At 64.9% G+C, this 56029-nt stretch carries 54 protein-coding genes (2 of these 54 cut by a window edge); 32 read left to right on the top strand and 22 right to left on the bottom strand.

Translation table 11 applies throughout. The features are described 5' to 3' along the window. Window positions 1-850: the 3' portion of an ABC transporter permease gene (locus ACVIHF_RS27915; RefSeq protein WP_057016904.1), read on the top strand. It extends 23 nt beyond the left edge of the window; only the last 850 of its 873 coding nucleotides appear in the window; the start codon falls outside the window, past its left edge; its stop codon occupies window positions 848-850. A 48-nt stretch (window positions 851-898) separates the two neighbouring features. On the opposite strand, the gene ACVIHF_RS27910 is transcribed toward ACVIHF_RS27915, so the two are convergent. Next, complete coding sequence (locus tag ACVIHF_RS27910) at window positions 899-1075, bottom strand: hypothetical protein (protein WP_168857282.1); 177 nt, start codon at window positions 1073-1075, stop codon at window positions 899-901. Window positions 1076-1293: 218 nt separating this feature from the next. Here ACVIHF_RS27910 and ACVIHF_RS27905 point away from each other — a divergent pair, with 218 nt between their 5' ends. Then, entirely contained in the window at window positions 1294-1551 is a 258-nt protein-coding gene (locus ACVIHF_RS27905) for a hypothetical protein (RefSeq protein ID WP_057016905.1), read from the top strand. Between the two features lie 92 nt (window positions 1552-1643). Further along, window positions 1644-3149 (top strand): CYTH and CHAD domain-containing protein, encoded by a 1506-nt coding sequence (locus ACVIHF_RS27900; protein WP_253607062.1) that lies wholly within the window; start codon window positions 1644-1646, stop codon window positions 3147-3149. A gap of 28 nt (window positions 3150-3177) precedes the next feature. On the opposite strand, the gene ACVIHF_RS27895 is transcribed toward ACVIHF_RS27900, so the two are convergent. From ACVIHF_RS27895 to ACVIHF_RS27865, 7 genes are all read right to left on the bottom strand, one after another. Further along, window positions 3178-3345, bottom strand: coding sequence for a hypothetical protein (locus ACVIHF_RS27895; RefSeq protein WP_168857280.1), 168 nt, complete (start codon window positions 3343-3345; stop codon window positions 3178-3180). 93 nt (window positions 3346-3438) lie between these two features. After that, window positions 3439-4980, bottom strand: coding sequence for a galactarate dehydratase (garD, locus tag ACVIHF_RS27890; RefSeq protein ID WP_253607063.1), 1542 nt, complete (start codon window positions 4978-4980; stop codon window positions 3439-3441). Between the two features lie 188 nt (window positions 4981-5168). Further along, window positions 5169-6617 carry an aldehyde dehydrogenase family protein gene (locus tag ACVIHF_RS27885; RefSeq protein WP_456792890.1) on the bottom strand — a complete coding sequence of 483 codons (1449 nt, stop codon included), beginning with the start codon at window positions 6615-6617 and terminating at the stop codon, window positions 5169-5171. Window positions 6618-6634: 17 nt separating this feature from the next. Continuing rightward, window positions 6635-7990 (bottom strand): glucarate dehydratase, encoded by a 1356-nt coding sequence (gudD, locus tag ACVIHF_RS27880; protein ID WP_253607065.1) that lies wholly within the window; start codon window positions 7988-7990, stop codon window positions 6635-6637. A gap of 44 nt (window positions 7991-8034) precedes the next feature. Then, window positions 8035-8976, bottom strand: a complete 942-nt coding sequence (gene kdgD, locus ACVIHF_RS27875) for a 5-dehydro-4-deoxyglucarate dehydratase (protein WP_253607066.1) — start codon at window positions 8974-8976, stop codon at window positions 8035-8037. A gap of 126 nt (window positions 8977-9102) precedes the next feature. Then, on the bottom strand, window positions 9103-10008 hold the full coding sequence (locus ACVIHF_RS27870; protein WP_092089636.1) for a LysR substrate-binding domain-containing protein: 906 nt from the start codon (window positions 10006-10008) through the stop codon (window positions 9103-9105). A 331-nt stretch (window positions 10009-10339) separates the two neighbouring features. Beyond that, window positions 10340-11677, bottom strand: a complete 1338-nt coding sequence (locus tag ACVIHF_RS27865; protein ID WP_253607067.1) for an MFS transporter — start codon at window positions 11675-11677, stop codon at window positions 10340-10342. Between the two features lie 214 nt (window positions 11678-11891). On the opposite strand from ACVIHF_RS27865, the gene ACVIHF_RS27860 reads away from it, so the two are divergent. Both ACVIHF_RS27860 and ACVIHF_RS27855 read left to right on the top strand, forming a co-directional pair. After that, window positions 11892-12923 carry an alpha/beta fold hydrolase gene (locus ACVIHF_RS27860; protein ID WP_253609892.1) on the top strand — a complete coding sequence of 344 codons (1032 nt, stop codon included), beginning with the start codon at window positions 11892-11894 and terminating at the stop codon, window positions 12921-12923. Window positions 12924-12936: 13 nt separating this feature from the next. Then, window positions 12937-13887 carry a fatty acid desaturase gene (locus ACVIHF_RS27855; protein ID WP_456792889.1) on the top strand — a complete coding sequence of 317 codons (951 nt, stop codon included), beginning with the start codon at window positions 12937-12939 and terminating at the stop codon, window positions 13885-13887. A gap of 3 nt (window positions 13888-13890) precedes the next feature. Here the strand turns inward: ACVIHF_RS27855 and ACVIHF_RS27850 are convergent, their stop codons facing one another. Next, a complete protein-coding gene (locus ACVIHF_RS27850; protein WP_253607069.1) occupies window positions 13891-14502 on the bottom strand; it encodes a TetR/AcrR family transcriptional regulator in 612 nt (203 codons plus the stop codon). Window positions 14503-14680: 178 nt separating this feature from the next. Between ACVIHF_RS27850 and ACVIHF_RS27845 the strand changes: the two genes are divergently transcribed. The 8 genes from ACVIHF_RS27845 (at window position 14681) to ACVIHF_RS27810 (ending at window position 22323) form a co-directional block, all read left to right on the top strand. Then, window positions 14681-15706, top strand: coding sequence for a histone deacetylase family protein (locus ACVIHF_RS27845; protein ID WP_253607070.1), 1026 nt, complete (start codon window positions 14681-14683; stop codon window positions 15704-15706). Window positions 15707-15943: 237 nt separating this feature from the next. Next, complete coding sequence (locus ACVIHF_RS27840) at window positions 15944-16873, top strand: Gfo/Idh/MocA family protein (protein ID WP_253607071.1); 930 nt, start codon at window positions 15944-15946, stop codon at window positions 16871-16873. A 2-nt stretch (window positions 16874-16875) separates the two neighbouring features. After that, a complete protein-coding gene (locus ACVIHF_RS27835; protein ID WP_253607072.1) occupies window positions 16876-17946 on the top strand; it encodes an aldose epimerase family protein in 1071 nt (356 codons plus the stop codon). Window positions 17947-17981: 35 nt separating this feature from the next. Next, the gene (locus ACVIHF_RS27830) at window positions 17982-18860 is read left to right on the top strand and encodes an SMP-30/gluconolactonase/LRE family protein (protein ID WP_456794132.1); all 879 of its coding nucleotides are present in this window, start codon (window positions 17982-17984) and stop codon (window positions 18858-18860) included. 51 nt (window positions 18861-18911) lie between these two features. Next, on the top strand, window positions 18912-19643 hold the full coding sequence (locus tag ACVIHF_RS27825; protein ID WP_253607073.1) for a TetR/AcrR family transcriptional regulator: 732 nt from the start codon (window positions 18912-18914) through the stop codon (window positions 19641-19643). A 19-nt stretch (window positions 19644-19662) separates the two neighbouring features. Then, window positions 19663-20532, top strand: a complete 870-nt coding sequence (locus tag ACVIHF_RS27820; RefSeq protein ID WP_253607074.1) for a substrate-binding domain-containing protein — start codon at window positions 19663-19665, stop codon at window positions 20530-20532. Then, window positions 20532-21455: a DUF1932 domain-containing protein gene (locus ACVIHF_RS27815; RefSeq protein WP_256558645.1), complete on the top strand. Its 924-nt coding sequence runs from the start codon at window positions 20532-20534 to the stop codon at window positions 21453-21455. Before ACVIHF_RS27820 ends, ACVIHF_RS27815 begins: the two co-directional genes overlap by 1 nt. 85 nt (window positions 21456-21540) lie before the next feature. Further along, window positions 21541-22323: an SDR family NAD(P)-dependent oxidoreductase gene (locus ACVIHF_RS27810; protein ID WP_253607075.1), complete on the top strand. Its 783-nt coding sequence runs from the start codon at window positions 21541-21543 to the stop codon at window positions 22321-22323. Between the two features lie 284 nt (window positions 22324-22607). Here ACVIHF_RS27810 and ACVIHF_RS27805 read toward each other — a convergent pair whose 3' ends face one another. Beyond that, the gene (locus ACVIHF_RS27805) at window positions 22608-23411 is read right to left on the bottom strand and encodes an enoyl-CoA hydratase (protein ID WP_253607076.1); all 804 of its coding nucleotides are present in this window, start codon (window positions 23409-23411) and stop codon (window positions 22608-22610) included. Window positions 23412-23794: 383 nt separating this feature from the next. Here ACVIHF_RS27805 and ACVIHF_RS27800 point away from each other — a divergent pair, with 383 nt between their 5' ends. Beyond that, a complete protein-coding gene (locus tag ACVIHF_RS27800) occupies window positions 23795-24448 on the top strand; it encodes a PilZ domain-containing protein (protein ID WP_253607077.1) in 654 nt (217 codons plus the stop codon). Between the two features lie 139 nt (window positions 24449-24587). Here the strand turns inward: ACVIHF_RS27800 and ACVIHF_RS27795 are convergent, their stop codons facing one another. The 3 genes from ACVIHF_RS27795 to ACVIHF_RS27785 all read right to left on the bottom strand — a co-directional run bounded on the left by ACVIHF_RS27795 (window position 24588) and on the right by ACVIHF_RS27785 (window position 28494). Continuing rightward, window positions 24588-25943: an adenylate/guanylate cyclase domain-containing protein gene (locus ACVIHF_RS27795; RefSeq protein WP_456792888.1), complete on the bottom strand. Its 1356-nt coding sequence runs from the start codon at window positions 25941-25943 to the stop codon at window positions 24588-24590. A 228-nt stretch (window positions 25944-26171) separates the two neighbouring features. Next, window positions 26172-27611 carry an IS1182 family transposase gene (locus ACVIHF_RS27790; RefSeq protein ID WP_253607763.1) on the bottom strand — a complete coding sequence of 480 codons (1440 nt, stop codon included), beginning with the start codon at window positions 27609-27611 and terminating at the stop codon, window positions 26172-26174. A 178-nt stretch (window positions 27612-27789) separates the two neighbouring features. Beyond that, the gene (locus ACVIHF_RS27785; protein WP_253607079.1) at window positions 27790-28494 is read right to left on the bottom strand and encodes a hypothetical protein; all 705 of its coding nucleotides are present in this window, start codon (window positions 28492-28494) and stop codon (window positions 27790-27792) included. A 183-nt stretch (window positions 28495-28677) separates the two neighbouring features. On the opposite strand from ACVIHF_RS27785, the gene ACVIHF_RS27780 reads away from it, so the two are divergent. The 7 genes from ACVIHF_RS27780 to ACVIHF_RS27750 all read left to right on the top strand — a co-directional run bounded on the left by ACVIHF_RS27780 (window position 28678) and on the right by ACVIHF_RS27750 (window position 36602). Next, on the top strand, window positions 28678-29298 hold the full coding sequence (locus ACVIHF_RS27780; protein ID WP_253607080.1) for a class I SAM-dependent methyltransferase: 621 nt from the start codon (window positions 28678-28680) through the stop codon (window positions 29296-29298). 21 nt (window positions 29299-29319) lie between these two features. Further along, entirely contained in the window at window positions 29320-29730 is a 411-nt protein-coding gene (locus tag ACVIHF_RS27775) for a DOPA 4,5-dioxygenase family protein (RefSeq protein ID WP_253607081.1), read from the top strand. A 146-nt stretch (window positions 29731-29876) separates the two neighbouring features. Beyond that, the gene (locus ACVIHF_RS27770; RefSeq protein WP_256558646.1) at window positions 29877-32243 is read left to right on the top strand and encodes an EAL domain-containing protein; all 2367 of its coding nucleotides are present in this window, start codon (window positions 29877-29879) and stop codon (window positions 32241-32243) included. A gap of 261 nt (window positions 32244-32504) precedes the next feature. After that, window positions 32505-33494: a DUF2778 domain-containing protein gene (locus ACVIHF_RS27765; RefSeq protein ID WP_253607083.1), complete on the top strand. Its 990-nt coding sequence runs from the start codon at window positions 32505-32507 to the stop codon at window positions 33492-33494. Window positions 33495-33780: 286 nt separating this feature from the next. Then, the gene (locus ACVIHF_RS27760) at window positions 33781-34830 is read left to right on the top strand and encodes an aromatic ring-hydroxylating dioxygenase subunit alpha (protein WP_253607084.1); all 1050 of its coding nucleotides are present in this window, start codon (window positions 33781-33783) and stop codon (window positions 34828-34830) included. 14 nt (window positions 34831-34844) lie between these two features. Continuing rightward, a complete protein-coding gene (locus ACVIHF_RS27755; protein WP_038382468.1) occupies window positions 34845-35597 on the top strand; it encodes a GntR family transcriptional regulator in 753 nt (250 codons plus the stop codon). 12 nt (window positions 35598-35609) lie between these two features. Continuing rightward, complete coding sequence (locus tag ACVIHF_RS27750; RefSeq protein WP_253607085.1) at window positions 35610-36602, top strand: PDR/VanB family oxidoreductase; 993 nt, start codon at window positions 35610-35612, stop codon at window positions 36600-36602. 14 nt (window positions 36603-36616) lie between these two features. Here the strand turns inward: ACVIHF_RS27750 and ACVIHF_RS27745 are convergent, their stop codons facing one another. Beyond that, window positions 36617-38578, bottom strand: coding sequence for a putative bifunctional diguanylate cyclase/phosphodiesterase (locus ACVIHF_RS27745; RefSeq protein ID WP_253607086.1), 1962 nt, complete (start codon window positions 38576-38578; stop codon window positions 36617-36619). A gap of 277 nt (window positions 38579-38855) precedes the next feature. On the opposite strand from ACVIHF_RS27745, the gene ACVIHF_RS27740 reads away from it, so the two are divergent. From ACVIHF_RS27740 to ACVIHF_RS27725, 4 genes are read left to right on the top strand one after another with little or no spacing between them, the layout of a single operon-like run. Next, window positions 38856-39839 carry a VOC family protein gene (locus ACVIHF_RS27740; RefSeq protein ID WP_456792887.1) on the top strand — a complete coding sequence of 328 codons (984 nt, stop codon included), beginning with the start codon at window positions 38856-38858 and terminating at the stop codon, window positions 39837-39839. 1 nt (window position 39840) lies between these two features. Further along, the gene (locus ACVIHF_RS27735) at window positions 39841-40323 is read left to right on the top strand and encodes an FAD-dependent monooxygenase (protein ID WP_456792886.1); all 483 of its coding nucleotides are present in this window, start codon (window positions 39841-39843) and stop codon (window positions 40321-40323) included. Beyond that, window positions 40320-41432 (top strand): FAD-dependent monooxygenase, encoded by a 1113-nt coding sequence (locus ACVIHF_RS27730; RefSeq protein ID WP_456792885.1) that lies wholly within the window; start codon window positions 40320-40322, stop codon window positions 41430-41432. The genes ACVIHF_RS27735 and ACVIHF_RS27730 overlap by 4 nt, the downstream gene beginning before the upstream one ends. Window positions 41433-41491: 59 nt before the next feature. Then, the gene (locus ACVIHF_RS27725; RefSeq protein WP_456792884.1) at window positions 41492-43105 is read left to right on the top strand and encodes a GMC family oxidoreductase; all 1614 of its coding nucleotides are present in this window, start codon (window positions 41492-41494) and stop codon (window positions 43103-43105) included. A 292-nt stretch (window positions 43106-43397) separates the two neighbouring features. Here ACVIHF_RS27725 and hemE read toward each other — a convergent pair whose 3' ends face one another. After that, window positions 43398-44444: a uroporphyrinogen decarboxylase gene (gene hemE / locus ACVIHF_RS27720; protein ID WP_253607090.1), complete on the bottom strand. Its 1047-nt coding sequence runs from the start codon at window positions 44442-44444 to the stop codon at window positions 43398-43400. Between the two features lie 121 nt (window positions 44445-44565). Here hemE and ACVIHF_RS27715 point away from each other — a divergent pair, with 121 nt between their 5' ends. Next, window positions 44566-44751 carry a hypothetical protein gene (locus ACVIHF_RS27715; RefSeq protein ID WP_028333252.1) on the top strand — a complete coding sequence of 62 codons (186 nt, stop codon included), beginning with the start codon at window positions 44566-44568 and terminating at the stop codon, window positions 44749-44751. Window positions 44752-44874: 123 nt separating this feature from the next. Here the strand turns inward: ACVIHF_RS27715 and ACVIHF_RS27710 are convergent, their stop codons facing one another. From ACVIHF_RS27710 to ACVIHF_RS27700, 3 genes are all read right to left on the bottom strand, one after another. After that, the gene (locus ACVIHF_RS27710) at window positions 44875-45162 is read right to left on the bottom strand and encodes a PilZ domain-containing protein (protein WP_229189556.1); all 288 of its coding nucleotides are present in this window, start codon (window positions 45160-45162) and stop codon (window positions 44875-44877) included. 151 nt (window positions 45163-45313) lie between these two features. Beyond that, a complete protein-coding gene (locus tag ACVIHF_RS27705) occupies window positions 45314-46984 on the bottom strand; it encodes a pilus assembly protein TadG-related protein (protein WP_310882478.1) in 1671 nt (556 codons plus the stop codon). Between the two features lies 1 nt (window position 46985). After that, window positions 46986-47399, bottom strand: coding sequence for a TadE/TadG family type IV pilus assembly protein (locus tag ACVIHF_RS27700; protein ID WP_092085917.1), 414 nt, complete (start codon window positions 47397-47399; stop codon window positions 46986-46988). 380 nt (window positions 47400-47779) lie between these two features. On the opposite strand from ACVIHF_RS27700, the gene ACVIHF_RS27695 reads away from it, so the two are divergent. Further along, a complete protein-coding gene (locus ACVIHF_RS27695) occupies window positions 47780-48667 on the top strand; it encodes a LysR family transcriptional regulator (RefSeq protein WP_225647711.1) in 888 nt (295 codons plus the stop codon). Between the two features lie 29 nt (window positions 48668-48696). Here the strand turns inward: ACVIHF_RS27695 and ACVIHF_RS27690 are convergent, their stop codons facing one another. Then, a complete protein-coding gene (locus tag ACVIHF_RS27690; protein ID WP_028333247.1) occupies window positions 48697-48912 on the bottom strand; it encodes a SlyX family protein in 216 nt (71 codons plus the stop codon). Further along, a complete protein-coding gene (trhO, locus tag ACVIHF_RS27685) occupies window positions 48905-49696 on the bottom strand; it encodes an oxygen-dependent tRNA uridine(34) hydroxylase TrhO (RefSeq protein ID WP_253607094.1) in 792 nt (263 codons plus the stop codon). The genes ACVIHF_RS27690 and trhO overlap by 8 nt, the downstream gene beginning before the upstream one ends. 181 nt (window positions 49697-49877) lie before the next feature. Between trhO and ggt the strand changes: the two genes are divergently transcribed. From ggt to ACVIHF_RS27670, 3 genes are all read left to right on the top strand, one after another. Continuing rightward, window positions 49878-51464 (top strand): gamma-glutamyltransferase, encoded by a 1587-nt coding sequence (gene ggt / locus ACVIHF_RS27680; RefSeq protein ID WP_076826098.1) that lies wholly within the window; start codon window positions 49878-49880, stop codon window positions 51462-51464. A 263-nt stretch (window positions 51465-51727) separates the two neighbouring features. Beyond that, window positions 51728-52186, top strand: coding sequence for an FKBP-type peptidyl-prolyl cis-trans isomerase (locus ACVIHF_RS27675; RefSeq protein ID WP_028333243.1), 459 nt, complete (start codon window positions 51728-51730; stop codon window positions 52184-52186). A gap of 46 nt (window positions 52187-52232) precedes the next feature. Continuing rightward, window positions 52233-53222, top strand: a complete 990-nt coding sequence (locus ACVIHF_RS27670; protein ID WP_253607095.1) for a D-2-hydroxyacid dehydrogenase family protein — start codon at window positions 52233-52235, stop codon at window positions 53220-53222. Between the two features lie 57 nt (window positions 53223-53279). On the opposite strand, the gene ACVIHF_RS27665 is transcribed toward ACVIHF_RS27670, so the two are convergent. Next, window positions 53280-53483 (bottom strand): CsbD family protein, encoded by a 204-nt coding sequence (locus ACVIHF_RS27665; protein ID WP_225158610.1) that lies wholly within the window; start codon window positions 53481-53483, stop codon window positions 53280-53282. 145 nt (window positions 53484-53628) lie between these two features. On the opposite strand from ACVIHF_RS27665, the gene ACVIHF_RS27660 reads away from it, so the two are divergent. Beyond that, window positions 53629-54147, top strand: a complete 519-nt coding sequence (locus ACVIHF_RS27660) for a cupin domain-containing protein (RefSeq protein ID WP_028338582.1) — start codon at window positions 53629-53631, stop codon at window positions 54145-54147. A gap of 75 nt (window positions 54148-54222) precedes the next feature. Next, the gene (locus tag ACVIHF_RS27655) at window positions 54223-54960 is read left to right on the top strand and encodes an enoyl-CoA hydratase/isomerase family protein (protein ID WP_229189549.1); all 738 of its coding nucleotides are present in this window, start codon (window positions 54223-54225) and stop codon (window positions 54958-54960) included. A 129-nt stretch (window positions 54961-55089) separates the two neighbouring features. Here ACVIHF_RS27655 and ACVIHF_RS27650 read toward each other — a convergent pair whose 3' ends face one another. Then, window positions 55090-56029, bottom strand: the 3' portion of a protein-coding gene (locus ACVIHF_RS27650) for an amidohydrolase family protein (RefSeq protein WP_253607096.1). Its footprint extends 587 nt past the window's final position; the window shows 940 of its 1527 coding nt (coding positions 588-1527); its start codon lies off the right edge, out of view; it ends in the stop codon at window positions 55090-55092.

The following is a 56029-nucleotide window of genomic DNA, read 5'->3' as shown; positions in this document are numbered from 1 at the left end:
CACGGTCGGCTGGCAGGTCTTGATCTGCGTTGTCGTGCTGTCAGTCTGGCAATGGGGCTACGACCTCCGCACCAAACTGCCCTGGCTGGTGCCCGACCTGCTCGATCCCTACTTCATCTCGAAGCCGTCGATGATCTTCGATAACTTCCTGATCCAGAGCTGCCTGACCTCGAAGCTCGGCGCCTTCAACAGCTGGTTCAACGGCGACTTCGGAAAGTGCCTGGCGCGCAACGAGAACAACCTCTGGGCCGCGACCGCCATTACCCTGAAGAATACCTTCTTCGGCTTCGTCACCGGCGTGGTCAGCGGCTTCGTCGCCGGACTGATCCTGGGACGATCCGATCGGCTGAGCGCGATCTTTCAGCCCTTCATCACCGCGGTGAATTCGATCCCGCGGATCGCGCTGGCGCCGATCATCGTGCTGGCATTCGGGATCGGCGACATGTCCAAGATCGTGACGTCGTGGATCGTCGTCGTGTTCCTGGTGTTCTTCAACACATTCGAGGGCGCCCGCTCGATCGACGAGGGTTTCACCAACGCGGCGCGGCTGCTCGGTGCCAGCGAGTGGCAGATCACCAGGACGGTGGTGATCCCCTCGACCATGGCCTGGGTGTTCGCCTCGCTGACGCCCGCGATCTCCTTCGCGCTGATCGGCGTGATCGTCGGCGAGTTCATCGGCGCCGAGCGCGGCATCGGTCGCCTCATCATCGAATCGGAGGCGCGCGGCGAGGCCTCGGGCATGATGGTTGCGGTCGTGGTGCTGATGCTGGTCGGCGTGGTGCTGTCGGCGATCATCTGGCGGCTGCAGGCCTATCTGTTGCGCTGGCAGCGGCAGCGCAGCGCCGAGTAGGCCGCGGGCCGTGGCGACGTCGCATTTGCCGCCACGGCCGGGCTGGATCTAGGCTGCATTTTCCGATGGCGAGGTCTCGCCGTCGAGCCAGTCCTGTTCCTTTGCCAGCGCGCGCCAAGCCGCTTCCATTCGCTTGAAGCGATTGTAGGTCGGCCCGTCGTCGGCACGCTCGGCAAGTTGCGCGCAGTTCTCCGCATTGTCGCGGAAGTGCTGTGACTGTTTCATGGAACGTCCTCCTATTAGTTAAGGACGTGGGACATCAATTCAGGCTATTCAACGCGTGGAACATGGGTATTTCGCCACACAGATGAATGCCTGTTCAGCGAGTTCCCGGCGCGATATTTCGCGACTGAGCGTGAGCAATTGCAGCACGGTCGATACAGGAACGGTGCGTCGCACTCGACGTTCCTCCTTCACGTCGCAACTGGAGGAGGAGAGACGGCATGAGGACGTATCTGCTAACCGCGGCCATGGTGACCGCGATCGCATCGCCTGTGTTCGCCGATGATATCGGTGTCCGCGCAGGTCCCGTCGGCGCAGGCGTAACGGTTGGTCGGGCACCCGAATATCGCGATCGCGATCGTGATCGCACCACGGTGATCAGGGAGCGTGAGCCGCGCCATGACCGGACCACGGTCATCAAGAAGCGGGACGAATTCGGCAATCGCAGCAAGACCGTCATCCATAACGACGACGATTGACGCCAACTCAGGCGATCTTGTGTGAGCATGAACGTCCGTCGCTGACCTCGTCACGGCGGACGTTTGCTTGGTGCCCCAGGCATGGAGCGACGATGGCGGCCGAGACGGAGCTCAAATTCCACGTTCCCGCGCGCAAGCTCAAGGGACTGAAGAAACCGCTGGTCGCCGGCAGCAAGAGCGGTGCACCATCCGAGAGCGATCTCGTCTCGACTTATTTCGACACCGCGAAGCACAAGCTCAAGCGGCACGGACTGACGTTGCGCGTGCGGCGGGATGGCGGCAACTATGTTCAGACTATCAAGTCGGGAGCGGGTCCGCAGTTTGAACGGGGCGAATGGGAGACTGACCTAGCGAACGGAAACCTCAACCTCGACAAGGCTGAAGGCACGCCGCTCGAAGACCTCGCGTCTGGCAGGCTGGGTCGCAAGCTGAAGCCGGTGTTCGAGACGTCGGTGCGGCGTATCACCGTGCCGCTGCGGACCAAACGCAGCGAGATCGAACTCGCGATCGATCGCGGCTGCACCACGGCCGGGCACCGTTCGCGCCGAATCGACGAGGTCGAACTCGAGCTCAAGAGCGGCCGCCCGCTCGACCTGTTCCGGGTCGCCAGGGCGCTGGAGCGGAAGGCGGCGGCGGAGCTCGATCTGCGTTCGAAAGCCGAACACGGCTATGAACTTGCCGATGGCGAGGAGCATGTCGTCGTCTCCGCCGGGAGCATCGTGCTCGACGCCGGACTTACCGCCGGCGCGGCGTTTCGGGTAATCGCGCGCGCCGCGCTTCGTCATTTCTCGTCGAATGCCGATGCCGTCCGCGAGAGCGAGGCGGAAGGCATTCACCAAATGCGGGTCGGGTTGCGGCGGCTGCGCGCCGCGATCTCGCTGTTCTCGAAGATCCTCACCGTAGCCCCGACGGAAGACATCAAGACGCAGCTGAAATGGCTCACCAACGCGCTCGCGCCGGCGCGCGAGCTTGATGTGTTCGTCAAGGAAGATATCGAGCCAGCATCGCATGACGCGCTGCTGCGGCGCGGCGGCAAAGCGATCCGGCAGGAGTTTTCCGGCCGCCGCGATCGTGCATTTGCCGGCGCGAGGCACGCGGTCAATTCGCGGCGCTATCGCTCCATGCTGATCGACACGTTGCAATGGATCGAGGCAAAGCGGACCATTGCCGCGGAGGACGAAGGCGGTCCGATCGAGGACTTCGCCGCCGCGCTGCTGCATCGCCGCATCAGGAAGCTGCGCAAGGATGGCCGGCGTCTCGACGAGCTGTCGGCCCGGGAGCGGCACAAGGTGCGCATCAGGGCCAAGAAGCTCAGATACGCGATCGATTTCTTCGAAAGCCTGTTTCCGCGCAAGGGTGAACGCAAGCAACTCGCGCGGCTGTCCAGGCACCTGAAGCGGGTCCAGGATGCGCTTGGCTCGCTCAACGATTTTGTCGCGCACCGCAAGCTGGCGGTCGATGCGACGCTGAAGTCCCCGCATCGGAAAGAGCGCGCCAGCGCCTTTGCCTCGGGCGTTGTGCTTGGCCGAGAGGAACAGGCGGTCAAGCCGCTGATCAAGGTCGCCGCGAAGGAAGTGCGAGGACTCCAGAAATTTTGACGAGCGTGTGGTGGCGAACCTCGGACATCTATGCTGCTGGTGATGCCCCCGACTGCCTCTCCCGCTCGGCCGCTTCGATGCGACATTCCTCTGCGTAGGCACGCAGGCGCTCGGCCGTCAACGAGTCCATGCCGGTGCGTGCCAGCCGCTCGGCGCGGTCGGCCTGATCTCTGAGATCATTGATGGTCCGGGTCATGTGTGCCTCCATGCCCGGACAATTTGAATCGAATTGCGACGTTCCCCGGCCGGTCAGGACGTGGCTAACGGGTGGTTAAGGAGGCACGGTTGCTCAGGTCACCGGCGCCGGGTTGAACAGCGTCAGATCGTTGTGGATGCCCCAGCGGTCCGACCACGGCTTGGTGCGCCCGCTCGCGACGTCGAGGATCAGGCGGAACAGGTCCCAGCCGGTTTCCTCGATGGTCTTCTCGCCGGTGGCGATGCAGCCGGCGTCGAAATCGATCAGGTCCTTCCAGCGTCGTGCCAGCTCGCTGCGGGTCGCGACCTTGATGACCGGCGCGGCGGCGAGGCCATAGGGCGTGCCGCGGCCGGTAGTGAACACCTGCAAGGTCATGCCGGAGGCGAGCTGCAGCGTGCCGCAGATGAAGTCGCTCGCCGGCGTCGCCGCAAACAGCATGCCCTTCTGCCGCGCCTTCTCGCCCGGCGACAGCACGCCCGCGATCGGGCCGGAGCCCGACTTGACGATCGAGCCGAGCGACTTCTCGACGATGTTGGCGAGCCCGCCCTTCTTGTTGCCCGGCGTGGTGTTGGCGCTGCGGTCGGCGCCGCCGCGCGCGAGATAGCCGTCATACCATTCCATCTCGCGGATCAGGGCGCGGCCGACATCCTCGTTGACGGCGCGGCGGGTCAGCAGCTGGATCGCGTCGCGCACCTCGGTGACTTCCGAGAACATCACGGTCGCGCCGGCGCGCACCAAGAGGTCCGCGGCAAAGCCCACCGCGGGGTTCGCGGTGACGCCGGAGAACGCGTCGCTGCCGCCGCATTGCAGGCCGATCACAAGGTCAGCGGCCGGGCAGGTCTCGCGCTTGCGCGCGTTGAGCACCTTCAGCCGGGCCTCGGCCTGGGTCATGATGGCGTCGACGATGGCGCCGAAGCCGTCAAACGCCTCGTCCTGCATCCGCACGATGGCATCGCCGACGCCCTCCGGCACCAGCCGTTCGGGCGCGAGCTTCTCGCAGCCGAGTCCGACGACAAGGATCTCGCCGCCGAAATTCGGATTGAGCGCGAGATTCTGCAGGGTGCGGATCGGCACCACGGCGTCGGGCGCCGTGATCGCGACGCCGCAGCCATAGGCGTGCGTCAACGGCACGACGTCGTCGACATTGGGATATTTCGGCAAGAGCTCGGCGCGGATGCGCTTCACGGCATATTCCATCGTGCCCTTGACGCATTGCACGGAGGAGGAGATGCCGAGGATGTTCTTGGTGCCGACCGAGCCGTCGGGATTGCGATAGCCCTCGAAGGTGAAGCCTTCGAGCGGCGGCAGCGCGGGCGGCACCGCGGTCGCGATCTCGAGCTGATCGAGCGGTGGCGCCTCGGGCATGCGGATGCGTGCCTCGTCGACCCACTCACCGGCCAGGATCGGCGACAGCGCCGTGCCGATCACCTCGCCATAGCGGACGATCGGCGCGCCCTCGGCGATGTCTTCGAGCGCGGTCTTGTGGCCCTGCGGCACGAAAGCACGCAGCGTCAGGCCGCACGCGAAGCGGGAGCCGGCGGGCAGCCCGAAATCATTCACGACGATCGCGACATTGTCGCGCTCGTTGAGCTTGATGTAGCGGGGCTGCTCCTGCGCGCCGATCGACTGGTCCATGCCGTATTCCTCCTGGCTTCACTTCACCTCTCCCGCTTGCGGGGGGAGGTCGGATCGCATCGAAGATGCGATCCGGGTGGGGGCTCTCTCCACAGTATGATTCGTGGAGAGAGCCCCACCCCGACCCTCTCCCGCAAGCGGGAGAGGGGGCGCGGCGTCTTACGAGGCTGCACTCTGTTCCAACTGCTTCAGCCCGGGAACGTGTAAGCCGTCTTCACCGTGGTGTAGAACTCGCGGGCATAGGCACCCTGTTCGCGTGCGCCGTAGCTCGAGCCTTTGCGGCCGCCGAACGGGACGTGGTAGTCGACGCCGGCGGTCGGCAGGTTGACCATCACCATGCCGGCTTCGCTGTTGCGCTTGTAGTGCGAGGCGTATTTCAGGCTTGACGTGCAGATGCCCGAGGCGAGGCCGAACTCGGTGTCGTTCGAGATCGCCAGCGCCTCTTCATAATCCTTGGCGCGGATCACGCAGGCCACCGGGCCAAAGATCTCCTCGCGGGCGATGCGCATCTGGTTGGTCGCCTCGGTGAACAGCGCCGGCTGCAGATAGAAGCCGGGCGTCTCGCGGTTCAACAATTCGCCGCCCCAGTGCAGGCGGGCGCCTTCATCCTGGCCGATCTTGATGTAGCGGAGGTCCTGGTCGAGCTGGCTCTGGTCGACCACCGGGCCGACATGCACGCCGCTCTTCAGCGCGTCATCCACCGAAAGCCCCTTCATCCGCTCGGTCATCGCGGCAACGAAGCGGTCGTGAATTCCCGCCGTGACGATCAGGCGCGAGGACGCGGTGCAGCGCTGGCCCGTCGAGAAATAGGCCCCGTTGACGGCGACCTCGACCGCGACCTTCACGTCGGCGTCGTCGAGAACGACCAGCGGGTTCTTGCCGCCCATCTCGAGCTGGAACTTCTTCATGGGGTTGGAGAGCACGCAGGCCTGCGCGATCTTGCGGCCGGTCTGCACCGAGCCGGTGAAGGAGATCGCTGCGACATCGGGATGATCGAGCAGGGTCTGGCCGACCACCGAGCCCGAGCCGACCACGAGGTTGAAGACCCCCGCCGGAATGCCGGAACGCGCGATGATCTCGGACAGTGCATGGGCGGAGCCCGGCACCAGCTCGGCCGGCTTGAACACCACCGTGTTGCCGTAGCAAAGCGCCGGCGCGATCTTCCACGCCGGGATTGCGATCGGGAAATTCCATGGCGTGATCATGCCGACGACGCCGACGGGCTCGCGGGTGATCTCAACGTCGAGGCCGGGGCGCACCGATGCGCCTTTCTCGCCCAGCAGCCGCAGCGCTTCGCCGGCGAAGAATGCGAAGATCTGTCCGGCGCGCGCCACCTCGCCGATGCCTTCCGGCAGCGTCTTGCCCTCCTCGCGGGCGAGCAGGCGGCCGAGCTCTTCCTTGCGGGCGAGGATTTCGACCGAGATCCTGGTCAGCGCGTCGAAGCGTTCCTGCGGCGTCGAGCGCGCCCAGGCCGGGAATGCGGCCTTCGCGGCGGCGATCGCCTTTTCGGTCTGCGCCTTGTCGGCCTTGGCGTATTCGCCGACGACATCGGTCGTGTTGGAGGGGTTGATGTCCCGCGTGATGCCTGTTCCGTCGACCCATTCGCCGGCGATGAAGTTCTTCTGGTGAGCGGTCATGTTTCCAACCTTTCTTGTTAGCGCACGAGGCAGGGACGCTTGTCGTCGAAGGTCCACCCCTGGATCAGGAACTGCATGGCCAGCGCGTCGTCGCGGGCGCCGAGACCATGCTGTTTGTATAGCGCGTTCGCGGCCTCGATGGCACCGCGATCGAGCTCGATGCCGAGGCCCGGCCGATCCGGGATCGCGATCTTGCCGCCCTTGATCTGCAGCGGCTGGCGCGTCAACGCCTGGCCGTCCTGCCAGATCCAGTGGGTGTCGATCGCGGTCACCTTGCCGGGCGCGGCGGCGCCGACATGGGTGAACATCGCCAGCGAAATATCGAAATGGTTGTTCGAGTGCGAGCCCCAGGTCAGGCCGTTGTCGCGGCAGGTCTGCGCGACCCGCACCGAGCCCTGCATGGTCCAGAAATGCGGATCGGCGAGCGGAATGTCGACTGCGCCAAGCCGCAATGCGTGCGAGAGCTGGCGCCAGTCGGTCGCGATCATGTTGGTCGCGGTCGGCAGCCCGGTGGCGCGGCGGAACTCGGCCATGATCTCACGGCCGGAGAAGCCGGCCTCGGCGCCGCAGGGATCCTCGGCATAGGCGAGCACGCCATGCATGTTGCTGCACAGCCGGATCGCCTCGTCGAGCGACCAGGCGCCGTTCGGGTCGAGCGTGACGCGCGCCTTCGGGAAGCGTTTTGCAATTGCGGTGACGGCCTCGATCTCCTCTTCGCCCCTGAGCACGCCACCCTTGAGCTTGAAATCGGCAAAGCCGTAATGCGCCTGCGTCGCTTCGGCGAGGCGCACGATGGCATCCGGCGTCATTGCAACCTGATGGCGCAGATCGAACCAGTCGGGCTTGCCGGTCTCGCCCTCGACGTAAGGAAGGTTGGTCTTCCTGCGGTCGCCGACGAAGAAGAGATAGCCGAGCGTCTCGACGCTTGAGCGCTGCTGGCCTTCGCCAAGCAGCGCCGCGACCGGGAGATTGAGATGCTGGCCGAGCAGGTCGAGCAGCGCGGATTCCACCGCGGTGACCGCGTGAATGGTGATGCGGAGGTCGAAGGTCTGCTTGCCGCGGCCGCCTGCGTCGCGATCGGCGAAGGCCTGGCGCATCGAGGCCAGGATGTTGTTGCAGGCGCCGATGGTCTGGCCGACGACGAGGCCGCTTGCGTCCTCGAGCGTCTTCTTGATCTTCTCGCCGCCCGGCACCTCGCCGACGCCGGTGTGGCCGGAGTTGTCGGTGAGGATAACGAGGTTGCGGGTGAAGAACGGCGCATGCGCGCCGCTCAGATTGAGGAGCATGCCGTCGCGGCCGGCGACCGGGATCACCTCCATCGCCGTGACAACGGGTGCCCCGGCAAAGCCGGTGCGGATCGTGTCCTGGATCATCTGCTCCTCCCCTTCGTCCTTTGCTGTTTTCGCGGCCGTTCAGCTTATTCTGCCGCCTGCTGCGCGGCGGCCCGCGGCAGCTTTGCTACCAGCGCCGCGAGCTCGGCGATCTCCTGCTCGGTAAGATCGGTCAGCGGCGGCCGCACCGGGCCGGAGTAGCGGCCAATCACCTTCATGCCGGCCTTGATGATCGACACCGCATAACCCTTCTTGCGGTTGCGTATCGCGATCAGCGGCAGGATGAAATCCTTCAGGCCTGCATGGATGGTCTGATGATCGCGCCGGCGCACCGCGGCGTAGAAATTGGTGGCGAATTCGGGCACGAAATTGAACACCGCCGACGAATAGGTGGTCACGCCCATGTCGAGATAGGGCAGGGCGAAGGTCTCCGCGGTCGGCAGGCCGCCGATATAGGTCAGGCGATCGCCGAGCCGGGTGTAGACGCGGGTCATCAGCTCGATATCGCCGATGCCGTCCTTGTAGCCGACGAGGTTCGGGCAGCGCTCGCAGAGGCGCGCCAGCGTATCGGGCTGCAGGATCGCATTGTCGCGGTTGTAGACGATGACGCCGATCTTGACCGACGAACACACCGCCTCGACATGGGCGGCGAGGCCGTCCTGCTCGGCATGCGTGAGATAGGGCGGCAGCAGCAGCAGGCCGTCGGCACCGGCCTTCTCGGCGCCGACAGCGATCTCGCGCGCGATCGCGGTGCCGTAGCCGGTGCCGGCCAGCACGGGAACGCGACCCTTGGTCTCGTCGACCGCGATCTTCACGACGTGCGGAACTTCACTTGGCGTCAGCGAGAAGAACTCGCCGGTGCCGCCGGCGGCGAACAGGCCGGCGACGTCATAGCCGCACAGCCAGTCCATGTTGGCGCGATAGGTCGCCTCGTCGAACGAATAATCCGCGTTGAACGGGGTCACGGGGAAGGACAGGAGGCCGCCACCGATTCTAGCGGCCATCTCCTGAGGGGTCATCTTGCTCATGGCGCCACTCCTTGAATGTTTCTGGGAACGGGATGCGCGAGCAGCGCGCGTCCATGGCGGAATTTCTAGGGAATGCTTCGATGCGCGTCCAAGCCAAACGCGGTATCGAGCGATGCTAACTCTGCATCAATCGCCGCGCAGATGCGGCGCTGCGATTTCGGTTGCGATCTCGATCAGCGGCGGCAGCAACTGGTTCTCGTGATCGCGCCGCCAAACCATGAACAGCTCGACCGGCACGGGTGATCGCAGCTTCAGCGGCTTCAGCTTGACCTCCGCGATCTTCAGGCTGGCGGCCGCTTCCGGCACGATCGCAACGCCAAGCCCGGCGCGCACCATGGCGAGGATCGAGTGGATCTGGCTGAGATGCTGCACATAGCGCGGCAGCACGTCGGCGCGCGTGAACATCGACACCAGGAGATCATGGAAGTAGCGCGCCTCATAGGGCGAATACATCACGAAGGGCTGGTCGTCGAAATCCTTGATGCTGACGGTCTCGGCCGCGGCCAGCGGATGCTTCTTCGGGATCGCGGCGAGCAACGGCTCGGCCACGACGCGCCGGCTGGCGAATTCCGGCCGCGCGATCGGCGGGCGCAGCAGGCCGGCATCGATCTGCCCGGTGGTGAGCGCCTCGAACTGATCGCCGGAGACCATCTCCTTCAGCGAAAAATCGACCTCGGGCAGGCGCGAGCGGCAGGCCGCGATCAGGTCGGGCAGGAAGCCGTAGGCGGCCGCGGCGGTGAAGCCGATCTTGAGCGAGCCGGTCTTGCCGAGCGCGATGCGGCGGGCCACCTGCGAGGCCGATTCCGCCAGCTTCAGGATGCGCCGCGCCTCGGGCAGGAAACTGCGTCCGGCCGGCGTCAGCCGCACCGAGCGGCTGGTGCGTTCCAACAGCGGCGCGTCGATGATGTGCTCGAGTACCTGGATCTGCCGGCTCAGCGGCGGCTGCGTCATGTTGAGCCGCGCCGCGGCGCGGCCGAAGTGCAATTCTTCGGCCACCGTGACAAAGCAGCGGAGCTGGCTCAGGTCGAACATCGATGCAAGCCCGGAATTGATCGCGCGGGGATTTGTACGTTCTAGCATCGATGCCTCCCACTGGCCAAGAAGACAAAAAAGCAGATAAACAAGCAGACAAAGACGGCGGCCGAAGCCGCCGTTTGGTTTTCTGCTCCCTCTCCCCGTTCTTACGGGGAGAGGGTTGGGGTGAGGGGCTCTCTCTGCGCAACGGCCGCCTCGATGTGCACGCGCGATCCGAACGAGTCGGAAGGACTGTCTCTGCGGAGACGTATTGCTTCGCCTCTCACCCGAAATTCGCTGTGCGAATTTCGACCTCTCCCCGCGGAAGGCGGGGAGAGGTGAAGCGCGCTCACGCCGCCTTGAGCTGCACCCGCTTGATCTCGCCGACGATGAACAGATAGGCGATCGCCGCGACCAGCGCGTTGGCACCGACGAACACCAGCGCGCCGTTGAACGAGCCGGTGGCGGCCAGAATGTAGCCGATGACGATCGGCGTCGTGATCGAGGACAGGTTACCGAAGGTGTTGAACAAGCCGCCGGAGACGCCGCCGGCTTCCTTCGGCGAGGTGTCGGAGACGACCGCCCAGCCGAGCGCGCCGATGCCCTTGCCGAAGAAGGCGAGCGCCATGAAGCCGACCACCAGCGCCTGGCCGTCGACATAGTTGCAGGCGATGATCGACATCGACAGCAGCATGCCGCCGACGATCGGGATCTTGCGCGCCATGGTCAGCGAGCCGGTGCGGCGCAGGATATAGTCCGAGATCACCCCGCCGAGCACGCCGCCGATGAAGCCGCACAGCGCCGGCAAGGTCGCGACGAAGCCGGCCTGCAGGATCGAGAGCCCGCGCTCCTTCACCAGATAGACCGGGAACCAGGTCAGGAAGAAATAGGTCAGGGTGTTGATGCAGTATTGGCCGATATAGACGCCGAGCATCATCCGGTTGCCGAGCAGCTGGCGGATGTGGTCCCAGCTGGGGCCGCTGTCCTGAGTCTTGCCAGCCTTCGCCGCGTCCATGTCGACAAGCGCGCCGCCCTGCTTGATGTAGTCGAATTCGGCCTCGTTGATCGCGGGGTGTTCCTTGGGCTCGTAGATGGTCTTGATCCAGGCAATGCCCGTGACGATGCCGAGCGCACCCATCACGTAGAACACATGGCGCCAGCCATACTCATGGGCGATCCAGCCCATCAGCGGCGCGAAGATCACGGTGGCGAAATACTGCCCCGAATTGAAGAAGGCCGAGGCGGTGCCGCGTTCATTGCCGGGGAACCAGGAGGCGACGATGCGGGCATTGGCCGGGAATGACGGCGCCTCGGCGATGCCGACCAGGAAGCGCAGGGCAAACAGCAGGACCACGGCCGCGCCCGCGGAGAGGAATCCGACCAGGCCCTGCGTTGCGGTGAAGATCGACCAGACGATGATGCTGATCGCATAGACCCATTTGGAGCCGAAGCGGTCGAGCAGCCAGCCGCACGGCACCTGCGCGACCACATAGGACCAGCCGAACGCCGAGAACACGTAGCCCATCGCGACCGGATCGAGATGCAGTTCCTTGGAAAGGGCGGGGCCGGCGATCGAGAGCGTGGCGCGATCGGCATAGTTCACGGTGGTGACGAGAAACAGCATCGTCACGATCAAGAGCCGGACGCGGGATCGCCGCGTGTCTGCGGCGGACACAATTGCGCTCATTAGCGCCTCCTCGAAAATTTCCTCGGGGTCTGTCCTAGAGACATGACGACAATGGGTCCAAGCCGAAACGGGTATTGATCCATACCGATTTTGAATGGATCGGCCCGGTGTCATTCCACCTTTGCCGCTATTGCCAGGGTTTCGTATTTAGTGTACCAATAGTACAGTTATTAAGGGCGCAGCGTTGCGCCCGGCTGCTCGAGGTCGAATGCTGATGACCACGCCGCGCGACTATGAGGTGTTCGAGGCAGGTGATGTGACGCTGCAGGGCGGTGCCGTGTTTCCGCAACTGAGGCTCGCCTACAAGACCTATGGCACGCTGAATGCGGCGCGGGACAACGTCATCCTCTATCCGACGTCGTTCGCCGCACGGCACACCGACATCGAATGGCTGGTACAGCCGGGCGGCGCGCTCGATCCCGAGCGCTACTTCATCGTCATCGCGAATCTGTTCGGCAATGGCCTGTCGTCCTCGCCGTCGAATTCGGCCGAGGTGCTCGGCGGCGCGCCGTTTCCTGCCTTCACCTATCATGACGCGGTCGCGATCCAGCGGCGGCTGCTGGTTGAGCGGTTCGGCGTGACAAAGCTCGCGCTGGTCTATGGCTGGTCGATGGGCGGCATGCAGGCCTATCACTGGGCCGCGCGGTATCCCGACATGGTGGAGCGCGCAGCCGTGGTTTGCGGCAGCGCGCGATGTTCGCCGTATAATCATGTGTTCCTCGAAGGCGTGAGGGCCGCGCTGACCGCCGACCCGGCCTACCGGGACGGCCGCTTCGTCAGCAAGCCCGCGGCGGGCCTTCGTGCGATGGGGCGCGTCTACGCCGGCTGGGCGATGTCGCATGAGTTCTATCGCGAGGAAGTCTGGCGCGCGGCCGGCTTTAACTCGCTGGAAGACTACCTCGCGGGATCCTGGGACGGTGCCTTCGCGCGGCGCGATGCGAATGATCTGATGGTGCAGATCGCGATCTGGCAGGCCGGCGATATCAGCCGTTGCGATCAATTCGGCGGCGACTTCGACCGGGCGCTGGCCGCGATCAAGGCGCATGTCCTGCTGATGCCGGGGCGTACCGATCGCTATTTCGACCCGCGCGACAACGAGGCTGAACTCGGCCGCCTGGTCAACGCGCGCTCGGCCGCGCTGCATGCGATTCCGTCGATCCACGGGCACCGGGCCGGCAATCCCGCCAACAACGCCGAAGACCGCGCCTTCATCAACGCCGAAATCTCGGCGCTGCTGCAACGCTGACAGGTGAGACGACATGAGCACCGCAGAGACCAGTGACGCCGGACCCCGCCTGAAGCCGCTCAGCCCGCTGACCTTGCGCGATTTGTCGACCAAGTCGAACCTTGCCGGCGCGGTGCGCGCGGCAAGCCATTACGGGATGATCGTCATCGTCGGCGCGCTGATCTCTCTGGTCTCATCGCGCTACGGTCTGCCATGGGCGCTGCCGCTGATTGCCGTGCAGGGCTACTTCGTCGCATTCCTGTTCATGGTGGTGCATGAGACCGCGCACAAGACGGCGTTCCGCAGTCCAGTGCTCAATCTTGTCGTCGGCAATCTGTCCGCCTTCATGATCGGACTGCCCTACCAGTACTACTGCCTGTTTCACTGGGACCATCATCGCTACACGCAGGATCCGGAGAAAGACCCGGAGCTGATCGTCGGCCCCAAGCCCGCGTCGGACACCCAGCTGGCGATCGCCTATTCGGGACTGCTGCAGGTGTTGGTTCGCATCCGCCTGATGTTTTGGCATGCACTCACCGGAAAGGTGGTCGTGCCGTGGATTCCGGAGCACAAGCGCGCCTCGATCGTGCTGGAGGCGAGGCTCTATCTCGCGGGCTATCTGCTGTTGCTCGCGGCCTCGTTCGCGCTGCACAGTGCGATCCTGCTCTGGGTGTGGATCGTGCCGCTCCTGGCCGGTCAGCTCATCCTGCGCCCCTATCTCTATGCCGAGCACACCGGCTGCGAGCGGACGCGGAGCGCGTTCGAGAATACGCGCACCACGATGACCGGCAGGATCATGAAATGGTTCGCCTGGAACATGCCTTACCATGTCGAGCACCACGCCTATCCCACGGTGCCGTTCCATGCGCTGCCGAAGCTGAACGCCATCGTCGATGGCCACATCGTGTATCGCGGCAGCAGTTACCGGGCCGTCACGCGCGAGACCTGGGTCTGGTTCCGCCGTCAGCGCCAACGCTCTGCTTGATAGTCAAGCGTCCGCGCGGGGCCGCAGCACCAGATTGACGAGATTGCGGGCGTAGGCCGGCGTCAACGGCTTGATGCCGAAGACGTAGCGATAGAACAGGCTGCCATAGATCGCATCATAGATATCGGCGGGGACGCCCGGTGCGTCGATGCTGCCGTCCTTCTGGCCGGCGGAGATGATCTCCAGCATCTTGCTGCGACGCAGGCCAAGGTAACGCTCGTAAAACAGCTCCGCCGTGCCGGTCTTCGAGATACATTCCGAGATCACGGCGAGCTGCACCCGGCCGAACTCGCCCTGCAACGCCTCGACATAGGTTGCGACGTGGCGGCGGATGCGGGCCACCGGACTGCCGGTTTCGGGCAGCGGCACGGCCCGCGAGGCCTGGTCGAGGAAGGCATCGATCAGCAACGCTTCGCGCGACGGCCACCATTTGTAGATCGTCATCTTCGAGACGTTGGAATGTTTGGCGATCGCGTCGATGGTGGTCGCGGCGAGGCCCGTCGTCGCCATCAGCTGATAGGCGCCTTCCAGGATCGCGGCCGTTGTCGCGGCGGAGCGCGGCCGCCCGCGCCGCCCCGTTGCCGCTTCCTCTGTTTCCGTCTTGCCGCTGGCCATGGCCGGACTTCGCGTCCCGCGTCTTTCAATCATTGCGCTGCATGCGGGCATAGCATGAAATCGCGCTCGGTTTCAGATCGTCGCCGACGCTGATAGTGTACAACGCGCAAGCCAAAGCTTGCGTGCGGCACATTGCCCTCGCTCTGTCCAGCTCAGCCGATCGAACAGGAGTGTCCCCGTGAAGGCCGTCTACAGTGATCTGCACCGCAGCCATGATCCGCAATTCTTCCTGGTCCGCGGTGTGGTCCAGCGTACCACCGAACAGCCCGAACGCGCCGACCGCCTGCTGGCGGGCCTGAAGGCCGGCAAGCACACGCTGATCGAGCCGACCAGGTTCGGGCAGGGGCCGCGGGCGCGCGTGCACAGTCCGGAATATCTGAGCTTTCTCGCGGACGCCTGGGACGAATGGTCGGCGCTCGGCAATGCCGGGCCGGAGATGATCGCGAACATCCATCCGGTGCGCAATGCCGGCACGTACCCTGCTCATATCGTCGGCAAGCTCGGCTGGCACACGATGGACACCGCGGCTCCGATCGGTCCCGGGACCTGGGCAGGCGCCTGCGCCTCGAGCGACGTCGCGGTCACCGCCGCGCAGATGGTGCTGGACGGCGAGGATGCCGTCTACGCGCTGTGCCGCCCGCCCGGCCACCACGCCTATCGCGACCTCGCCGGCGGCTTCTGCTTCCTCAACAACAGCGCGATCGCGGCCGAGCATCTGCGCCAGAAGCATGAGCGCGTCGCGATCCTCGACGTCGACGTGCATCACGGCAACGGCACGCAGGGCATCTTCTACGAGCGGCCGGATGTCTTCACCGTCTCGATCCACGCCGATCCGTCGTTCTTCTACCCCTTCGTCTGGGGCTATGCGCATGAGCGCGGCGCCGCAGGTGGCCTCGGCACCAATCTCAACATTCCCCTCGCCAAGGGCACCGGTGACGACGACTACATGAAGGCGCTTGCCGTGGCGGAGAAGGCGATCCGCTCCTTTGCCCCGACCGCGCTCGTGGTTGCGCTCGGTCTCGACGCCTCCGAGAAGGACCCGCTTGCCGGTCTCGCCGTCACCACCGACGGCTTCCGTCGCATCGGCGAGGGGCTGGCTCGCTTCGGATTGCCGACGGTGCTGGTGCAGGAGGGCGGCTATCTCTCCGACATCCTCGGCGCCAATCTGACGGCGGTGCTCGGCGGGTTTGAGGCCGCACGCTAGCGCGGTCTCGGGCGAGGCGGTGACCGGTCCGCGCAAGGAAAGCCTGTCAAAACAGGATTCTGGAGCATCGGCCTTGATTGATCAAAGCCGACGCCCCGGCCGCGAGGCGCGCAACAGAGCGTCGTGCACTTGCGTGTCCGCAACCAAAATCACATCATGCCGTTGGTATTCGGCGCTGGCTTATGATTCTGCCTGGCGGCTTCAGCCGGCCAGGTGGACAGCAACGCGAGGACGGCCATGAGTGACCTGCTTCGCATCGCCATTGTCGGCTTTGGCGAGATCGCGTGCCGGCAGCACCTGCCTGCGATCGCGAAGACGTCAGGCGTGGCTCTCGTTGCGGTGGTTGATCCCGTGAAGACTCCGCCCGGCCTGCCGCATTTCCGCGACATGCAGGAGCTGTTGCGCGACGGGCCGGAGATCGACGCGGTCGCGCTGTGTACGCCACCGCAGGTGCGCCACGCGCAGGCCGCCGCCGCACTCGCGTCGGCCAAGCATGTGCTGCTGGAGAAGCCGCCGGGCACGACGTTAAGCGAACTCACGCCGCTGATCGCGGCCGCGCAGGAGGCGGGCCGGACATTGTTTGCCACATGGCATTCACGCTATGCGGCCGCGGTCGGTCCTGCGCGGCAATTGCTCGCGAGACGCACCATCAACAAGGTGACCATCATCTGGAAGGAAGACGTGCGCGTCTGGCACCCAGGCCAGGCCTGGATCTTCGAGGCGGGTGGCTTCGGCGTGTTCGATCCCGGCATCAACGCGCTGTCGATCCTGACCGAGATCCTGCCGCGTGCGGTCTTTATCAGGAGCGCGGCGTTGGACTTTCCGTCCAATCGGGAGGCGCCGATTGCGGCAGAGATCGAACTTGCCGACGCGGGCGGATTGCCAATTCACGCCGAATTCGATTTCCGCCAGACCGGATCGCCGAGCTGGGACATCCTGTGCGAGACCGAGGCCGGGCCCGTGACGCTGTCGAAAGGTGGAAGGCAGCTGCGCGATGGCGGCAGGCTGGTGGTCGATGCGCCGGATGAGGAATATCCCGCGCTGTACCGCCGCTTCGTCGCGCTGACCTCGGAAGGAAAATCCGATGTCGACCTCGCGCCCTTGCGGCTTGTCGCCGATAGCTTCATGCTCGGGCGACGGCGCCTCGTCGAGGCGTTCGAGGACTGACAATGACATCAGCCAGCATTGGTCGCGCTCCCTTCGGCAAATTGCACGACGGCACCGTGGTCGAGCGCGTGATCTTGCGCGGTGAACATGGTTTTGAGGCCGCCATCCTTCCGTTCGGCGCCACGCTGCAAGCGCTGCTTGCGCCGGATCGTGACGGGCATTGCGACGACATCGTGCTTGGCCACGATAGGCTCGACGGCTATCTCGCACAGCGCAAATTCTTCGGCGCGACGATCGGGCGCTATGCCAACCGGATCGCCGGCGCGCGCTTCGTGCTCGATGGCGAGACGGTCACGCTCGAGGCCAACAACGGCCCCAATGCGTTGCACGGCGGCCTGCAGGGCTTCGATCGCAAGCTGTGGCGGATCGTCGAACTATCAGATGAACCGGAACCGACGCTGGTGCTGGCGCGCGAGAGCCCGCATGGCGAGGAGGGCTATCCGGGCAATCTCGCGGCGCGCGTGACCTATCGCGTGCGCAGTCCGATGGAGCTCTCGGTCACCTACGAGGCGACGACCGACCGGCCGACCTGCCTCAACCTCACCAATCATAGTTTCTTCAATCTCGAGGGCGCGCGCTCGGGCATGCAGATCCTCGATCACCGCCTGACGATCGTCTCCGACCATTTCCTCGCGGTGGATGCCACGGCGATCCCGCTCCACGAGCCGCCGCGGCCGGTCGACGGCACGCCGTTCGATTTCCGCAAGCCTACAGCCATCGGCGCGCGGATCAGGATGCATGACGAGCAGCTCCAGCTTGGGCGCGGCTATGACCACAATTTCTGTCTGGCTTCGGGGGCGGGCCTTCGTCTCGCTGCGCGCCTCGAGGCGCCGCACAGCGGCCGTGTGATGGAGCTGCTCACCGATCAGCCGGGACTGCAGTTCTATTCCGGCAATTTCCTCGACGGCTCGACCGCTGGCAAGGGCGATCGTCTCTACCGGCAATCCGACGCGCTCTGTCTCGAGCCGCATGCCTGGCCTGATACGCCGAACCGGCCCGACTTCCCGTCGGCGCGGCTCGATCCGGGGCAGTTCTATCGGCGCAGCATCGTCTACCGCTTCTCAACCGCGTGAGTGACGCCATGACCGACCGTGCCGCCGAGCCGTTGATGGAAGAGGTGCCGACATCGGTGCTGTCGGCGGAGCGTTGCCATCTCGGCGAAGGCCCGACCTATGATGCGGCGACCGACACCGCCTGGTGGTTCGATATCCGCGAGCGCCGGCTGTTCGAGCATCGATTTGCAGGTGGCCGCACCGTCATTCACGAACTGCCGAAAATGGCGAGTGCATTGGCGCGGATCGACGGCGAGCGACAGCTGATCCTTACCGAAGATGGACTTTATGTACGGCACGTTGCCGACGGCCGCCTCGAGCTGTTCGCCGCGCTGGAGGCCGACAATCCGCTGACGCGCTCCAACGATGCGCGTGTGCATCCGTCGGGCACGTTCTGGCTCGGCACCATGGGGCGCCATGCCGAGCAGCGTGCCGGCGCGATCTATGCGCTGCGTCAGGGCCGCATCGTGCGGCTGTATCCGGGGATCACCATCCCGAATGCGATCTGCTTTTCGCCCGCGGGCGACATCGGCTATTTCGCCGATACCGCGACCAACGTGCTGCATCGCGTGCCGCTCGATCCATCAACAGGACTGCCGGTCGGCGAGGCCACCGAATTGATCAGGCATCGAGGCCGCGGCGGGCTCGACGGCGCGATCGTCGATGCCGACGGGATGATCTGGAACGCGCGCTGGGGCGGCGGTTGCGTCGACGTTTACGATCCCACCGGCCGGCATCTGCGTTCGCTACGCGTACCGGCGAGGCAATCGAGCTGCCCGGCGTTCGTCGGCCGCGACTTCTCGCGCGTGCTGGTCACCACGGCCTGGCAGGACATGGATGAGGCGCGGCGTGCGGCCGATCCCGAGCATGGCAGGACGTTCCTGCTCGAGGCCGCCGCGCGCGGTCGGGCCGAGCCTGACGTCAAACTATCCTGACGCAGCGCGGCGTTGTTGACGCGACCGGATTATTTGGACGATAGTACAAATATGGTCCGCAAACCTGCCAGGTCTGACGTGAAGGCCGCCGCCGGCACCCGCAAGCCGAACATGCGCGAGGCGATCCTCGCCGCGGCGGAGGAATTGTTCTCGACCTACGGCTTCAACGCCGTCTCGGTGCGCGACATCGCGCAGGCCGCCGGCGCCAATCCGGGCAGCGTGACCTATCATTTCAGGACCAAGGACGGCCTGCTGCTGGAAATCTATCGGCGCCATTGCGGCCCGATGAACCGGCGGCGCTCCGAGCTCTTGGCCGCGGCGCGGCGGGTGCGTGATCTGCAGGACCGGCTGGAGGCGATCGTGCGCGCCTATGTGTTGCCGGCCTTTACGTCCGGCAGCGATCTTGCCGGCGGCGGAACGCGGTTCACGCGATTGCGCGCGATCATGTCGGCCGAGGGCAATGAGGTCGTGCGCAAGATCATTGCGCAGACCTTCGACGACACCAGTCACGCCTTCATCGACGCGATTCATGAAAGCCTGCCGCATATTCCTCGTACCGATCTGGTCTGGCGCAGCCACTTCCTGCTCGGCGCGCTCTACTACACGCTGGTGACGCCGGAGCGCGTCTCGCGCCTGTCGCGCGGCAGCGCCGACGGCACCGATGCCGGCCACGCCATCGAGGAGCTGGTGCGCGCCACCGTCGCCGCGTTGCAGGCCGCGCCGCTCGACGAAGGGGCGCCGCGCAAGATCCCGGGCGCAAATCCGGGGCGAGTGGTGACCTGAACGTCCGGAGCTTGTCGCGATGGAGAAACTTCGGCTACGCGCCGTGCTCGGCAATCATCCGCACATCCGGGCGATGAAGAACGGTGAGCTTCGCTCCGACCTGTTCGATCTCGACTTCACCGAATTCACGCCGACCAACGCCGCGTTCAAGCCGATGGTGCGCGAGCAGGCCTTCGACGTCTGCGAGATGGCGATCGTGACCTATCTGATGGCAAGGGCGCACGGCAAGCCGCTGGTGCTGCTGCCGGCGGCGATGGTCGGCCGCTTCCAGCACGGCCATGCGCTCTATCGCGCCGACCTCGGTACGCTCGTGCCTGCCGATCTCGAAGGCACGCGGGTCGGCATCCGCTCGTTCACGACCACGACCGGGGCATGGATGCGCGGCATCCTTGCCAATGACCATGGCGTGAACCTCGACAGGATCAACTGGGTCACGTTCGAGGATCCGCATGTCGCGGAATATGTCGACAGCACCGAGCGTGCGCCGAAGGGCAAGACCATCGTCCAGATGCTGAGGGACGGCGAGCTCGATGCCGTGCTGGGCGAGACCTCCAGCGATCCGGCATTCAAGCCATTGTTCGCCGATCCAGCCGCAGAGGCGTCCCTGTGGTATGCGCGGCACGGCGTGGTGCCGGTCAATCATCTGGTGGTGGTGACATCGCGGCTTGCGGCGTCGCGGCCGGACGTGGTGCGGAGCCTGTACGAGCTGCTCAAGCGCGGCAAGGCAGCGGCCGGCCCGCCCGGCATGCCGGACCTGCTGCCGTTCGGCGTTGCGGCGAACCGCAAGCCGCTCGAGCTGATGATCGACTATTGCGTGCAGCAGGCGTTGATCCGCCGGCGCGTCACGGTCGACGAGCTGTTCGACGACACAACACGGGACCTGAACTGATGACAATCTCCTGCGATCCGCGGCAATGGCAGGTCGGCATGCTCGGCTATGGCGAGGTCGGTCGCATCCTTGCCGAGGATCTGCGCCAGCAGGGCGTGAGGGTTTCGGCCTACGACATCAAGCTCGACCGCGGGCAGGGCGCGGCGCTGCGCGCACACGCGGCGGAGATCGGCGTCGAGCTCGCGCAATCCCATGCCGTTCTTGCGGCGCGGGCCGATTTCATCATCTCGGCGGTGACGGCGAGCCAGGCGGTGCCGGTGGCCGCGGCCTGCGCACCTGCAATCCGGAGCGGGGTCTGGTTTCTCGATTTCAACTCGGCCTCGCCCGGCGCCAAGCAGCGCGCGGCGGCGTACATCGACAGCGCCGGTGGCCGCTATGTCGAGGGCGCGGTGATGACTTCGCTGCCGCCGTACCGGATCAGGGTGCCGCTGCTGCTCGGCGGCCAAGGCGCGCGGGAGCTGGCGCCGCTGCTGGTCGCGCTCGGTTTTGCGGCGAAGGTCGCAAGCGACGAGCTTGGGGTCTCCTCTGCAGTCAAGATGTGTCGCAGCATCATGATCAAGGGGCTGGAGGCCATGGTGATCGAGAGCTTCACCACCGCGCGCGCCTATGGCGTCGAGGATGCGGTGCTCGCCTCGCTCAAGGAGACCTTTCCGTCGATCGACTGGGAGAAGCAGGGCGCCTATTTCTTTCAGCGGGTGATCGAGCACGGCCGGCGGCGCGCCGAGGAGGTGCGCGAGGTGGCGGAGACCGTGCGCGAGGCCGGGCTGACGCCATGGTCTGCCTCCGGCACCGCCGAGCGGCAGGGCTGGATCGCCGACCTTGCCGATGAGGGCGTGTTCGGAGCCAAGGGAACGCCGGACTTCGCCCGCAGCGCCGACTGGCGTACCGAGGCCGACCGGATTCTCGCGCGCATCAAGTCCTGAGGTCTCGCCCGGAGAATCCGCCGCGTTCCCTGCCGACGCGCAATGCGCTATTGCTCCATGAACAGTTTGTTCTGGAGGCACTCCCATGAAGAATTCCGGCAAGGTCGTCGCCATCACGGGGGCGGCACGCGGCATCGGCAAGGCCTGCGCGGCGCGCTTCCTGTCCGACGGCGCCAGGGTCGTCATCTCGGATGTCGACGCTGCAGGGCTTGTCCACACCGCCCAGGAGCTCGGACATATCGATCAGTTGCGGGCCGTCGAGGCCGACGTCAGCAAGCGCGCCGATGTCGACCGCATCGTCGCGACCGCGGTGAAGGAATTCGGCCGGCTCGACGTCATGGTCAACAATGCCGGCGTCGCGCGCAACCGCGACTTCCTCGACATCAGCGAGGCCGAATTCGACGACGTGATGGGCATCAACCTCAAGGGCGCGTTCTTCGGCGTCCAGGCTGCGGCGCGCCAGATGATCGCGCAGGGCGGTGGCGGCGTCGTCGTCAACATGTCCTCGGTCAACGCGCTGCTCGCGATCCCCTCGCTCGCGACCTATGCGATGTCCAAGGGCGCGATGAAGCAGCTCACCTCGGTCGCCGCCGTGGCGCTGGCGTCGCACGGCATTCGCGTCGTGGCGGTCGGACCCGGCACGATCCTGACCGAGATGGTGGCGACGGCGATCTTCTCGTCCGAGGATGCGCGGCGCAGCGTGCTGTCGCGCACGCCGGCCGGCCGCTGCGGCGAGCCGAGCGAGGTCGCTGCCGTCGTGGCATTCCTGGCCAGCGACGATGCCTCCTACATCACCGGCCAGACCATCTATCCCGACGGCGGGCGGTTGATCCTGAACTACACGGTCCCGGTCAGCGAGAAGAAGTAGCGGGCAGGTTTAATCGCGAGCACACTGCCAAAATATCGAAAACAACCCCATGCAAAGGAGCCGGCCGGCGGCCGGCCTTCGACCAGGCGACTTGACGCGCCGCGCAAATCGGGGCTATTATTCCATTATTCAGAAATCGTGCGATCGCCATCCGGCGTCATCACCCGCGCATGCGCATGCGGGTGATTCAGTATTCCAGAGGCGGTCGTGCTTGAGCCGATGGGCCGCCGCGGACTGGATCGCCCAGTTGAACCGGGCGATGACCGGTGAGGATGAGGACGCCGCTACCGGCCCTTGAACTGCGGCTTGCGCTTCTCCATGAAAGCGCTGCGGCCTTCGCGGAAGTCCGCACTGTCCATGCATTCGATGCCGACCTGCTTGATCGCCGCCATGTCGCGGTCGGCTGGATCCCTCAGCACCTGCGCGATGGTGATCTTGGCGGCCTTGATCGCCAGCGGCGCATTGCCGGAAATGGTGCGCGCGATCTCCATGGTCGCGTCCCAGAGCTCGGCGTCCGGCAGCACGCGATCGACGAGGCCAATTCGCAGCGCCTCGGCGGAATCGATCCGCATGCCCGTATACATGATCAGCCGCGCCCAGGACGGCCCGACCAGCGACACCAGATGGCGCAGCCCGTCATAGCCATAGGCGATGCCGAGCTTGGCGGCGGGTATGCCGAACTGGCCGCTCGAGCCGGAGATGCGGATATCGGTCAGCATCGCGACCTGCATGCCGCCGCCGAGGCAGAAGCCGCGGATGCAGGCGATGGTCGGCTTCGGATAGTCGGCGAGCAGGGCGCGCTGGGCGGCGCTGCGCCGTGAATATTCCTCGGAGGCCTCGGCGTTGTGCCTCGTCTTCTCGAACTGGCTGATATCGGCGCCCGATACGAAGGCCTTGTCGCCGGCGCCAACCAGGATCACGACGCGGACAGCCGGATCGTCGCGCAACGACGTCAGCGCCTCGCCGAGCCCCTCCCACATCTCCAGCGACATCGCATTGCGCTTGTCGGGATTGTTGAAGGTGATGACGCCGACGCCGTCGACGACGTCCTGCAGGATCTTGCCGTCGGCAAGCGATTTGTTTGACATGTTGAGCCTATGAGGGTCCGGACTGATCGAGCGAAGGCTAGCACCCGGCCGACAGCCGGGGCAGGCGGTTTGGAGCACGGCGCGATTGCATTGCCGGGTAGCAACTCTCCCGGTAGTTGTACGGTTCGCAAAATAAACTGCCGGGCAACGGTTGCGCCATAGAGTGCGCCGCCGGCGCTCCGTCCCGGCTTAACTTTTTCCTAGTTTTTCGACGGTATGGCTGTACGCACCTGCGCGCCAGGACCATTCGGCCACGCGCTGGAATGCGTGCCGCAGCTCCCCGCTACCATCGCGTCGGTAGCGGACTTCCCCACCCGGACCGGCAGTGAAGCCGGTCAATCCCGACCTCCGTGCATTCACATCGCCTCGGGCGAGGTTCAGTCGTGTCCGTCGAAAAGTTTCTCAAGCAACGCGCGGTCAAGATCACCGTCAACGGCAGCTACACGTTGCCGAACTGGTACGATGCCCAGGGCAAATTGCGCACCTTCGCCTGCCGCACCACGCGCGTCTCGCCGTTCCGGATGATCGTGGACGTGCCCGTCGTCGGCAAGGTCGGCGACCGGCTGACTTCGTATTTCGAGGAGTTCGGCAAGTTCGAGGGCTGCATCACCGACACGATGAGCGGCAGCTTCCTGCTCGAGCTCGAGATGACGCATGCCATGCGCGAGAAGTTCGCCGACAAGCTGACCTGGATCGAGAAGAAGCAAAAGGATCCGAGCATCCGCGAGGCGCGCAACAACCCGCGTTTCGTTCCCGTCGCGCCGCATGCCATGTTGACGCTGGCGGACGGCACCATGCAGAGCTGCTTCATCATCGATATGTCGCTGTCCGGCGCGGCGGTCTCCTCCGAGGCGCAGCCGCCGGTCGGCATGCCGCTGGCGATCGGCGCCTGCGTCGGGCGGGTGGTCCGGCATCTGCCGAACGGCTTCGCCATCAAGTTCGTCGAGACCTACAAGCAGAGCGAGCTGGCCCGCATGATCTCGCGCAAATCCAAGGAGCTGCAGGTGGTCTCGGTCGACGCGGACCCTGTCGCCTAGACTTGGGCGTGTACTCATAAATCTGGTACGCGCGTGCGGAGATAGCGAGGTCTGAGTTGTCCTCCAAAGCAGACATCGACGGACGCCTAAGTGAATGTCCGCAACGGGCCAAGGCCGGACTCCCCCGCTGACTGGCCGTTCAATGATTACCCCCATCGATAACACGGAGCGCCGGTTGGCTAGCCGTGAGCGGCACGTTGTAGGTCACGATCGGCTGGGTGAGACCCTTCAACGAAAGTGCGCCAAGATGTTCAGTCGCTACGCTTCCTTTGAGAGCCACGTTGACGCGCTGGCTGAGCAGAATTTGGCCGTCCTTAGCCTCGCCGCACAGCCGTGCCGCCACATTGCACACGGTGCCAATCGCAGTATATCCGAAGCGCTCGGAAAATCCGATCTGGCCCAAGGTCGCGTAACCCTGGGCGATGCCGGCGCCAAATCCCAACTCACGGCCTCGCTCGCGCCAGGCCGCGGTCAGCGACGACGCAGCCTCGCGCATCGCGACGGCCATATCGACCGCGCGCAGAGCCGGGTCGGGGATCGGTACGGGGTCGTTGAAGAACACCATGATCCCGTCGCCGGAGAACTGGTCGAGCGTCCCCTCGAACTGGCTGACGAGCGGCCCGAGCGCGCCGTGATACTCGCGCAGGAAATTCAACACCTCCTCTGGCTCGGCGCTCTCGGTGAAGGCAGTATAGCCGCGCAAATCGCAGAACACGACCACGATCTCGCGGCGGTGGCTTTCGAGGATCTTCTCGTTTCCCTGCGAGACGATCAGTTCGGCCAGTTGTGGAGCGAGGAAGCGCTTCAGACGTCCGATGCGGCCCAATTCCTCGACTTGCTCGGCGACCCGCCCTTCGAGGCCCCGATTAAGCTCGGCTACTTGATCTGTGCGCTCCCGCAGTTCCTTGAGCAGCCGCGTGTTCTCGATGGCGATCACGGCTTGTGCCGCAAAATTTTCCAGCAACTCGACCTGCTTGTCGCTGAATTCTTGCACCTCCTTGCGGTAGACGGCAAAGGCGCCGACAAGCTTGCTCTCTTTGAGCATCGGCACAATCAGAACGGTGCGGGCTGCGGCGACCTTGTAGATCAGATCGTCGGGATGCTCGGTGGCAATATCGGCAATGTGAACCAGCGCCTTGGTCTCGACGAGGCGCCCCAGCGAAGGCGCCCCATCAAACGGCGCGATGAAGTGTGGCGGCGTTTCTTGGTCGGGCGCATACGATTGCGGCACGTTTTGCGCGGCCATTCGCGCTACCCGCCGCAACCTGTCGCCTTCGTATAGGAGCAGCGTCCCAAAACTGGCGCTGCAGATGCGCACGGCATTTTTCAGCATGGCCTCGAACACCGGCCCAAGCTCGCCAGGCGAACTGGCTATGACCTTCAATATCTCGGCCGTAGCCGCTTGCTGCTCGCGGGCCTCCTGCAACTCTTTGGTCACATCGGAGATCGGAGAAATGCCGCGCTTATTTTTAATGGGCTTTTTGTGGTCGCCCATAGAGTTCGCCTTGCGGGTTTTCGCCGCGCTCCTCTTGCCTCTCGTTTTTGACGGCCGCGCCATATCTTACCCTGGGGGTCAGGAGGCGCATCTTATAGGGTCAGGCCACAATTCTGGAAGGGCGGGTATAGCCAGAATTATCCCTTGCCAAATGGCCAGGCCGATGTCTGCTCCGGGTCTTGGTCGTGTAAAAACGCCAGTCCCGAGGCAGTCGGGACTGGATTGGTGTCATGCCGCGATCGCAGCCATCAGCGGCTTGATCCCGACGATGTTCATGACCCGTGTCAGATTGTAGGCCAGGACGGAGAGCGCCATTTCGGCCGCCACTTTCGGAAGCGTTTTGGTGAGGAAGTGTGTCGCTCCCATGCGGGCCTTCATGGTGCCGAACGGATGCTCGACAGTTTCGCGGCGCTGACGCATGGCGTGCGGGCTTGCATCAAGGCGCTGCTGCACAGCCTCGAGCAGATGCTCATGCTCCCATCGCGTAATCCGCCGTTCTGACCCAGGCGTGCATTGGGTCTTGAGCGAACAGCTTTGACAGGCCGTGGTCCAGTAGCGCCGCAGCACCTTGCTGTCTTCTTCATTCGTATAGCGATATGATAGCCGCTCCCCGGCCGGGCAGCGATAGACGTCCTCCTCTGGCAAATAGGCAAAGTCCTGTTTACCGAAGCGTCCGTCTGCCTTAGCGCCGGACGTTAGCGGTTTGGGCAGAGTTACCGTGATGCCCGCTTCGTGGCACGCAAGGATCTCTGGGCTGTTGAAGTAGCCGCGATCGGCTACAGCTTCGAGCGTCTCAGTCTTCAGAACAGCCTTCGCCCGCTTGGCCATATTGGCAAGTTGTGCCCGATCCGAGCCGCTGTTCGTCACCTCGTGCGTCACAATCAGATGGTGTTCGGTGTCTACGGCGACCTGTACGTTGTAGCCGACAACACCAGAGCCGCGCCCGCTCGTCGCCATCGAGCGGCTGTCGGGGTCGGTCAGGGAGATTTGCTGGTCGGGTGACGCAAGCATCTGCTTCTCGTAGACGGCAAGCTTGCCCATTTCCTCCTTCAGTTTCGTCAGCTTCTCGGTAAGCCTCGTCACCTTCGTGGCCAGGGCCTCGGTCGGCTCCTGGCGGTCGGCCGTGTCAAGTTGGCTCAGATAGCGCGCGACGCTCTCCTCCAACTGAGCACGCCGTCGCTCCATCTTCGCGCGCGTGAAGTTCCTGTCCCGGTTGTTCACGGCCTTGAACTTGCTGCCATCGATGGCGACGCTCGCCGTCGCCAGCAGACCCATCTCTCGGCAGAGTTCGACGAAGCGCGCACATACCCTGCGCAGCGCCAGGCCGTTGTCCTTGCGGAAGTCCGCAATCGTCTTGTGATCGGGAGCGAGCCGACCCAGCAGCCACATCACCTCGACGTTGCGCCCGGCCTCTCGTTCCAGCCGCCGGCTCGACTGTACCCGGTTCAGATAACCGTAAATGTAAAGCTTCAGGAGCACCGAGGGATGGTACGACGGCCGACCGGTGGCCGCCGGCTCCACACCCTCAAAGCCCATCTCAGCCAAACCGAGCGCATCGACAAATACGTCGATCACGCGAACAGGGTTGCTCTCGTCAATGAAGTCATCGAGGCATTCGGGCAACAGCGACCGCTGTCCACGATCCGCCTCTTCAACGAAGCGCCTCATCGATTCCCCCAAAGAATCACAGGAGAATCATAACAGCAGCCCAGCGTTTTCACACAGCCAGGGTCAGAAGGCGACATCCGCGTGGTCGGGGTCGCGAGTCCGCTTTACCTCTCGAAAGCGGACATCCCGGATTTATGAGTACGCACCTTGGTCTGCGGCCGCGCGTCCGATCCGCGCATTACGTCAGCTCGTCCGGATCTTCGGCCGCGCGCATCCGCGAGATGGTGTCCTCGGTTGCATTTGGACCGGCCGCCGCGATCGCGATCTCCCGCGCCAAATTGGTGCATTCGGCCCACAGCAGGAAGAACACCAGCGGCGGGCGTTCGCGCGCTTCCAGCAGTTGCCGGCAGCGCTCGGCCGCGCCGTCGATCGCCCACCACTGTTGGGCGACCACCATGACCCTGCGGAAGCTCCGCAACGTGCCGGAAAATTTTTGCGGATCCGCGCCCACGAGCGCGCCGCAATGGTTCAGCCAGTTCAGGCCAGCGTAGATCGCAATCCCGTAGTCTTCGATCGCGGTGCCGGTGAAATCGACGACGGTCTTGTCGTGCGCGCGCTGGCGCAGGAAAGCATCGATCATCTCCGCCTGGCGGGCCGGATCGACCAGCAGCGAGATGTCCTGCCGCGGCACCATCGGGACATAGCGCATCGCTTCAAGCCGCGTGTGCTCCCAGATCGCGCTGATGTCGCCGAGCAGATCGCCGGGCTTGCGTTTGCAGGCCGGATAGACCAGCACGCCATTGTCGGCGAGATCGAGATAGCGCGGGACCACCTTGTCGAGCGCGGCGAGAAACGCCGCCGGATCGCTGAGGCCGCGCAAATCGCTGGCGGCGTCTTCCGCTTGTGCAGGCTTGTTGCCGCGTGTCCAGCCGAAATTGGCCATCCCCGGACGCCCCGATCTCAACCCGGCTATCAGGTTAGTTGGAAAATGCGGCGAAGCAAATGCGGCATTTGCTGCTGCGCCGCCGTGCGTGCCCGCCGCTGCCGGTTGACGCGAGAGACCGCCGCGCCTAGCTGATGGTTAATGGCGCAACGCAGGTTGTTGCCGCTTTCGGGACCTATCGCCATGACCGCTTCTGATCGGCAATCGCATTGGCAGACCGTCTATCTGACCAAGGGAGAGCAGCAGGTGAGTTGGTCGCAGGCCGATCCGCAGCCATCGCTGCGTCTGATCGAATCGATCGCACCGGGCCGCGACGCGTCGATCATCGACATCGGCGGCGGGGCCTCGCGCCTCGTCGATGCGTTGCTTGCGGGCGGTTTCCACGATCTGACGGTGCTCGACCTCTCCGAAGCGGCGCTGGCGAGCGCGCGGGAACGGATCGGCGCAGCAGGTGACGCGGTGCGCTGGATCGTAGGTGACGCGACGATCTGGCAGCCGCAGCAGACCTTCGACATCTGGCACGATCGCGCGGCGTTTCACTTCCTGGTCGAGGAACCAGACCGCGCAGCTTATCTCGACCGGCTGCATCGCGGCGTCAAAGCAGGCGGGCACGCCGTGATAGGCACCTTCGCGCTGGACGGCCCGGAGAAGTGCAGCGGCCTGCCGGTGCAGCGCTATGACCCCGCGACGCTCAGCAGGACCATTGGTCCGGCATTCGAGTTGATCGCGCATGAGGCGCACCGGCACGTCACGCCCTGGGGCGCGACGCAGTCATTCCAGTTCAGTGTGCTGCGGCGCAAGTGACCGGCCAGAAGGAGAGCTGAGATGACGGACGCGCCACGGACGATCGGCGAGATCGCGAGCTATCACGCTCATGTCTATTACGACCCCGCGACCAGCCGGGACGAGGCGGAGCGGCTGCGCAACTGGATCGGCGAGCGCTTCCTGGTCACGCTCGGACGCTGGCACGACGTCAAGGTCGGCCCGCACGATCAGGCGATGTATCAGGTGGCGTTTGCGGCCGAGCTGTTTCCGACCCTGGTGCCGTGGCTGATGCTGAACCACGGCAGCCTGAGCATCCTGGTCCATCCCAACACCACCAATCCGCGCCGCGACCACCACGACGATCCGCTCTGGATCGGCACGCCGCTCGCCGTCCATGCCGACAAGCTGCCCGAAGAGGCCGAGATGGAGCAGGCGCCCGCGCCGAACACGTCGCCGACATTGCACCCGTGAGCGTCGTCGCCGGTCGCCGGGGTGCGTAAAGTTTGACGTAATTGTGCTGCAGCCAAGTCGTTTCAAACTCATCGCGTTTTGCAACGTGAGGTTAAGTCACGGTTCCTAGGCTCACCCGATAATTTCAGGGGCGGGCGCATTTGGGCATGTTCTTTTCGTTTCGAAGCCGGTCGTTGTGGCGGGTGGTGGGACCGCTGCTGGCCATCGTGTTGCTGCTGGGCGGCCTGTCGGCGGGCAGCCTGCAGGTGATGTCCGCGGTCAGGGCCTATGTGGCCGGCGAAAGCATGTGGTCGAAGGGGCAGAAGGACGCCATCCACTACCTGCAGACCTATGTCAGCACCGGTGCGCCGCTCTATCTGCAGAAGTTCGATGCCGCGATCGCGGTGCCGCTGGCCGATCGCACGGCGCGGCGCGCGCTGGAAGCGCCGGGCGACAATGACGCGGTGGCGAGGGCCGGCTTCGCCAGGGCAGGTAATCATGATGACGACATCGGCGGCCTGATCTGGCTGTTCAAATATTTCCGCACGATGCACCACGTGGCCGGCGCGGTGACGGCATGGCGCAATTCGGATGCGCTGCTCGATCAGCTGATTGAAATCCGGAACGAGGCGGCGAGCGACGTCGCGCTGCACGATCCGTCGGCTGCGACCATCAGGCATTGGGCCGAACGGATCGGTACGGTCGATGCGGCGCTGAGCACGCTCGCCGTCGATTTCTCCGATCATCTGGGCAAGGCGTCGCGTCAGGTCTCCGCGCTGCTGCTGCTGGTCAACTTCGTGATCGCGGCCTGCCTTGCCGGCATCGTGCTGGTCCACACGCGGCGGATGCTGTGGCGGCGCTGGCTTGCCGAGACCGCGCTCGCGGTCGAGAAGGAGCGCGCCCAGCTCACGCTGGCGTCGATCGGCGATGCCGTCATCGTGACGACGCAGGACGATCGGGTCGACTACATGAACGCCGCCGCGCAGCGGCTCATCGCGGCAGGGCAGGAGGTGACGGGACGGCCGCTAGCGTCGCTGTTCAACATTGCCGAGCAGCCGGTGCGCGGATCGTTCGACGCCGCCGACGAAAGCCGGCCACAGCTCCTGGTGCGGCCGGACCACTCCAGCGTGCCGGTCTCGGTGGTCGAGACCCCGATCGTGCATGCCGGAGAACCGGCCGGCCGCGTCATGATCATTCACGACATGACCGCCGAGCGGCGGCTGGTCGAGGAATTGGCGTGGGCTGCCTCGCATGACGCGCTCACCGGCCTTGCCAACCGCCGGCAGTTCGAGTTCGAACTGCACAAGGCGATGTCGGGCTCGCCGGCCGTCGGCGCCGACCTGATGCTGATCGATCTCGATCAGTTCAAGATCGTCAACGACACCTGCGGCCACATGGCGGGCGACCGGTTGCTGAAGCAGGTGGCGAGGCTGCTGGCGACCGAAGTCGGCAGCAGCGGCCTTGTCGCGCGTCTTGGCGGCGACGAGTTCGGCATTCTGCTGCGTGACGACGGCTCCGCGACGCACGACGTCGCTGCCGACGTTGCGGAGCGGGTCAGGGCGGTGATCGAGCAGTCGAGCTTCATTTATGAGGGGGCGAGCTTCCGGATCAGCGCGAGCATCGGCCTGGTCGGGCTGGCCGACAGTGCCGGCGTGCAGGACGCGTTGCGGCTTGCCGACGTTGCCTGTTTCCTTGCCAAGGACAAGGGACGCAATCGCGTCCAGGAGCACCGCCCGTCCGACACCGGCATGGCCGTGCGCGTTGCCGAGATGAGCTGGGTCAATCGCATTCGCAAGGGACTGGATGAGGGGCGCTTCTGCCTCTACGAGCAGGAGATCCGCCCGGTGAACGGCGTGCTGAAGGGCAACGACCGGCGCGAGCTCTTGCTGCGCCTGCGCGACGAGAGCGGCGCGCTGGTGCCGCCCGGCAGTTTCCTGCCCGCCGCCGAACGCTACGGGCTGATGTCGCTGATCGACCGCTGGGTGGTTCGCCGCGCCTTCGAGATCATCGCCGAGCGCAAGCACCAGCCGCGCAAGATTGCGAGCTACGCCATCAACCTGTCCGGCGCCACCATCGGCGACAGCGACTTCGTCGACTTCGTCGCCGGGCTGTTCGCGCAGCTTGACGTTTCGCCGGCATCGGTGTGTTTCGAGATCACCGAGACCAGCGCAATCTCGAACCTCGACGAGGCGCAGAAGTTCATCGCGCGGCTGCGCGAGATCGGCTGCAGCTTCTCGCTCGACGATTTCGGCACCGGCATGTCCTCGATCGCCTATCTGAAGCACCTGCCGGTCGACATCATCAAGATCGACGGTTCGTTCGTGAAGGAGATCCTGAACAGCAAGGTCGATCGGGCGATGGTCGAGATGATCACCAAGACCGCGAAGATCATGCAGAAGCAGGTGGTCGCGGAGTTCGTCGAGAACCTCGCGATCCTGGACGAGCTGCGCCAGATCGGGGTCGATTACGCCCAGGGTTACGCCATCGGGAAGCCGGTCCCGGTGCTCACCCTCTGGGAAGAAAAGATCGCCTGAGCTGCCGAAATCGTCCCGAATCGGGACCTTTTCGGTCAATTCAGCCCGCCCAAGGCTGATTCTCTGGCACTTTCCATCCGAAAAACGTTTAAAAAACCTCTCGTTGTGCGCTTTGTCTCGATTATGCCTCACTCTAATTCCCTGATATGATGAGTGATCGGTGAATCCCGGTGGGCCGGGTAACAGGCCCCAGAGCACCGAACTTGGGGATTGATGGGTCAACGAACGACGAAACCTGCCCGGCGTAAGTCGAGCCGCGGCATGTCTCTGGTGGGCAGCACGGCGTTTGCCGTGAGCGCGCTTGCCCTGTCGTCTGGCCTTGCCGCCTGGATGGTCGGCATCGACCCGACCGCATGGTTTCACGGTCCGGCGCTCGCCAACACCTCAGCCTCGCTGAACTTCGACGATCGCTTCGGCTCGCGCTCCACGATCAATTCGGCCTCACTCTATTATCCACTGCGCCGCGGGTTCCGTTCGAGCCGCGGCGATTTCAATTCCGAGTTCGGCCAGATCGAGGACGCGCTGTCCGGCCAGCTGCGCGACACGCAGACCGAACTGCCGACCAGCCAGTCGGCGACGGCGTCCGTCGCCGCCACGACCACAGCGACGACGTCCTCCGTGCCGATGCCGCGGTCGCGGCCGGCCGAGGCCAATCTGCTTGCGCGTAACGATCAACCGCCACCGCCACAGGCGCCGGTGCAGCAGGGCGACAATCGGACGTTCCTGCAGAAGATTGCCGACATGATGCCGGGCAAGATGCAGCTGGCCTCGCTCGATCCGAATGATGGATTGTTGTCCGGTCCGAGCCCCGACCTCGGCAAGCTCGGTTATGACAGCACGACGGCGGTCTACGACATCACCGGCCGCATCGTGTACATGCCCGACGGCACCAAGTTCGAGGCGCATTCGGGCCTCGGCAATCTGCTCGACGACCCGGCGCACGTGAATGCCCGCAACGCAGGCGCGACGCCGCCCGGCATCTATGAGATGAAGCCGCGCGAGAAGCTGTTCCACGGCGTGCCCGCGCTGCGCATGACCCCGGTCGATGGCAGCGACACGTTCGGGCGCGTTGGCCTGCTGGTCCACAGCTACATGCTCGGACCGAATGGCGACTCCAATGGCTGCATCTCGGTCAAGCACTACGACAAGTTCCTGCAGGCCTACCGCAGCGGCACGATCAAGCGCATCGCCGTCGTCATCAACATCAAGGATGTCCAGTCGGCCTCGACCCGCGCGGCGTCGAACTCGTAGGCTGCGCGCCGGCGCCTTCGGCAAATTGCGCAGGCTCCTGAAGAGTCCAGCCTTCGATCCGCTGACCGCCTCCAGCGCGGCTTGGCTGCTTCTTCCATCGTCTCGGAAAATCGCACCACGTTGTCGCCAGCTCTCCCTGGAGGCGGCGCCGGCTTGATTGTCTCCACCGACACGGTGCAACTATGTATACCGAAAACCGGACATGAATACCCTGATACCTCATAATTGTCTATTTTGCGGATATGATGTATACATAGCGTATTCATAAACGCTGAGAGGCGGACCAGTGCCAAAACCCTTTCCAATGAACGCGTGGTACGCGGCCGGCTGGGATGCCGAGATCAAGCACGCGCTGTTGCCGCGGACGATCTGCGGAAAGCATGTCGTGATGTACCGGAAGGGCGACGGCGAGGTGGTGGCGCTGGAGGATGCCTGCTGGCACCGCCTCGTGCCGCTCTCCAAGGGCCGGCTCGATGGCGATGCCGTGGTCTGCGGCTATCACGGCCTGAAATACAATGCGCAGGGCCGCTGCACCTTCATGCCCTCGCAGGAGACGATCAATCCGTCGGCCTGCGTCCGCGCCTTTCCCGTCGTCGAGCGCCATCGCTTCATCTGGCTCTGGATGGGCGATCCCGCACTGGCCGATCCCGCGCTGGTGCCGGACATGCACTGGAATCACGATCCGGCCTGGGCCGGCGACGGCAAGACCATTCACGTCAAATGCGACTATCGCCTCGTTGTCGACAATCTGATGGACCTGACGCACGAGACCTTCGTGCACGGCTCGAGCATCGGCAATGATGCGGTCGCCGAGGCGCCGTTCGACGTCACCCATGGCGAGAAGACGGTCACCGTGACGCGCTGGATGAAGGGCATCGAGGCGCCGCCGTTCTGGGCCAAGCAGCTGCAGAAGCCGGGCCCGGTCGATCGCTGGCAGATCATCCGCTTCGAAGCGCCGTGCACCGTCAACATCGACGTCGGCGTCGCGCCGGCCGGTTCGGGCGCGCCGGAGGGCGATCGTTCGCAGGGCGTCAACGGCTATGTGCTGAACACGATCACGCCCGAGACCGAGAAGACCTGCCATTACTTCTGGGCGTTCGTCCGCAATCACCGCATCACCGAGCAGCGGCTGACCTCGGAAATCCGCGACGGCGTCGCCGGCATCTTCCATGAGGATGAGATCATCCTGGAAGCGCAGCAGCGGGCGATGGACGAGAATCCGGACCGGGTGTTCTACAATCTCAACATCGACGCCGGCGCAATGTGGGCACGGCGCGTCATCGACCGCATGGTGGCGAAGGAAAATCCGCCGCAGCAGCTGCAGGCTGCCGAGTAGGCGAGGGGCGAGCCATGGCGGAACGCGAGACCGATCGTTCAGTGTCGCAGACCGTGCGGGCGCAGCTTGCGCTGCGCGACCTCGTTCTCTCCGGCGGCCTGCGGCCCGGCGAGCGGATCTCGGAGCTGCAGGCGGTCGAGTTCACCGGCGTGTCGCGCACGCCGGTGCGGATGGCGCTGGTCCGGCTGGAGGAGGAAGGCCTGCTGGAGGCGATCCCTTCCGGCGGCTTCATGGTCAAGGCATTTTCCGAGCGCGACATTCTCGATTCGATCGAGCTGCGCGGCACGCTGGAGGGCCTGGCCGCGCGCTTCGCCGCCGAGCGCGGCGTCTCGTCGCGCGATCTCGAGCCGCTGAAGGAATGCCTCAACGAGATCGACGGCCTGGTGCGGCAGGATCCGATTTCGGTCGAAGCCTTTTCGTCCTATGTCGCGCTCAACGCGCGCTTCCACGCGTTGCTCACCGAGCTGTCGCGCAGCCCGCCGCTGATCCGGCAGATCGACCGCGCCTCGGCGCTGCCATTCGCCTCGCCGAGCGGCTTCGTGATGGCGCAATCGGCGTTGCCTGAGGCGCGCCAGATCCTGCTGATCGCGCAGGATCACCATCGCATTGTGGTCGACGCCATCGAGAACCGCGAGGGCGCGCGCGCCGAGGCGATCATGCGCGAGCACGCAAGGCTTGCGGCACGCAATCTGCGGCTGGCGCTGCGCAATCGCAGCCATCTCGATCTGCTGCCGGCGCTGGCGCTGATCAATTCGGCAGCCGGCTGAGCGGAGAACGCCATGCGATTCATCGAGACCTGGACATCCGCCACGCTGCTCGCCGTGCGCGACCTCACGCCCGGCATCCGTGAATTCCTGCTGCGGCCGGATAACTTTACGGGTGCGCCCTATCCGGTCGGCAGCCATATCGATGTCGGCGTCACCATCGAAGGCCAGCCGCAGACCCGCTCCTATTCGCTGGTCGGCGAAGTCGATCCGCAGGGCTACCGGATCGCAGTTCGGCGCGCAGCGGATTCCCGCGGCGGCTCGCGCTACATGTGGTCGCTCGCGCCGGGCGTGCGGCTCACCGTCACGCTGCCGACCTCGCTGGTGCAGCTCGACTGGACGCGGCGGCAGTTCTGCCTGATCGCGGGCGGCATCGGCATCACGCCGATCGTCGGTGCGGCACAGGCGCTCGCCCGCCGCGACGCCGGCGTGACGCTGCACTATGCCGTGCGCACGCGCGGCGATGCGGTCTATCTCGATATGCTTGAGCGTGCGCTCGGCGACCGCCTCACCGTTCATGCCGGCGACGAAGGCAGGCGGCTCGACCTCGACGGCGTCTTTGCGGCGCTGCCGCAGGACACGATGACACTGTTCTGCGGCCCGATGCGGATGCTGGACGCGGCGCGGCGCGCCTGGGAGGCATCCGGCCGCCCGCTCTCCGACTTGCGCTACGAGACCTTTGGATCGAGCGGGCTGCTGCCGACCGAGCCGTTCCGCGTGCGGCTCAGGGGCGAGGGGACTGAGCTGGGGACCGAGTTCGTCATCCCGCGCGACCGGTCGATGCTGGACGTGCTCAACGAAGCCGGTCATGAGGTGATGAGCGACTGCCGGCGCGGTGAATGCGGGGTCTGCGCGCTCGACGTGGTCGATGTCGACGGCGAGATCGACCATCGCGACGTCTTCTTCAGTGACCATCAGAAGCGGGAGAGCCGCAAGATCTGCGCCTGCGTCTCGCGTGCCCGCGGCACCATCACGGTCGACACCCTGCATCGGTCGGACGCGCCCTGACGAGCCGAGCGGCGCTACGCCGCGTGCACCGAGTGCTGCGGATCGTGATCGAGCAGTGCGGAGATCTCGCTGCCTGACATCGGCCGCCCGATCAGATAGCCTTGGACCTCGTCGCAACTGGTCTGGCGGAGATATTCGAGCTGATCCGCGGTCTCGACGCCTTCGGCCACGACGCCGATCTGCAGCTCCTGCGCGAGGCCGATCACCGATTTGACGATCGCGGCGCAGTCCGGCTGGGTCAGCATGTCCCGGATGAAGGATTGATCGATCTTGATGCGGCTGAACGGCAGCTTGCGCAAATAGGTCAGCGACGAGAAGCCGGTGCCGAAATCGTCGAGCGCGACCGTCAGGCCGAGCTCGAGCAGCGCGTGCAGGATCGCGGGCGCCGATCCGTATTTCGAGATCAGCATCGACTCGGTGATCTCGATCTCGAGACGGTTCGGCGCGACGTTCGCCTCGGCCAGCGCGTCGACGATCGTCTGCAGGATGCCGACGTTCTGGAACTGGACCGCGGAGAAATTGACTGCGATCCGGATGTCGTCCGGCCAGCGCGACAGCATCGTGCAGGCGCGGCGGATCACCCACTCGCCGAGCTGGTGGATCAGTCCGCTTTCCTCGGCGATCGGGATGAAGACGGTCGGCGGGATCAGGCCGCGCGTCGGATGCTGCCAGCGCAGCAGGGCCTCGAAGCCGGTGACGCGGCCTTTGCGGATGTCGAGGAACGGCTGGTAGACCAGAAACAGCTCGTCCGCCTCGATCGCGTGCTCGAGATCCCGCTGCAGGGCACGGCGGTCGCGCGCCGACCGGTCGTCGCTGGCCTCGAAGAAGCAGATGGTGCCGGGCGCGGATTTCTTCGCCCGGTAAAGCGCGATGTCGACATGCTTGAGCAGGTCGTGGGACGTGCTGCCGTCCCGCGGCGCCAGCACGATGCCGATGCTGATCGTCCGGTTGACCTCCAGCCCATCGATCGGGAACGGCTCGGCAAAGGCCGCGACGAACCGTTCGGCGATCGCCAGCGCGTCCTCGGGCCGCGTCAGATTCGACATGATCAGCGCGAACTCGTCGCCGCCGATCCGTGCGACATGTTCGGCCGCGCGCGTGCAGCGCTGCAGCCGGGCCGCCACCTGCACCAGGAACTCGTCGCCTGCCGGATGGCCGAACCTGTCGTTGACCTCCTTGAAGCGATCGAGATCGAGCAGCAGCACCGCGAATTCCTCGCCCGACCGCGCCAGTCGGTTCAGTGCGCCGTTGAGCGCCTCATTGAAGGCGACGCGGTTCGGCAGATGCGTCAGCGGATCCTGCCTCACCGTCCGCTCGGCCTCGTGCTGGGCGATGATCCGGCGCCTGAACTCGAACGCGTTGACGAACACGCCGCGCAGCAGCACCGAACCGTAGACCAGCACCAGCACGGCCATCAGGAGGTAGACGAAATCGCCGTCCCGGCCGAGGCAGATCGCGGTGCCGACGAAGATCGGCGCGGTGAACGCAATCGCGGCGATCGGGATGGTGGAGAACGCGAAGGCGCCGCCGGCCAGCATTCCGGCGCACAGGCAGGTGATGACGAGCTGGGCGCCGCTCGATGCGTTCGCGAAGAAGGCGACGGGGACGACGCCCCAGGCCGTCCCGAGCGCCAGCGCATTGCGCACCAGCCGGTACATGGTTCGGCGCGACACGAATTGCGGCTTGGCGATGCGGCGCGATGCCCGCGCCTGCAAGCCGAAGAACAGCGCCGCGCTGCCCACGGCGGCCGCCCACACCAGCGCAAAGGCCCAGTCCGGCGATTGCCACAGCGCAATCGCCAGCACCATCGCGTTGCAGGCGTTGGCCAGCATGATGCCGAAGGAATAGCCGAGCACCAGCGAGACCTGTTCGGCGCGGATGTGGCCGGCAAGCGCTTCATCCGTCGGTGGTGCACCGAAGGCCGCGAGGTCGCCCGCGAACAGGGTCGCGAAATATGATCTCAGATGGGTCCGCATCACTACTTGCCTGCCCGGTTTGGCCATGGCGCAGTGGCGAAGAATTCTCTGCAAACCTTTGACAAACTATGAACTATTGGAACGGACCGTGCCGCGGCCGGCCGCTCCTTCGGTTCCACCGGCAGGCATTGCTAACAAATCGATACAAATGCGTGACGCGAGGTCACGGAGCGGCAAAGCTTGCCGCGGGCCGCGCTGCTTGATCCCCCGCGGGTTTTTCGCAATGAGTCGGGTTCCCGCGAACGGCAAAAACCAGAAGGTGCGCATGAGTCTCCCGATGACGAACCACGATCCCGGGTTCCGTATCACGCGGGCCAGCCATGTCGTCCTGAGCGTTCGTGATCTTGCGGCGAGCCGGCAGTTCTACGAAAAGGTGATTGGGCTGATCCTGACCGCGGAGGAGGGCGGCGCACTCTATTTCCGCGGCGTCGAGGAGGCCTGTCATCACAGCCTTGTGTTGCGCAAAGGCGAGGGCGCCGCCTGCGCACGGCTCGGCCTGCGGGTCTTTCAGGACGATGACCTCGACCGGCTCAAGGCCTTCTTCGAAGCGCAGGGATGCCGGGCCGCCTGGGCCGAGGTGCCGCATCAGGGCCGCACCCTGCATGCGACCGATCCGGCCGGCACGCCGCTGGAGTTCTGCGCAACCATGCCGGTCGAGCCGCGCATGATCACCAAATTCACCCGCCATGCCGGCGGCTCGGCGCTGCGGCTCGATCACTACCAGGTGCTGACGCCCGAAGTGCGCAAGGCATGCGAGTTCTACACCGCGGCAGGCTTCCGGCTCAGCGAATATATCGCGCCGGTGGGCACATTGGATCTGCGCGGCGTATTCCTGCAGCGCAAGGGCAATCCGCACGACATCGTGTTCTTCAACGGCGCCGGACCGCGGCTGCATCATTTCGCGTTTCTCGCGCCCGAGGTTCACCATCTGCTCAACGCCTGCGATGTCGCCGGCGAGCTCGGCTATGGCGCGGCCGTTGAACGCGGCCCCGGGCGCCATGGGCCGGGACACGCGATGTATGTCTACATGCGCGATCCCGATGGGCATCGCGTCGAGCTGTTCAACACGCACTACCAGATCATGGACATCGAGAACGAGCCGGTCGGGTGGGATCCGTCCGACCACACGATCTCGTTCCCGTGGGGACTGCCGGCGCGGCAGGCCTGGTTCGAGGAGGCGACGCCGTTCGAAGGTGTCGCGATCCGCGAGCCGCAAATGAAGCCGAAGCCGCTGACGCTCGAGAGCTACCTCGCGAAGTAGCATGTCATTGTCAGCCGATTATCCCATCCATGACGTGGCCATCGTCGGTCTCGGGCCGGTCGGTGCCATCTTCGCCAATCTGCTCGCGAAATCCGGCTTGAGGGTCGCCATCGTCGAGCGCGTTGCCGACATCTACGACAAGCCGCGCGCGATCACGCTCGACCACGAGGCGCTGCGCGTGCTGCAGGCGATCGGGCTCGGCGATTTCATGGAGCAGGCGATCGCCCCGCATAACGGCTCGCACTATCTCGGCGTCGACGGCGAGATCATCAAGATCTTCGATCCGATGCCGCCGCCGTTTCCGCTCGGCTGGATTCCGAACGTGACCTTCGTGCAGCCGGACGTCGAGCAGGCGCTGCGCGACAAGCTCGCCGACTATCCGCATGCCGACATTTTCCTTGCGGCCACGGGCGTGGCGCTGCAGCAGGACGATGGCGCGGTGATGCTGACGGCGCGCGCCGCGAGTCCGGTGAGGAGTTCTTGATCCGCGCGCGCTATCTGGTCGGCTGCGACGGCGCCAACAGCTTCGTCCGCAAGCAGCTCGGTATCGGCCTCGACGACCTCGCCTTCGATGAATGGTGGATGGTGGTCGACACGCTGACCAGCGATCCCGCCAGGCGGCCGGCCAGGAGTTTTCAGTATTGCTGGCCGTCGCGTCCCGGCACCTTCGTGCCGGGCCCGCGCAATTTGCGGCGCTGGGAGATCAAGTTGCTGCCCGGCGAGGACCCCGAGGCGGCCGGCACGCCCGACAACGTCGTGAAGCTGCTCAAGCGTTTCACCGATATCTCGGACCTCACGATCTGGCGCTCGGCGGTCTATCGTTTTCACGCGCTGCTCGGCCGGCGCTGGCGCGACCGCCGCGTGCTGCTGATGGGCGATGCCGTGCACCAGACGCCACCGTTCCTCGGGCAAGGGCTGTGCGCGGGTATCCGCGATGCGGTGAACCTGGCCTGGAAGTTGCGGCTGGTTCTTCGTGGCGACGCCGGCGATGCGCTGCTCGACAGTTACGAGATCGAGCGCAAGCCGCATGTCCGCGCCGTCGTCGCCAGCGCCAAGGAATTCGGCAAGATCATCGGCGAGCTCGATCCGGTGGCCGCCGTCGAACGCGACATGCGGCTGCGCGCCGACCTGAAGGCCGGCAAGGCCGAAACCATCAGGCAAAAATTCATCCCCGATCTCGTCTCCGGCCTGATCGCGCGCGATGCCGCGCTTGCCGGGCGGCTGTTCGTGCAGCCGCATGTGCGCGCGCCGGATGGGCGGACCTGCCGGCTCGACGATCTGCTGCAACCGGAATTCGCGATCGTGACGACCGCGGCGGCTCCGATGGCGTGGCTGTCGGACGCGTTCGCTGCCGCCTGGCAGCGTCTGTCGGGTGAGCGCGTCGTCATCGCCACATCAGACGAAACTGCCGATCGAGGCGGTATCCTGACCGTGATCGAACGCGACGGTTTGTTCGCGGACTGGATGCGGCAGCATGACTCCGCGGCGGTCATCGTGCGGCCGGACCGCTACGTCTTCGGCGCCGCGCGCAATGCCGGCGAGCTCAGTATGCTTGTCGAGCAACTGCTCCAGAACCTCAGCGCAGGGCGCTAGTCTTTTCAAGCCGCCGCTTTGTCTGTACCACCGGAAGAAAGAAATTCCGGGGGAAACCAGTGAACAACAACAACGATGCGGCAGAGTATGATTACGTCATCGTCGGCGCCGGCTCGGCCGGTTGCGTACTCGCCAACCGGCTGAGCGCTGACGGCAAGCACTCGGTGCTGCTGCTCGAGGCCGGACCGAAGGACAGCAACATCTGGATCCATGTCCCGCTCGGCTACGGCAAGTTGTTCAAGGAAAAATCCGTCAACTGGATGTACCAGACCGAGCCCGAGCCGGGCCTGAACGGGCGGCAGGTGTTCCAGCCGCGCGGCAAGGTGCTCGGCGGCTCCAGCTCGATCAACGGCCTGCTCTATGTGCGCGGCCAGCACGAGGACTATGACCGCTGGCGACAGCGCGGCAATGCCGGCTGGGGCTATGACGACGTCCTGCCCTATTTCAGGAAGGCGGAGGATCAGCAGCGCGGCTCCAACACCTATCACGGCGCCGGCGGCCCGCTGCCGGTGTCGGATTGGCGGCATCATGATCCGCTGTCGGAAGCCTTCGTGCATGCCGCAACCGAAGTCGGCATTCCTACCAATCCGGATTTCAACGGCGCGACCCAGGAGGGCGCGGGCTTCTTCCAGACCACGACGCGGCGCGGCCGGCGCGCCTCGACGGCGCGGTCCTATCTGCGGCCGGCGCTGACGCGCGGCAATCTTCATGTCGAGACCTCGGCGCTGGCGCAGCGCATCCTGTTCGACGGCAAGCGCGCGAGCGGCGTCGCCTACAAGCAAGACGGTCAGTTGCGCAAGGCCAAGGCGCGCAAGGAGGTGCTGGTATCGAGCGGTGCGTACAACTCGCCGCAATTGTTGCAGCTCTCCGGCGTCGGCCCGGCCGATCTGTTGAAGCAGCACGGCATCGACATCGTGCTCGATGCGCCCGGCGTCGGCAACGATCTGCAGGATCACATGCAGGTCCGCATCGTCACGCGCTGCGCGCAGACCGTCACGCTGAATGACGTCATCAATCATCCCGTGCGCCGCGTCATGGCGGGCCTCCGCTACGCCGCGCTGCGCAAGGGACCGTTGACGATCGCCGCCGGCACCTCCGGCGCGTTCTTCAAGACCAGCCCGCGGCTGGCCTCGCCCGACATCCAGATCCACTTCCTGCCGTTCTCGACCGACAAGATGGGCGAGCAGCTGCATCCGTTCTCGGGCTTCACGGCCTCGGTCTGCCAGCTGCGTCCGGAGAGCCGCGGTTCGCTGAAGATCAGGAGCGCGGACCCGGGCGTGCTGCCGGAAATCCGCATCAACTATCTGGCGACCGAGACCGATCGCCGCGCCTTCATCGACGGCATCCGTATCCTGCGCAAGATCCTGGCCGCGCCGGCGCTGAAATCCTATTCAGTGGGCGAGGTCGATCCCGGCGCCACGGTGGTCAGCGACGACGACCTGCTCGATTTCTGCCGGCGCACCGGCAGTACGGTCTATCATCCGACCTCGACCTGCCGGATGGGCAACGATCCGCTCGCGGTGGTCGACCAGCGGCTCAAGGTGCGCGGCATCGAAGGTCTGCGCGTGGTCGATGCGTCCGTCATGCCGGACCTGATGTCGGGCAATACCAATGCGCCGACGATCATGATCGCGGAAAAGGCGTCCGACATGATTTTGGAGGACGCGCGGTAGGAGTCCTCAGTTCCGTCATCCCCGCGCAAAGGCTTCGCCTTTGTCGCTGGAGGAGCGCGCTCTCGCGCGCGTCTCGAAGGATGCACGGCCCCGATATTTTCGACGCGTCGCCCTCCTTACTCGTGGCCAGACCTGGGCCGTCGACCCTCCGAGACGACCGCTGCGCGGTCTCCTCAGGGTGACGGTGAGGGAAGCTCCGTAGCCCGGATGAAGCGAAGCGTAATCCGGGGCTAGTCTAGCGACGGAGGAGAGAGTCCCGGATTGCGCTGCGCTCCATCCGGGCTACAAGGTCTCAGCCCTTATACGCGCGCACCCGCGCGACCATCTGCTCGACATGGGCTATCGGCGTCTCGGGGAGAATGCCGTGGCCGAGATTGAAGATCATCCGTCCCTTGCCGAAGTTCTCCAGCACATCGTCCACCGCGCGGTCGAGCGCGGCGCCGCCGGCGATCAGGGCCAGCGGATCGAGATTGCCCTGCACCGCGACCCGGCTCTGCACGCGCTCGCGGATCATCGACGGCTCGGTGGCCCAATCGATCGAGACCGCATCGACGCCGGTTTGCTCGACATAGGCCGGCAGCATGCCTGCCGCGCCGCGCGGGAAGCCGATGATCCTGGCATCGGAGACCTGCTTGCGCACCCCGGCCACGATGCGCCGGGTCGGCTCGATCGCCCAGCGGGCGAACTCGCGCGGCGGCAGCACGCCGGCCCAGGTGTCGAAGATCTGCAGGCAGTCGGCGCCGGCCTTCAACTGGCCGACGAGATAGTGGATCGAGTTCTCGACCAGCACGTCGATGATCTTGGCGAACGCATCCGGATGGCGGTAGGCAAGCATCCGCGCGGGTGCCTGGTCCGGCGTGCCCTGTCCGGCCACCATGTAGGTCGCAACCGTCCACGGTGCGCCGCAGAAGCCGATCAGTGCGATCTCGGGGGCGAGTTCGCGACGGACGCGGCGCAGTGCTTCAAAAACCGGCTCGAGCGTGTCGAAGTTGGCATCGGTTGCCAACGTCGCGATTTCGCCGGGCGTTGCCAGCGGATCGAGCCGCGGTCCTTCGCCGGCCTCGAAGCGCACCGAGCGGCCGAGCGCGTAGGGGATTACCAGGATGTCGGAGAAGATGATCGCGGCGTCGAAGTTGAACCGGCGGATCGGCTGCAGCGTGACCTCGGCGGCGAATTCGGGCGTGAAGCAGAGATCGAGGAAGCCGCCGGCCTTGGCGCGCAGCTCGCGATATTCCGGCAGATAGCGGCCGGCCTGCCGCATCATCCAGAGCGGCGGCACGGCCTGGCGGTGGCCCGATAGCACGTCGATGAGCGGCTTCTTGGTGGGATCCTGGGGCACGCGGATAGTTCCTGATCACGGTCAAATTTGCGCCCCTGATACACGCTGCAGCGCAATGGGCCAAGGCGGTTCTGGAACCCCCCTTTGCGCGGCCGCGTTGTCGCCCGAATGGAGGGACGACATGGCCGACAAATTCGATCCTGCCCCGCACGACAAGCATGCCGAGAAGCCGCACGAGGCGCAGGCTGCCGACCGCAAGGCCCGCACCCGGCTGAAGGAGGGGCTCGAGGATACCTTCCCGGCCTCCGATCCGGTCAGCGCCACGCAGCCCGCGCCGTCAAAGCACGACGGCAATCGGGACAATTAGCTGGTGTATGCCAGCGGCTGCTAACCACGATGCCAAGAGAGTTCCACATGCGGCGAACTATTCGCCGCGGAGCGATGGCCCGGAGCACCGGGCCCGTCCGCATACCGTGATCGCCGGGATAGTCTAGACGGGGCCGCTTGCGGGGCGCTGCATCCGGTCAGATTCGAAGGTCACGCCGAGCCGGCGCTCCAGGCGCCAGGCCACAATGCAGTGCCGCCGGATCGGTTCGCTCTCGATCTCGAGGTCGAACGCGAGCGGGATTGCGACGTCGCTTTCCACGGCGAGCCCCGCGCCGCCGGTCGAGAGGTTGAGCACAAGACATCCGACACTGCTGTTGCGGAAGAAGATCGTCCCGCGCTTCAGCAGGATCGTTCGTTGGCTGTCGGTCTTGTATCTTATCGTTGTGCTCACGGCAGTCTCCTCCCCCGATGTGATGCCCGTCGCGATCGGTCCCCTCAAGCGCGATGGTCGCGCTTTCGCTTCTTGTTCGAGCACGATCTCCGCGCAAACGCTTTGCGTTTGTCGCGAGGGAAAACCGCTTCGTACTCTTCCGGATCATGCTCTAGTTCACCAGCACGGCGCCATCGCAGCGGATGCCCAGCACCCAAACGTCGACCTGGCCGAGCCCGATGCCGAGCGTCGCGAGCAGCGACGCCAGCACCTGATCGACTGAACTCGTCACGCCGTTCAGGATGCTCATGACGAGCGCCCCCAATCCCGGGATCGGCAGCCCGAGCGGGCCGAGATTGATGGTCAGCGAGAGGTCGCCGAGCAGACTTCCTGTCAGCGATGAAAGGAAGTTGGTCGTCGTCACCGTCTTCTTGGTGCCCGACTGGATGTCGCTGTAGCTGAAATTGACATTGGTCGGCGTGGTGTTGCCCATGCCGGCATGGGCGAGGCCGGTGACGGTGGCGAGACCAAGGTTGACCAGTGTCGCCGGCGGCGGATTGGGCTTGGTCGTGAAGTTGGTCATGTCGGCGACCGTGACGTTGCCGATCCATGCATCCACGATCCCAGGCGTCACGCCGATCGTGACCTGCGAGGTGTTGATGTTGGGGTGGCCGCAGGACACCGCGTTGAGCGTCGCGGTGCCCGAGGCGACCTCGACATAGACCGGGAGATTGATCGCAGACACGGTGCCGGAGCCGAGCACATTGATGGTCGCCAGGATCCTGGTCTGCGCGGTGTGGACGCTCACACCCTGGGTGCCGATCGCGATCCAGCTCGAGCCGACCGGGCGCTCGCCGATCGTTGCGATCACGGAGACGTTGGCGATGCCGGGCAGGCCGAGATTGATCGAGGTCGCGATCTGATGGTTGCCGTTGGCGATCTGCGCCACCGTGGAAATCAGGTCGAACACCGAAACGCTGGCGCCGACCTTGGGTTTCTGCCCCACCGTGAGATTGGCGAAGGGACCGAGGTCGACCAGCGTGCCGGGCGAAATCTTGGTGGTGGAGCCGGTGACGGCCTGGGAGATCGTCGACAGCGCGGTGGTCGCCGCGTTGGCGCCGTTGGTGATCTGCTGGGTGGTCAGCGCCGACGCGACGATGTCGCCGACCTTGATGTTGCTGCTCAGCAGGTCGCTATAGGTGACGCCGGTCAGGTTGACCCGGGTCGCCAGTGCCGACAGGAAGTCCAGTGCGTCGATCTTCGCGCTGATCAGCGCATTGTAGTCCATCACCGAGAGCGACAGCGTGGTGCCGAGCATCGAGCCGAGCAGCGCATTGAGCGCGCCGCCGTTGACCGAGAGCAGCCTCGACCCGATCGTGAACGAGGCCATTTCGGTCGATGTCGCGGTGGCGGTCGTCTTGATGGTGAAGCTGCTCGCGCCGGTGAGGTACCGCGCGAAGTAGAGCGGGGTCTGGGTGTTCAGCGTGACCCGCGCGGCGTTGGGAGTGCCGACCGCCGGGGTCACGAAACGGGCCTGCGGCGCGATGGCGCTGTTTGCGGTGTAGGTTCCTGTCTCGACCTTGACCAGCGCACTGGCCGGGTACTTGTTCTGCGTCACCGTCGCGGTGGCGGCGTTGACCGGATTGTTCAGGTTGGCGGCGGCGACGATCGCGGCGAGATCGGCGGTGCTCTGCGTCTTGCGCCGGTCGGCGAAGATCGTGCCGAGATCGATGGCAAGACCGGCGCACCCGATCAGGAGCGTCATCAGGCCGGCGCTGATCATCGCGAAGTTTCCTCGTTCGTCGGCGCCAAAGCGCCGCATCAGCATGAGGACGCCTCTCATCCTAGAATCCCCCGTACTGAATCGCCGCGGAGCGGACGATGGTGCTCGCCGGGGCGGGGACGAAGGGCAGCTTGTAGATGAAGTTGCCGGCTGCGTTGTAGTTGACCGTCACGACGTAGACGTTGGCATTCGATGGAGACGGCGCGGCATTGACCGTGAGATTGCCGGGAACGAGCAATGGATAGGTCGACGCGTTGGCGGTGACGTAGCTCGTCGCGAGGCTGTTGCGTTCGGTGTCGGTCATTCCCGCGATGGATGACCGCGCCGCTTCGGCGGCGAGTTGCTGAACGCCATGCACCATGGCGAGATACGAGCCGAAGACGATGATGCCGAAGATGAAGGCAAGAAACAGCGGCAGCATCAGCGCGAATTCGACAGCGGACGCACCGTTTCGGCAGCGAAAAAACCTGGTCATTGCAACACACCTCGAAACGCCAACTACGACGTCACGTTGCGAGGCTTTGATTAAGGAAAACTATGAAAACGCTTCCGCGAATCAGCGGCCGCAATTCAGACTTATCGGGTCAGTGAAACGTTATGGGGCGATCAGAATATTTGATGCGATATCCGCAAAAACCCGGGGTGTGGTGCGGTTGAGCTGCTGCAGCGTGTGGAGATGTAGTTGTGGGATACCGTGATCTGCGGAACAATGCACGTAACAATACATATGGCCTGCAATATCAGTGCCTTGGCGGTAATTGTGGCTAAACGAAAGTGCAACCAAATGTTAGTATAGCCTGATCACATACTGTGGAGATTGGAATTGCGTCCCGTGCTGAGACTGGAGGGCTCGCGATGCATAGACCGCGTCAGCATTTGAATATTCCTACTGAAATCGTTCGCACCGTCGTTGCGATCGCGGAGACAGGCAGCCTGTCGAAAGCCGGGGAGCGTCTCGGCCTCAGCCAGCCGGCGATCAGTTCGCAGGTCAAGCGCCTGCAAAGCCTGATTGGTGGCGCACTCTTCGTCAGAACCGCAAACGGCACCACGACCACCGAGCTCGGCAAGGTCGCCGTGCAGCAGGCGAGGCGCATCCTCGAAGCCAACGATCAACTGCTTCGGCTCGGCGGCAATCATGAAGGACCCCAGCCGTTGCGGCTGGGAATCAGCACGATGCTCGCGGAGGAATTCCTGAAGCTGCATCCCTCCGATGCACTCGCCGACGTTCTGCTGCACGCCGACATGTCACCGGCCGTCATCAGGGGATTGATCGACGGCTACATCGACATCGCGTTCGTCTACAGCAACCCTTCGCAGGAGAACGAAGACGAGGTGACGATCGCCGCCGAAGCCGAGGAGCGGTCGGTGTGGGTGCGATCGCGCGATTTTGTGCTGCGGCCGGGCGCCCCGATCCCGATCCTGGCCTGGCCCGGTGACGACTGGATGATCCGGACGCTCACCAAGCACAACATCACGTACAAGATCGTGTTCAGGAGCCCGAACCACCAGCTGCGACTGGAAGCCGCCCGGGCCGGGTACGGCCTGACGGCGTGCCCCGAGCGGATGATCCCGTCCTCGCTGATCTCGGCGAAGGATTATTATCTTCCGGAGCTTCCGTTGCAGAAGCGCCTGCTGTGCGTTCGCCCTGGTCTCGAAGGCAGCCGCGCCACGGCGATGGTGCAGCGGTTGTCCAGCCTGTTCTTCAGCGGCGCGAAGCCGATGCGTCAGGTGAGCAACATGTAGCCGGTGCTGCCGCGGTCCGGCGGCACCGATCAATAGTGCGGTGGGCGTTCGTTGGCGGGGCCGGGCGCCTGGCGTTCGGCCTCCTGAAGCCGGTCGCGCAACTCGGCGATCTGGCGCGTCAGCGCGTCGATCTGCTTCCATTGTGCCGTGATGGTCTGGTTCAGCGTCTCGATGGCCTCGTCCTGATAGGTCAGGCGAACCTCCAGCGCATCGATCCGCTCGCTCAGCTTGGCCGTGTCATTCATGGACGGCAGCCTCGCAGGGGGCAGCCTCGCGCTCCGCGTCGCTCGAACGCGCACCCGCACGCTCGCGCAGGCCGTGGCCGAGCGCAACACGCTCGTCGAACACAAAACAGTCGCCGCGCCAGCGGCTGTCCTGCTGCGGGGTTTCCTCGAGATATTTCAGGATGCCGCCCTTGAGGTGATAGACCTCGGCAAAACCTTGCGCGAGCAGATAGGCGCTGGCCTTCTCGCAGCGGATGCCGCCGGTGCAGAACATCGCAATCCTGCGGTGCTTCGCCGGATCGAGGTTTCTCGCCGCAAATTCCTTGAATTGTCCAAAGCTCGCGATCCTGGGATCCACCGCGCCTTCGAACGTGCCCATCGCGACCTCGAACGCGTTGCGGGTATCGAGCACCACGATGTCAGGCGCGGCGATCAGCTCGTTCCAGTCGGCGGCATCGACATAGGTGCCGACCTGCCGCGTCGGATCGACCGTGGTGTCGCCGAGCGTGACGATCTCCTTCTTCAGCCGCACCTTGAGCCGCTGGAACGGCATTTGCGCGGCTTCGGAGAACTTCAGCTCGAGATTGTCGAGGCGGCCGCCGAACAGCGTTCCGTACCTGAGCTCCGCAACGAAGTCATCGATGCCTTGGTCGGTGCCGGCAATGGTGCCGTTGATGCCCTCATGGGCGAGCAGCACGCTGCCCTTGAGATCGAGCCCGGCGCAGAACGCGCGCAGCGGCTCGCGCAGCGCGCGGAAGTCCGGCAGCGCGGCGAACTGGTAGAAGGCGGCGACCTTGAAGGGCATCGCCGGGATTTATCAGGCCGGCCAAGCCGGCGAAACCCGCAAAGCCATGCATTGTCGGGATATTTCCCCTGGCATGCCAGGCATTGCTCAGCCGGGGATGAGTGTGCCATGTACTTTGTACTCCCTTGGCATCATCCGCCGCAGCCGCATCAGACCATCACGATCAAGCGAGCACTCCGTTATGAGGAATTTCCATTTCGCCGGCCGTTCCACGGTCCACGCCCAGAACGCGATGGTGGCGACGTCGCATCCGGAAGCGGCGCTCGCGGCCATCGAGGTGATGCGCGAGGGCGGCACGGCCGCCGACGCGGCGGTTGCAGCCTGTGCGCTGCTCGGCGTCATCGAGCCGCAATCGACCGGCATCGGCGGCGACTGCTTCGCGCTGATCCAGCCGAGGGGGGAAGGCAAGATCACCGCCTATAACGGCAGCGGCCGGGCGCCGATGGCGGCGACCGCCGACTGGTATCTCGAGCGCAAGATCCATTCGGTGCCGCTGACCTCGGCACATGCGGTCAGCATTCCCGGCGCGGTCGATGCCTGGGACGTGATCCTGAAGGACCACGGCAAGTTCGGCTTCGACCGGCTGCTGCAGCCCGCGATCAAGGCCGCCGAAGAGGGCTACGTGGTCGCGCCGCGCATCGCCTTCGACTGGAAGAACGGCTTCGAGAAGCTGAAGAACGGCACCAACACCGAGCGCTATCTGTTGCCGCACGGCAGGCCCGCGGTTGCCGGCGACGTGATCCGCCAGCCCGAGCTCGGCAAGACGCTGCGCGCGATCGCGCAAAAGGGCCGCGACGCCTTCTATAGCGGCGAGATCGCCGCCGACATGGTCGACACGCTGCGCGGCATCGGCGGCCTGCACACGCTCGAGGACTTCGCCGCGCACTCGACCGAGGCGACCTCGCCGATCGGCACGATGTACAAGGGCTACGACGTCTGGCAGTGCCCGCCGAACGGCCCCGGCATCACCATGCTGGTCATGCTCAACATCCTGTCGCGCTTCGACCTGACCAAGTTCAAGCCGCTCAGCATCGAGCGCTTCCATCTCGAGGCCGAGGCGGCACGCATCGCCTACATGATGCGCGAGCAGCATATCGGCGATCCCCAGCACGTGCATGTCGACGTTGCCGGCATCCTCGCCAGGGAATTCGCCGAAGAGCACATCAAGAACATCCGGATGGACCGGCTGCTCGAACTGCCGAACGTCGCGCCGCCGATGAATCCGTCGACGGTCTACATCACGGTGGTCGACAAGGATCGCAACGTCTGCTCGTTCATCAATTCGATCGCGCATTCGTTCGGCTCGGCGATCGTCTCCAACAAGACCGGCGTCCTGCTGCAGAACCGCGCCGGCGGCTTCCGCATCCAGCCCGGACATCCGAATTGCATCGCACCGGGCAAGCGTCCGCTGCACACCATCATCCCGGCGCTGGTCACCAGGAACGGCCGTGCGCTGATGCCGTACGGCGTGATGGGCGGGCAGTACCAGCCGGTCGGCCAGACCCGTGTGCTGACCAACATGCTCGACTATGGCTGCGACATTCAGGAAGCCATCGATATGCCGCGCGGCCTGCACTACGAAGGCGTCTACCAGCTCGAGGACTCTGTGCCGGCGGAGATCGTCGAAGGCCTGAAGAAGATCGGTCACAAGACCACCAGCGTGGTCGCGCCGCTCGGCGGCGGCCAGGGCATCTGGATCGATTGGGACAAGGGGACGCTGACCGGTGGCTCCGACCCGCGCAAGGACGGCTGCGCGCTCGGCTACTGATTGTCGCGGCCGATCAGGGGCCGCCGGAAACAAGGTGTTGTCGCGGGGATGGTGCTAGTCCTGCCCCGCGGAAGCCCGTCACCGGCATCACCTACTCATATCTGGCGGCGCAACTGATCGGTGATCTCATCGCGGGCGCGTCGTCGCCATTGATCGGCGATTTTGCGCTGGACCGCGACGGCGGCATGGCCGGTCACTGAAAAATGGCTAGGGATTCGACCCGCACTGGGCTAGAGACGGCCGTCCTTCACGAGAGGTGCAAGATGCGATCTTCCCGACGCACGATCATCAAGACTGCATTTGCCGGCCTTGCGGCGGCAGTCTCCACGTCCGTTGTCAGCGGGACAGCAACGGCCCAAACTGCAGGAAAGCCCATGACCACAGCTTCAGGCCTCCAGATCATCGACAGCAAGGTCGGCACCGGCGCCTCGCCGAAGACCGGCCAGACCTGCGTCATGCACTATACCGGCTGGCTCTACGAGAACGGCCAGAAGGGCAAGAAATTCGACTCCTCCGTCGATCGCAACGAGCCGTTCGAGTTTCCGATCGGCCAGGGTCACGTGATCAAGGGCTGGGACGAGGGCGTCGCCACCATGAAGGTCGGCGGCAAGCGCACCCTGATCATCCCGCCGAACCTCGGCTACGGCGCGCGCGGCGCCGGCGGCGTGATCCCTCCGAACGCCACGCTGATGTTCGACGTCGAACTGCTTGGCGTCAAATAAGCCGATGGGCGTCAAGTAACCGGCTCACAACAACAAGGGCGCAGCGATGAAGATCTCGATCCTCGACGATTATTTCGACACGCTGCGCACCCTCGATTGCTACCGCAAGCTCGACGGGTATGACGTCAAGATCTGGAACGATCACGTCCAGGACGTCGATGCACTCGCCGAACGGCTGCGCGATACCGACGCGCTGGTCCTGATCCGCGAGCGAACCCAGATCCGCACGCCGCTGCTCGAACGTCTGCCGAAGCTGAAGCTGATCAGCCAGCGCAGCGTCTATCCGCATATCGACATCGACACCTGCACGCGGCTCGGCATCATCGTGTCGTCGAGCCAGCATGCCGATACGCCGTCCTACGCCACCGCCGAGTTCACCTGGGGCATGATCCTCGCGGCGATGCGCGCGATCCCGCAACAGATGGCGGCGCTGAAGGCGGGCAAGTGGCAGATCGGCGTCGGTCATACGCTGCGCGGCAAGACGCTCGGCATCTATGGCTACGGCCGCATCGGCGCCGTGGTCGCGGGCTATGGCAAGGCGTTCGGCATGAACGTGCTGGTCTGGGCGCGCGAGCCGGCGATGGCGAAGGCGCGCGCCGACGGCTATGAGACATCAGTCAGCAAGGCGGATTTCTTTGCCCGCTGCGACGTGCTGTCGCTGCATATGCGCTTGGTCGACGCGACGCGCGGCATCGTCAAGGCGGAAGACCTCGCGCGGATGAAGCAGACCGCGCTGATCGTCAACAACAGCCGCGCGCCGCTGATCGAGCCGGGCGCGCTGGTCAATGCGCTGCGTGCCGGCCGGCCCGGGATGGCCGCGATCGACGTCTACGAGAAGGAGCCGCTGCGCGACACGGCGGACCCGCTACTCAACATGGACAATGTGGTCTGTACGCCGCATCTCGGCTACGTCTCGCGCGACGAGTACGAAATCCAGTTCACCGACATTTTCGACCAGATATTGGCGTACGCGGCGGGTACGCCGACCAATGTCGTGAACCCGGATGTGCTGGCACATCCGCGCCCGCGCGGCTGAGCAGCGTCGTTCATGCTCGATCGGCCGGCTCGATGGGGCGGCCGTGTCATCTCTCGTTCAGCGAGGCCAGTGAGCCGCTGAGGTCACCCTGCCGACGATCCTCTTGATGCCGCCGAGTGCCTTCTGTCCCTTGCCCTTGGCTTCCAGGATCGCGCCTCTGCCCTGCATCGCCGGAGAGCCGGTGACCTTGCCAAGACGCCGCTTGAACCTGCCGATCGCCTCGTTGGCCGTGCCCTTGATCCTATCGGTCGTGCTACCCATGAAATTACTCCTTCGAATACGCTGAGATAACGCGCCGGAACATGGCGATGTTCCGATTCGGCGAGGTTCCGATTTTCCGCTCGCCTGCGCGGCTGCTTTTCGCTAGCGTTCCACGCACGAAATCAGGCCAACGAAAGCAAGAATGATGAGCGGTTCCCACGATCACACCCATTCCCACGACCATCACCATCACGACGACGAGCGCTGGAAGCACGACGGCGTCCGCGTGATTCCCGGCAACCAGCTCGATCCGAATGTGCCGTCGACCGCCGGCATGGACCGCAAGGCCGCGATCAATTTTGCCCGGGTCGGGGCGCAGAAATTGTGGGCAGGCACCGTCAGCATCAAGCCGGATGCCAAGACCGGCGCGCATCATCACGGCCATCTCGAAAGCATCATCTATGTCGTCAAGGGCAAGGCGCGGATGCGCTGGGGCGAGAAGCTGCAGTTCACCGCCGAGGCCGGCCCCGGCGACTTCATCTTCGTGCCGCCCTACGTGCCGCATCAGGAGATCAACGCCAGCCGCGACGAGGTGCTGGAATGCGTGCTGGTGCGCTCCGACGGCGAGGCGGTCGCGATCAATCTCGACATCGAGCCGATCGAGAAGCCGGAGACCGTGCTGTGGGTCGACCCGGTGCACCGCCATCCCGACGAGAAGAAATAGCCGCGACATTTGCGTCGAGATTCCGGGTTCACGCTTCGCGTGCCCCGGAATGACAGTCCAGGGGAGGAGGCCAGCATGACGCTCGTGCGTTACGAGAGCGCCGACCACGTCGCGACCATCACGATGGACCGCGTCTCCTCGCACAACGCGCTCAACAATGCGCTGTGCGACGAGCTGCAAAATGCCTGGCGGCGCTTTCGCGACAGCGATGACCGCGTCGCGGTGCTGGCCTCGGCCGAGGAGAAGTACTTCTGTGTCGGCGCTGACGTCCGGGATTTCCCCGCCAATATGTGGCAGGCGGTGCCCGGGCTCGGTGTCGAGCTCGACAAGCCGGTGATCGCGGCGACGTCGGGCTGGGTGGTGGGCGGCGGCTTCGTTCTGGTGCAGATGGCCGACATCTGCGTCGCCTCGGAGACGACGCGGTTCGTCTATCCGGAAGCCAAGATCGGCACCACCGGCGGCGGCGTCTCCTCGGTGCTGGCGCGCATGCCGCACAAGATCGCGATGGAGTTCCTGCTCGTCGGCGAGGAGCTGTCGGCCGAGCGGGCCTACCAGATCGGCTTCGTCAACCGCATCACGCCACCGGGGCAGCACCTTGCGGCGGCGCAGGAGCTGGCGGCCAAGATCGCGGGCAACGCGCCGCTGGTGGTGCAGGCGCTCAAGAAGCTCGCGCGTGACGCGATGCCGAAGGGGCCGCTGGAGACGGTCGCGGAGGTGCGCCGGCAGCTCGACGCCATCAAGGACAGCGACGACCTCAAGGAAGGCGCCAGGGCGTTCAGCGAGAAGCGCAAGCCGAGATTTACGGGGCGATGACCTTTTCCGTCATTGCGAGGGGCTCGCGACAAAATTGCAAGCAATTTTGCGCTGCGACGAAGCAATCCATCTGTCCCCGAGCGGAGATATGGATTGCTTCGCTGCGCTCGCAATGACGGGGCCTAACCCCTAGGCAAACACCCGGTGATCGATCACACCGTTCGGCACCACATAGCCGTAACGCGTGTTCGACGGCTCTACGCCAGCCTTCTCATACTGCGCCTTCATCATCGCAAAGCGATCGCCCTTGAGGTCGAGCATCGCGCGCTTCGGCTGGATGTTGTAGAGCCGGGCGTTGTTGTCGCCGAAGATCGCCGTCTTCACCGGCCCGTCGGCGGGGCCGAGCGGTGCGTAACCGAACTTCTTCTGCATCATCTCGGGGATCTCCAGCCGCCGCAGGCCCTCGATCTGCCATTGCGGCGCGCCGGTCCACAGCGCATCGGTACCCCAGCAGACGTGGTCGGCGCCGAGCCCCTTGATCAAGGTCCCCATCAGCGCGGCGCAGACATTGGGTTCGGCGACCAGCGTGGTCGCGAACAATTGCCCGACATCGCCATAGACATTGTTGACGCCGTACTGCGCCGGGATGTCGGCGAGATCCGAGGTCCAGGCGATGCGGCCGGTGCGCTCGAACTCGGCGAGCGCGACCTTCGGATCGCCGCCGACATGGCGATAGGCCGAGTGGTAGATGATGAAGTTGAGCTGCGGCCAGTCCTTGGCGGCCTTTCCGACATCGGCAACGTCGGCGAAGCCGCGCAGATTCGGATACTGCTTCTCTATCCCGGGCGGAAACAGTCCCTTGTGGACGCAGACGTTCCTGATGCCCGCCTTCACCATCTTCTCATAACCCTTGTAGGCGACCTTCTCGTCGTCAAGCCGCCAGGGGTAGCGACTGATCTCCTTGTGGGTGTTGTCGCCGATCGTGTAGCCCTTGCAGGATTCCGGCTTCAGCGCCAATGCGGCGTCGAGCTTGTCGAGCCAGCCGGGCTGCCCGGGCGTGAAGATGGCGTGGCAGAACACGCGCCGCGAGCCGGCCTCGTCGTTCATTTTCTTGCGCGCGTCGGCCATC

It is taken from the genome of Bradyrhizobium sp. USDA 4506 (assembly GCF_054058795.1).
This window is presented reverse-complemented; position numbering and strand designations above follow the sequence as displayed.

Coding starts and splice junctions, on each gene's coding strand:
- ACVIHF_RS27860 (WP_253609892.1), top strand. CDS start 11,892: ATGACCACGCCGCGCGACTATGAGGTGTTCGAGGCAGGTGATGTGACG.
- ACVIHF_RS27850 (WP_253607069.1), bottom strand. CDS start 14,502: ATGGCCAGCGGCAAGACGGAAACAGAGGAAGCGGCAACGGGGCGGCGC.
- ACVIHF_RS27865 (WP_253607067.1), bottom strand. CDS start 11,677: ATGAGCGCAATTGTGTCCGCCGCAGACACGCGGCGATCCCGCGTCCGG.
- ACVIHF_RS27700 (WP_092085917.1), bottom strand. CDS start 47,399: ATGACCAGGTTTTTTCGCTGCCGAAACGGTGCGTCCGCTGTCGAATTC.
- garD (WP_253607063.1), bottom strand. CDS start 4,980: ATGGACCAGTCGATCGGCGCGCAGGAGCAGCCCCGCTACATCAAGCTC.
- ACVIHF_RS27690 (WP_028333247.1), bottom strand. CDS start 48,912: ATGAATGACACGGCCAAGCTGAGCGAGCGGATCGATGCGCTGGAGGTT.
- ACVIHF_RS27895 (WP_168857280.1), bottom strand. CDS start 3,345: ATGACCCGGACCATCAATGATCTCAGAGATCAGGCCGACCGCGCCGAG.
- kdgD (WP_253607066.1), bottom strand. CDS start 8,976: ATGAGCAAGATGACCCCTCAGGAGATGGCCGCTAGAATCGGTGGCGGC.
- ACVIHF_RS27780 (WP_253607080.1), top strand. CDS start 28,678: ATGACCGCTTCTGATCGGCAATCGCATTGGCAGACCGTCTATCTGACC.
- ACVIHF_RS27870 (WP_092089636.1), bottom strand. CDS start 10,008: ATGTTCGACCTGAGCCAGCTCCGCTGCTTTGTCACGGTGGCCGAAGAA.
- ACVIHF_RS27705 (WP_310882478.1), bottom strand. CDS start 46,984: ATGAGAGGCGTCCTCATGCTGATGCGGCGCTTTGGCGCCGACGAACGA.
- trhO (WP_253607094.1), bottom strand. CDS start 49,696: ATGCCCTTCAAGGTCGCCGCCTTCTACCAGTTCGCCGCGCTGCCGGAC.
- ACVIHF_RS27655 (WP_229189549.1), top strand. CDS start 54,223: ATGACGCTCGTGCGTTACGAGAGCGCCGACCACGTCGCGACCATCACG.
- ACVIHF_RS27785 (WP_253607079.1), bottom strand. CDS start 28,494: ATGGCCAATTTCGGCTGGACACGCGGCAACAAGCCTGCACAAGCGGAA.
- ACVIHF_RS27855 (WP_456792889.1), top strand. CDS start 12,937: ATGAGCACCGCAGAGACCAGTGACGCCGGACCCCGCCTGAAGCCGCTC.
- gudD (WP_253607065.1), bottom strand. CDS start 7,990: ATGATCCAGGACACGATCCGCACCGGCTTTGCCGGGGCACCCGTTGTC.
- ACVIHF_RS27830 (WP_456794132.1), top strand. CDS start 17,982: ATGGAAGAGGTGCCGACATCGGTGCTGTCGGCGGAGCGTTGCCATCTC.
- ACVIHF_RS27840 (WP_253607071.1), top strand. CDS start 15,944: ATGAGTGACCTGCTTCGCATCGCCATTGTCGGCTTTGGCGAGATCGCG.
- ACVIHF_RS27910 (WP_168857282.1), bottom strand. CDS start 1,075: ATGAAACAGTCACAGCACTTCCGCGACAATGCGGAGAACTGCGCGCAA.
- ACVIHF_RS27660 (WP_028338582.1), top strand. CDS start 53,629: ATGAGCGGTTCCCACGATCACACCCATTCCCACGACCATCACCATCAC.
- ACVIHF_RS27795 (WP_456792888.1), bottom strand. CDS start 25,943: ATGGGCGACCACAAAAAGCCCATTAAAAATAAGCGCGGCATTTCTCCG.
- ACVIHF_RS27835 (WP_253607072.1), top strand. CDS start 16,876: ATGACATCAGCCAGCATTGGTCGCGCTCCCTTCGGCAAATTGCACGAC.
- ACVIHF_RS27885 (WP_456792890.1), bottom strand. CDS start 6,617: ATGACCGCTCACCAGAAGAACTTCATCGCCGGCGAATGGGTCGACGGA.
- ACVIHF_RS27790 (WP_253607763.1), bottom strand. CDS start 27,611: ATGAGGCGCTTCGTTGAAGAGGCGGATCGTGGACAGCGGTCGCTGTTG.
- ACVIHF_RS27805 (WP_253607076.1), bottom strand. CDS start 23,411: ATGTCAAACAAATCGCTTGCCGACGGCAAGATCCTGCAGGACGTCGTC.
- ACVIHF_RS27770 (WP_256558646.1), top strand. CDS start 29,877: ATGTTCTTTTCGTTTCGAAGCCGGTCGTTGTGGCGGGTGGTGGGACCG.
- ACVIHF_RS27820 (WP_253607074.1), top strand. CDS start 19,663: ATGGAGAAACTTCGGCTACGCGCCGTGCTCGGCAATCATCCGCACATC.
- ACVIHF_RS27775 (WP_253607081.1), top strand. CDS start 29,320: ATGACGGACGCGCCACGGACGATCGGCGAGATCGCGAGCTATCACGCT.
- ACVIHF_RS27740 (WP_456792887.1), top strand. CDS start 38,856: ATGACGAACCACGATCCCGGGTTCCGTATCACGCGGGCCAGCCATGTC.
- ACVIHF_RS27670 (WP_253607095.1), top strand. CDS start 52,233: ATGAAGATCTCGATCCTCGACGATTATTTCGACACGCTGCGCACCCTC.
- ACVIHF_RS27695 (WP_225647711.1), top strand. CDS start 47,780: ATGCATAGACCGCGTCAGCATTTGAATATTCCTACTGAAATCGTTCGC.
- ACVIHF_RS27755 (WP_038382468.1), top strand. CDS start 34,845: ATGGCGGAACGCGAGACCGATCGTTCAGTGTCGCAGACCGTGCGGGCG.
- ACVIHF_RS27715 (WP_028333252.1), top strand. CDS start 44,566: ATGGCCGACAAATTCGATCCTGCCCCGCACGACAAGCATGCCGAGAAG.
- ACVIHF_RS27750 (WP_253607085.1), top strand. CDS start 35,610: ATGCGATTCATCGAGACCTGGACATCCGCCACGCTGCTCGCCGTGCGC.
- ACVIHF_RS27810 (WP_253607075.1), top strand. CDS start 21,541: ATGAAGAATTCCGGCAAGGTCGTCGCCATCACGGGGGCGGCACGCGGC.
- ACVIHF_RS27765 (WP_253607083.1), top strand. CDS start 32,505: ATGTCTCTGGTGGGCAGCACGGCGTTTGCCGTGAGCGCGCTTGCCCTG.
- ACVIHF_RS27825 (WP_253607073.1), top strand. CDS start 18,912: ATGGTCCGCAAACCTGCCAGGTCTGACGTGAAGGCCGCCGCCGGCACC.
- ACVIHF_RS27900 (WP_253607062.1), top strand. CDS start 1,644: ATGGCGGCCGAGACGGAGCTCAAATTCCACGTTCCCGCGCGCAAGCTC.
- ACVIHF_RS27815 (WP_256558645.1), top strand. CDS start 20,532: ATGACAATCTCCTGCGATCCGCGGCAATGGCAGGTCGGCATGCTCGGC.
- ACVIHF_RS27675 (WP_028333243.1), top strand. CDS start 51,728: ATGCGATCTTCCCGACGCACGATCATCAAGACTGCATTTGCCGGCCTT.
- ggt (WP_076826098.1), top strand. CDS start 49,878: ATGAGGAATTTCCATTTCGCCGGCCGTTCCACGGTCCACGCCCAGAAC.
- ACVIHF_RS27665 (WP_225158610.1), bottom strand. CDS start 53,483: ATGGGTAGCACGACCGATAGGATCAAGGGCACGGCCAACGAGGCGATC.
- ACVIHF_RS27745 (WP_253607086.1), bottom strand. CDS start 38,578: ATGCGGACCCATCTGAGATCATATTTCGCGACCCTGTTCGCGGGCGAC.
- ACVIHF_RS27735 (WP_456792886.1), top strand. CDS start 39,841: ATGTCATTGTCAGCCGATTATCCCATCCATGACGTGGCCATCGTCGGT.
- ACVIHF_RS27905 (WP_057016905.1), top strand. CDS start 1,294: ATGAGGACGTATCTGCTAACCGCGGCCATGGTGACCGCGATCGCATCG.